This window comes from Bordetella bronchiseptica, from assembly GCF_900636925.1.
Classification (GTDB): Bacteria; Pseudomonadota; Gammaproteobacteria; order Burkholderiales; family Burkholderiaceae_B; genus Bordetella; species Bordetella pertussis.
Genome location: NZ_LR134326.1, coordinates 4,577,936 through 4,633,040, shown reverse-complemented (window position 1 = coordinate 4,633,040; position 55,105 = coordinate 4,577,936). Strand labels below are relative to the sequence as shown.

Annotated in this window: 55 protein-coding genes, 1 tRNA gene and 1 pseudogene (2 of these 57 cut by a window edge); 30 read left to right on the top strand and 27 right to left on the bottom strand. The window is 67.4% G+C overall.

Going from position 1 to position 55,105, the window contains the following annotated elements; genetic code table 11:
* A protein-coding gene (gene lysM / locus EL288_RS21650) for a peptidoglycan-binding protein LysM (RefSeq protein ID WP_023853464.1) crosses the window boundary here: on the bottom strand, positions 1-288 show its 5' portion. Its footprint begins 162 nt before the window's first position; the window shows 288 of its 450 coding nt (coding positions 1-288); its start codon is at positions 286-288; its stop codon lies off the left edge, out of view.
* Here lysM and EL288_RS24380 point away from each other — a divergent pair.
* Positions 269-433, top strand: coding sequence for a hypothetical protein (locus tag EL288_RS24380; protein ID WP_172607930.1), 165 nt, complete (start codon positions 269-271; stop codon positions 431-433). The two genes, lysM and EL288_RS24380, sit on opposite strands and share 20 nt — an antisense overlap.
* Here EL288_RS24380 and thiS read toward each other — a convergent pair.
* Genes thiS through trmB form a run of 3 tightly spaced genes read right to left on the bottom strand, consistent with a single transcriptional unit; the run spans position 430 to position 2,353 of the window.
* On the bottom strand, positions 430-630 hold the full coding sequence (gene thiS / locus EL288_RS21645; protein WP_003807812.1) for a sulfur carrier protein ThiS: 201 nt from the start codon (positions 628-630) through the stop codon (positions 430-432). The two genes, EL288_RS24380 and thiS, sit on opposite strands and share 4 nt — an antisense overlap.
* A gap of 10 nt (positions 631-640) precedes the next feature.
* A complete protein-coding gene (gene pip, locus EL288_RS21640; RefSeq protein WP_003807813.1) occupies positions 641-1,588 on the bottom strand; it encodes a prolyl aminopeptidase in 948 nt (315 codons plus the stop codon).
* A complete protein-coding gene (gene trmB, locus EL288_RS21635) occupies positions 1,589-2,353 on the bottom strand; it encodes a tRNA (guanosine(46)-N7)-methyltransferase TrmB (RefSeq protein ID WP_033458400.1) in 765 nt (254 codons plus the stop codon).
* Between the two features lie 92 nt (positions 2,354-2,445).
* On the opposite strand from trmB, the gene EL288_RS21630 reads away from it, so the two are divergent.
* The 6 genes and pseudogenes from EL288_RS21630 to EL288_RS24595 form a co-directional block, all read left to right on the top strand.
* Positions 2,446-3,345: a LysR family transcriptional regulator gene (locus EL288_RS21630; protein WP_003807817.1), complete on the top strand. Its 900-nt coding sequence runs from the start codon at positions 2,446-2,448 to the stop codon at positions 3,343-3,345.
* Positions 3,346-3,460: 115 nt separating this feature from the next.
* Entirely contained in the window at positions 3,461-4,654 is a 1,194-nt protein-coding gene (locus tag EL288_RS21625; protein ID WP_033458397.1) for a CaiB/BaiF CoA transferase family protein, read from the top strand.
* A complete protein-coding gene (locus EL288_RS21620) occupies positions 4,651-5,598 on the top strand; it encodes a hydroxymethylglutaryl-CoA lyase (protein ID WP_003807822.1) in 948 nt (315 codons plus the stop codon). Before EL288_RS21625 ends, EL288_RS21620 begins: the two co-directional genes overlap by 4 nt.
* Before the next feature lie 47 nt (positions 5,599-5,645).
* A complete protein-coding gene (locus EL288_RS21615) occupies positions 5,646-6,629 on the top strand; it encodes a Bug family tripartite tricarboxylate transporter substrate binding protein (protein WP_033450004.1) in 984 nt (327 codons plus the stop codon).
* A gap of 97 nt (positions 6,630-6,726) precedes the next feature.
* Positions 6,727-6,800 (top strand) — tRNA-Gly (locus EL288_RS21610).
* Positions 6,801-7,300: 500 nt separating this feature from the next.
* Positions 7,301-7,469: pseudogene (locus EL288_RS24595) on the top strand (integrase); the annotation flags it as partial.
* 14 nt (positions 7,470-7,483) lie between these two features.
* Here the strand turns inward: EL288_RS24595 and EL288_RS21600 are convergent.
* From EL288_RS21600 to EL288_RS21580, 5 genes are all read right to left on the bottom strand, one after another.
* A complete protein-coding gene (locus EL288_RS21600; protein ID WP_126622029.1) occupies positions 7,484-7,954 on the bottom strand; it encodes a hypothetical protein in 471 nt (156 codons plus the stop codon).
* 762 nt (positions 7,955-8,716) lie between these two features.
* The gene (locus tag EL288_RS21595; RefSeq protein WP_033448403.1) at positions 8,717-9,973 is read right to left on the bottom strand and encodes a type II toxin-antitoxin system HipA family toxin; all 1,257 of its coding nucleotides are present in this window, start codon (positions 9,971-9,973) and stop codon (positions 8,717-8,719) included.
* Positions 9,966-10,325, bottom strand: a complete 360-nt coding sequence (locus EL288_RS21590) for a helix-turn-helix domain-containing protein (RefSeq protein WP_080702994.1) — start codon at positions 10,323-10,325, stop codon at positions 9,966-9,968. Before EL288_RS21590 ends, EL288_RS21595 begins: the two co-directional genes overlap by 8 nt.
* A gap of 270 nt (positions 10,326-10,595) precedes the next feature.
* Positions 10,596-11,891, bottom strand: a complete 1,296-nt coding sequence (locus EL288_RS21585; RefSeq protein ID WP_080707652.1) for a type II toxin-antitoxin system HipA family toxin — start codon at positions 11,889-11,891, stop codon at positions 10,596-10,598.
* A complete protein-coding gene (locus EL288_RS21580) occupies positions 11,888-12,217 on the bottom strand; it encodes a helix-turn-helix domain-containing protein (RefSeq protein ID WP_010925868.1) in 330 nt (109 codons plus the stop codon). Before EL288_RS21580 ends, EL288_RS21585 begins: the two co-directional genes overlap by 4 nt.
* Before the next feature lie 68 nt (positions 12,218-12,285).
* Between EL288_RS21580 and EL288_RS21575 the strand changes: the two genes are divergently transcribed.
* The gene (locus EL288_RS21575) at positions 12,286-12,462 is read left to right on the top strand and encodes a hypothetical protein (RefSeq protein ID WP_010925869.1); all 177 of its coding nucleotides are present in this window, start codon (positions 12,286-12,288) and stop codon (positions 12,460-12,462) included.
* Between the two features lie 157 nt (positions 12,463-12,619).
* On the opposite strand, the gene EL288_RS21570 is transcribed toward EL288_RS21575, so the two are convergent.
* Positions 12,620-13,549 carry a LysR family transcriptional regulator gene (locus tag EL288_RS21570; protein ID WP_003807852.1) on the bottom strand — a complete coding sequence of 310 codons (930 nt, stop codon included), beginning with the start codon at positions 13,547-13,549 and terminating at the stop codon, positions 12,620-12,622.
* A gap of 227 nt (positions 13,550-13,776) precedes the next feature.
* On the opposite strand from EL288_RS21570, the gene EL288_RS21565 reads away from it, so the two are divergent.
* The 13 genes from EL288_RS21565 (at position 13,777) to EL288_RS21505 (ending at position 28,970) form a co-directional block, all read left to right on the top strand.
* Positions 13,777-14,652 (top strand): tripartite tricarboxylate transporter substrate binding protein, encoded by an 876-nt coding sequence (locus tag EL288_RS21565; protein ID WP_230590294.1) that lies wholly within the window; start codon positions 13,777-13,779, stop codon positions 14,650-14,652.
* 17 nt (positions 14,653-14,669) lie between these two features.
* A complete protein-coding gene (locus EL288_RS21560) occupies positions 14,670-16,781 on the top strand; it encodes an acetate--CoA ligase family protein (RefSeq protein WP_225665581.1) in 2,112 nt (703 codons plus the stop codon).
* Between the two features lie 47 nt (positions 16,782-16,828).
* Positions 16,829-17,563 (top strand): enoyl-CoA hydratase/isomerase family protein, encoded by a 735-nt coding sequence (locus EL288_RS21555; protein WP_003807859.1) that lies wholly within the window; start codon positions 16,829-16,831, stop codon positions 17,561-17,563.
* 78 nt (positions 17,564-17,641) lie between these two features.
* On the top strand, positions 17,642-18,619 hold the full coding sequence (locus EL288_RS21550) for a tripartite tricarboxylate transporter substrate binding protein (RefSeq protein ID WP_010925870.1): 978 nt from the start codon (positions 17,642-17,644) through the stop codon (positions 18,617-18,619).
* A gap of 460 nt (positions 18,620-19,079) precedes the next feature.
* Positions 19,080-19,679, top strand: a complete 600-nt coding sequence (locus EL288_RS21545; RefSeq protein ID WP_003807865.1) for a cupin domain-containing protein — start codon at positions 19,080-19,082, stop codon at positions 19,677-19,679.
* Between the two features lie 68 nt (positions 19,680-19,747).
* On the top strand, positions 19,748-20,740 hold the full coding sequence (locus tag EL288_RS21540; protein WP_010925871.1) for a Bug family tripartite tricarboxylate transporter substrate binding protein: 993 nt from the start codon (positions 19,748-19,750) through the stop codon (positions 20,738-20,740).
* Positions 20,741-20,789: 49 nt separating this feature from the next.
* A complete protein-coding gene (locus EL288_RS21535; RefSeq protein ID WP_003807869.1) occupies positions 20,790-22,379 on the top strand; it encodes a rhodanese homology domain-containing protein in 1,590 nt (529 codons plus the stop codon).
* Positions 22,380-22,419: 40 nt separating this feature from the next.
* Positions 22,420-23,310 carry a LysR family transcriptional regulator gene (locus EL288_RS21530; RefSeq protein WP_003807871.1) on the top strand — a complete coding sequence of 297 codons (891 nt, stop codon included), beginning with the start codon at positions 22,420-22,422 and terminating at the stop codon, positions 23,308-23,310.
* A complete protein-coding gene (locus tag EL288_RS21525) occupies positions 23,307-25,013 on the top strand; it encodes a thiamine pyrophosphate-requiring protein (RefSeq protein WP_003807873.1) in 1,707 nt (568 codons plus the stop codon). Before EL288_RS21530 ends, EL288_RS21525 begins: the two co-directional genes overlap by 4 nt.
* A 167-nt stretch (positions 25,014-25,180) precedes the next feature.
* The gene (locus EL288_RS21520; protein ID WP_033446661.1) at positions 25,181-26,359 is read left to right on the top strand and encodes a CaiB/BaiF CoA transferase family protein; all 1,179 of its coding nucleotides are present in this window, start codon (positions 25,181-25,183) and stop codon (positions 26,357-26,359) included.
* Positions 26,356-27,126: an enoyl-CoA hydratase/isomerase family protein gene (locus EL288_RS21515; RefSeq protein WP_003807877.1), complete on the top strand. Its 771-nt coding sequence runs from the start codon at positions 26,356-26,358 to the stop codon at positions 27,124-27,126. The genes EL288_RS21520 and EL288_RS21515 overlap by 4 nt, the downstream gene beginning before the upstream one ends.
* 48 nt (positions 27,127-27,174) lie before the next feature.
* Complete coding sequence (locus EL288_RS21510) at positions 27,175-28,161, top strand: tripartite tricarboxylate transporter substrate binding protein (RefSeq protein ID WP_010925872.1); 987 nt, start codon at positions 27,175-27,177, stop codon at positions 28,159-28,161.
* Positions 28,158-28,970 (top strand): IclR family transcriptional regulator, encoded by an 813-nt coding sequence (locus tag EL288_RS21505; RefSeq protein ID WP_003807881.1) that lies wholly within the window; start codon positions 28,158-28,160, stop codon positions 28,968-28,970. The genes EL288_RS21510 and EL288_RS21505 overlap by 4 nt, the downstream gene beginning before the upstream one ends.
* Before the next feature lie 24 nt (positions 28,971-28,994).
* Here the strand turns inward: EL288_RS21505 and EL288_RS21500 are convergent, their stop codons facing one another.
* The 4 genes from EL288_RS21500 to EL288_RS21485 form a co-directional block, all read right to left on the bottom strand.
* On the bottom strand, positions 28,995-29,957 hold the full coding sequence (locus EL288_RS21500) for a Bug family tripartite tricarboxylate transporter substrate binding protein (RefSeq protein WP_003807883.1): 963 nt from the start codon (positions 29,955-29,957) through the stop codon (positions 28,995-28,997).
* Between the two features lie 81 nt (positions 29,958-30,038).
* A complete protein-coding gene (locus EL288_RS21495; RefSeq protein ID WP_003807885.1) occupies positions 30,039-30,437 on the bottom strand; it encodes a Zn-ribbon domain-containing OB-fold protein in 399 nt (132 codons plus the stop codon).
* A complete protein-coding gene (locus EL288_RS21490) occupies positions 30,434-31,606 on the bottom strand; it encodes a thiolase domain-containing protein (RefSeq protein WP_003807887.1) in 1,173 nt (390 codons plus the stop codon). Before EL288_RS21490 ends, EL288_RS21495 begins: the two co-directional genes overlap by 4 nt.
* 43 nt (positions 31,607-31,649) lie before the next feature.
* The gene (locus EL288_RS21485; RefSeq protein ID WP_003807889.1) at positions 31,650-33,206 is read right to left on the bottom strand and encodes a class I adenylate-forming enzyme family protein; all 1,557 of its coding nucleotides are present in this window, start codon (positions 33,204-33,206) and stop codon (positions 31,650-31,652) included.
* Between the two features lie 168 nt (positions 33,207-33,374).
* Here EL288_RS21485 and EL288_RS21480 point away from each other — a divergent pair, with 168 nt between their 5' ends.
* Positions 33,375-34,391: a LacI family DNA-binding transcriptional regulator gene (locus tag EL288_RS21480; RefSeq protein ID WP_003807890.1), complete on the top strand. Its 1,017-nt coding sequence runs from the start codon at positions 33,375-33,377 to the stop codon at positions 34,389-34,391.
* Between the two features lie 167 nt (positions 34,392-34,558).
* Positions 34,559-34,897, top strand: coding sequence for a glycine zipper 2TM domain-containing protein (locus tag EL288_RS21475; protein ID WP_126622028.1), 339 nt, complete (start codon positions 34,559-34,561; stop codon positions 34,895-34,897).
* A gap of 42 nt (positions 34,898-34,939) precedes the next feature.
* Here EL288_RS21475 and EL288_RS21470 read toward each other — a convergent pair whose 3' ends face one another.
* The 3 genes from EL288_RS21470 to EL288_RS21460 are packed head-to-tail and all read right to left on the bottom strand — an operon-like array spanning position 34,940 to position 37,659.
* Entirely contained in the window at positions 34,940-35,149 is a 210-nt protein-coding gene (locus EL288_RS21470) for a hypothetical protein (protein ID WP_003807894.1), read from the bottom strand.
* Between the two features lie 6 nt (positions 35,150-35,155).
* A complete protein-coding gene (locus tag EL288_RS21465) occupies positions 35,156-36,577 on the bottom strand; it encodes an MmgE/PrpD family protein (RefSeq protein WP_003807896.1) in 1,422 nt (473 codons plus the stop codon).
* Complete coding sequence (locus tag EL288_RS21460) at positions 36,577-37,659, bottom strand: zinc-dependent alcohol dehydrogenase (RefSeq protein WP_003807897.1); 1,083 nt, start codon at positions 37,657-37,659, stop codon at positions 36,577-36,579. The genes EL288_RS21465 and EL288_RS21460 overlap by 1 nt, the downstream gene beginning before the upstream one ends.
* 231 nt (positions 37,660-37,890) lie before the next feature.
* Between EL288_RS21460 and EL288_RS21455 the strand changes: the two genes are divergently transcribed.
* Together EL288_RS21455 and EL288_RS21450 are read left to right on the top strand one after the other, a co-directional pair.
* Positions 37,891-38,793 (top strand): isocitrate lyase/PEP mutase family protein, encoded by a 903-nt coding sequence (locus tag EL288_RS21455; RefSeq protein ID WP_033448820.1) that lies wholly within the window; start codon positions 37,891-37,893, stop codon positions 38,791-38,793.
* A 24-nt stretch (positions 38,794-38,817) separates the two neighbouring features.
* The gene (locus EL288_RS21450) at positions 38,818-39,183 is read left to right on the top strand and encodes a carboxymuconolactone decarboxylase family protein (protein ID WP_003807901.1); all 366 of its coding nucleotides are present in this window, start codon (positions 38,818-38,820) and stop codon (positions 39,181-39,183) included.
* Between the two features lie 47 nt (positions 39,184-39,230).
* Here EL288_RS21450 and EL288_RS21445 read toward each other — a convergent pair whose 3' ends face one another.
* Genes EL288_RS21445 through EL288_RS21435 form a run of 3 tightly spaced genes read right to left on the bottom strand, consistent with a single transcriptional unit; the run spans position 39,231 to position 42,484 of the window.
* Entirely contained in the window at positions 39,231-40,001 is a 771-nt protein-coding gene (locus tag EL288_RS21445) for an enoyl-CoA hydratase/isomerase family protein (RefSeq protein WP_033458387.1), read from the bottom strand.
* Between the two features lie 46 nt (positions 40,002-40,047).
* Positions 40,048-41,235: an iron-containing alcohol dehydrogenase gene (locus EL288_RS21440; protein WP_033447833.1), complete on the bottom strand. Its 1,188-nt coding sequence runs from the start codon at positions 41,233-41,235 to the stop codon at positions 40,048-40,050.
* 49 nt (positions 41,236-41,284) lie between these two features.
* Complete coding sequence (locus tag EL288_RS21435; RefSeq protein WP_232018712.1) at positions 41,285-42,484, bottom strand: CaiB/BaiF CoA transferase family protein; 1,200 nt, start codon at positions 42,482-42,484, stop codon at positions 41,285-41,287.
* 278 nt (positions 42,485-42,762) lie between these two features.
* Between EL288_RS21435 and EL288_RS21430 the strand changes: the two genes are divergently transcribed.
* On the top strand, positions 42,763-43,974 hold the full coding sequence (locus EL288_RS21430) for a CaiB/BaiF CoA transferase family protein (RefSeq protein WP_003807908.1): 1,212 nt from the start codon (positions 42,763-42,765) through the stop codon (positions 43,972-43,974).
* 205 nt (positions 43,975-44,179) lie between these two features.
* On the top strand, positions 44,180-45,145 hold the full coding sequence (locus EL288_RS21425; RefSeq protein ID WP_033448037.1) for a Bug family tripartite tricarboxylate transporter substrate binding protein: 966 nt from the start codon (positions 44,180-44,182) through the stop codon (positions 45,143-45,145).
* Positions 45,146-45,198: 53 nt separating this feature from the next.
* Here the strand turns inward: EL288_RS21425 and EL288_RS21420 are convergent, their stop codons facing one another.
* The 3 genes from EL288_RS21420 to EL288_RS21410 form a co-directional block, all read right to left on the bottom strand.
* Positions 45,199-46,086, bottom strand: a complete 888-nt coding sequence (locus EL288_RS21420; protein ID WP_010925878.1) for a LysR family transcriptional regulator — start codon at positions 46,084-46,086, stop codon at positions 45,199-45,201.
* Between the two features lie 108 nt (positions 46,087-46,194).
* Positions 46,195-46,905: a DUF4286 family protein gene (locus EL288_RS21415; RefSeq protein ID WP_003807914.1), complete on the bottom strand. Its 711-nt coding sequence runs from the start codon at positions 46,903-46,905 to the stop codon at positions 46,195-46,197.
* A 52-nt stretch (positions 46,906-46,957) separates the two neighbouring features.
* Positions 46,958-47,938 carry a tripartite tricarboxylate transporter substrate binding protein gene (locus tag EL288_RS21410; protein WP_033448034.1) on the bottom strand — a complete coding sequence of 327 codons (981 nt, stop codon included), beginning with the start codon at positions 47,936-47,938 and terminating at the stop codon, positions 46,958-46,960.
* Positions 47,939-48,264: 326 nt separating this feature from the next.
* Here EL288_RS21410 and EL288_RS21405 point away from each other — a divergent pair, with 326 nt between their 5' ends.
* Positions 48,265-49,431 carry an acyl-CoA dehydrogenase family protein gene (locus EL288_RS21405; protein WP_010925879.1) on the top strand — a complete coding sequence of 389 codons (1,167 nt, stop codon included), beginning with the start codon at positions 48,265-48,267 and terminating at the stop codon, positions 49,429-49,431.
* A gap of 117 nt (positions 49,432-49,548) precedes the next feature.
* Entirely contained in the window at positions 49,549-50,529 is a 981-nt protein-coding gene (locus tag EL288_RS21400) for a Bug family tripartite tricarboxylate transporter substrate binding protein (protein ID WP_003807920.1), read from the top strand.
* A 94-nt stretch (positions 50,530-50,623) separates the two neighbouring features.
* Here the strand turns inward: EL288_RS21400 and EL288_RS21395 are convergent, their stop codons facing one another.
* Together EL288_RS21395 and EL288_RS21390 are read right to left on the bottom strand one after the other, a co-directional pair.
* A complete protein-coding gene (locus tag EL288_RS21395) occupies positions 50,624-51,160 on the bottom strand; it encodes a 3-isopropylmalate dehydratase small subunit (RefSeq protein WP_003807922.1) in 537 nt (178 codons plus the stop codon).
* Positions 51,157-52,458, bottom strand: a complete 1,302-nt coding sequence (locus EL288_RS21390) for a 3-isopropylmalate dehydratase large subunit (protein WP_230594864.1) — start codon at positions 52,456-52,458, stop codon at positions 51,157-51,159. Before EL288_RS21390 ends, EL288_RS21395 begins: the two co-directional genes overlap by 4 nt.
* Before the next feature lie 195 nt (positions 52,459-52,653).
* Between EL288_RS21390 and EL288_RS21385 the strand changes: the two genes are divergently transcribed.
* Positions 52,654-53,529, top strand: a complete 876-nt coding sequence (locus tag EL288_RS21385) for a LysR family transcriptional regulator (protein WP_230594863.1) — start codon at positions 52,654-52,656, stop codon at positions 53,527-53,529.
* A gap of 33 nt (positions 53,530-53,562) precedes the next feature.
* On the opposite strand, the gene EL288_RS21380 is transcribed toward EL288_RS21385, so the two are convergent.
* Together EL288_RS21380 and EL288_RS21375 are read right to left on the bottom strand one after the other, a co-directional pair.
* Positions 53,563-54,945, bottom strand: coding sequence for an FAD-dependent oxidoreductase (locus EL288_RS21380; RefSeq protein WP_230591411.1), 1,383 nt, complete (start codon positions 54,943-54,945; stop codon positions 53,563-53,565).
* A 29-nt stretch (positions 54,946-54,974) separates the two neighbouring features.
* Positions 54,975-55,105: the 3' portion of a PhlB family protein gene (locus tag EL288_RS21375; protein WP_003807929.1), read on the bottom strand. The gene runs 112 nt beyond the window's last position; only the last 131 of its 243 coding nucleotides appear in the window; its start codon lies beyond the right edge, outside the window; it ends in the stop codon at positions 54,975-54,977.

Below are 55,105 nucleotides of genomic sequence, written 5' to 3'. Positions count from 1 at the left end.
CGTGTACATCACGGCGGCGGGGGCGGCCTGCGCGGTCTGCAGCTGGTTGTCCACCTGCGCCACGCCCACGGTGTTGCCCAGGGCCAGCACGATTTTCTCGGCCGCCTCGGTCGAGGCCGCGCTGCCCTTGACCGTGACCTTGTCGCCATCGACGGAGATGTCCAGCCCTTCGGCCGACAGCCCGTGCTTGTCCAATTCCTTTTTCAGCTCGTCGGCGGTCGCGGCCTTCGCTTCGCTGGCGCCGAACAGTTTCTCTCCGACTTCCTTGATGAAGTTGAGCAAGCCCATTTTTCTTCCTTGTGCGTTGAAAAAAGCATTGATCGCGAAAACGATTATGGGTGCAGCGGCGGCGTGGGTGATGCAGCAAGATGTAACGTCTTGCAGCTTCATGCTGCCGCCGCTGCGCCCGCGGATGGGCGGCCTCGCGATTTAGCCGCCACCCACCGCCACGACGATTTCGATCTGGTCGCCATCGTCCAGCAGGGTATCGCCATGTTTGCTTTTGGGCACGATTTCGCCGTTGCGCTCGACCGCCACGCGCTTGCCCTGGTAGCCCAGGGTTTCCAGCAGTTCGACGACGGTGGTCTGCAGAGGGAACTCGCGTGCCTCGCCGTTCAATGTGATGTGCATACGAATCTCCTCAAGCGGGGTTGGCTGCGTAAGTATCGGTAGCCTGGATCAGCCGGGCCAGGATGCCGGGTTCGTCGAACGCGTGGCCCGCGTCCGGAATCAGGTGGAACTGCGCCTGCGGCCAGGCGCGGTGCAGGTCCCAGGCGGTGCGCGCCGGCGTGCACACGTCGTAGCGGCCCTGCACGATGGTGCCGGGTATGCCGTGCAGCTTGTGCGCATCGCGGATCAGCTGGCCTTCTTCCATGAAGCCGGCGTGCACGAAGTAGTGGTTCTCGATGCGGGCGAAGGCCAGCGCCGCGCGGTCGGCCGCATGGCTTTGCTGGTGGCGCGGGCTGGGCAGCAGGGTAATGGTGTGGTCTTCCCAGCGGCTCCAGGCCTTGGCCGCGCGCAATTGTTCGGCCGGATCGTCGCCGGTCAGGCGCCTGTGGTAGGCCGCGATCAGGTCGCCGCGCTCTTCGGGCGGGATGGGCGCCACGTATTCTTCCCAGCGGTCGGGAAACAGCCACGACGCGCCTTCCTGGTAGAACCACTGCACTTCGGCGCGCCGCAGCCCGAAAATCCCGCGCACCACCAGTTCGCTGGCGCGTTGCGGGTGGGTCTGCGCGTAAGCCAGCGCCAGGGTCGAGCCCCACGAGCCGCCGAACACCAGCCAGCACTCGGCGCCCATGACCTCGGCGCGCAGGCGCTCGATGTCGGCCACCAGGTGCCAGGTGGTGTTGTTTTCCAGGCTGGCGTGCGGCAGCGAGCGGCCGCAGCCGCGCTGGTCGAACAGCAGCACGTTGTAGCGGCGCGGGTCGAACAGCTGGCGGTGCACCGGCGAGCAGCCGCTGCCCGGGCCGCCATGCAGGAATACCGCCGGCTTGCCCTGTGGGTTGCCGCACAGCTCCCAGTAGATCTGGTGGCCGTCGCCGGTGTCCAGGGTGCCCTGGCGATAGGGTTCGATCGGTGGGTAGAGCATTCAGGCTCGCTTGAACATCAGGTCCCAGACGCCGTGGCCCAGGCGCAGGCCGCGCGTCTCGAACTTGGTTTGCGGACGGAAATCCGGGCGCGGCGCGTAGCCGTCGGCGGTGTTGCGCAGCAGCGGCTCGCCGCCCAGCACTTCCAGCATCTGGACGGCGTAGTCTTCCCAGTCGGTGGCGCAGTGCAGGTAGCCGCCCGGCGTCAGCCGGCTGGCCAGCAGCGCCACGAAGGGCGGCTGCAGCAGGCGGCGCTTGTGGTGGCGCTTCTTGGGCCACGGATCGGGAAAATACACGTGCACGCCGGCCAGCGAGTCGGGCGCGATCATGTCGCGCACCACTTCCACCGCGTCGTGCTGGACGATGCGCAGGTTGGCGATGGCCGATTCCTCGATGCGGTGCAGCAGCGAGCCCACGCCGGCATTGAAGACTTCCACGCCCAGGAAATTGTCGCCCGGGCGCGCCAGCGCGATTTTTTCGGTGGTTTCGCCCATGCCGAAACCGATTTCCAGGATGGTGGGCGCCTGGCGGCCGAAGGTAGCGGCCATGTCCAGGGGGCGCGGCGCGTACGGCACGGACCATTTGCCCATCAGCTGCTCCAGCGCGTCGCGCTGGCGCTGCGTGATGTGGCCGCGGCGGTGCACGAAGCTGCGGATATGGGTGGCGCCCGGGCTGTCGGGGGCGTGCTCGGCGCTGGCCAGCGCGGCCTGGGTGGCCTCGCTCAGCGGGGCGCCTTCGGGGGGATGGGCGGGGGTGTTCGTATTCATAGGCTGAATTGTAGTAGGGCCGCGACCCCGGCCGGCGGGCCGCTGGCTACAGGTATAGTTCATCACTGCGTATCTGTCACGACACCCCATCCATGAACCCAGCCCGCTTCGATCTGGTCACGTTGGCGCTGTTTGTCGCGGTGGCGCGCCAGGGCAGCATCTCGGCCGGCGCGCGCCAGTCGCACCTGGCGGTGGGCGCGGCCAGCAAGCGCATTTCCGACCTGGAGAACGCGCTGGGCACGCCGCTCTTGTATCGCACCGCGGCCGGCGTCGAACTGACCGACGCCGGCCAGGCCTGCCTGGCGCACGCCCTGCGGGTGCTGCAGGAGGTCGAGCACATGGCCGGCGTGCTGTCGGATTTCGCGCAAGGCGTGCGCGGCCAGGTGCGCATCGCCGCCAATACCTCGTCGATCACCCAGTTCCTGCCCGAGGACCTGGCCGGCTTCATGCAGCGCCATCCGGCCGTGCGCATCCACCTCGAAGAGCAGAACAGCAGCGACATCGTCACCGCCGTGGCCGAGAACCGCGCCGACGTCGGCATCTTCGCCGACCGCACGCCCGCGGCCGGGCTGACCACCGTGCCGTACCGGCTGGACGAGCTGGTGCTGATCACGCCGCCGCGCCACCCCCTGGCCGCCCGCGCCCAGGTGGCGTTCGCCGACACGCTGGACTGCGACTACGTCGGGCTGCCGCCGGCCACCTCGCTGGCCACCCGCCTGGCCGACGAGAGCGCGCGGCTCGACAAGAGCATCCGGCTGCGCATCCAGGTGCGCAGCTTCGACGCGATCTGCCGCATGGTGGTGGCCACCGGCGGCGTCGGCATCCTGCCACGCATCGCCGCCGAGCCGCACGCGCGCTCGATGCAGGTGCGGCTGATACCGCTGTCCGACGACTGGGCCCAGCGCTGGCTGCTGCTGGGCGTGCGCGACCTCGACAGCCTGCCCGTGGCCGCGCGGCTGCTGGTGCGCAGCCTGGCCGAAGGGGCGGCCTGAGGCGCGGCCGGCCTTCTCCATCCACGAAAGCCCCCTTGCCCATTTGCCCATACCTGCCGCGCGGCGATTGCCCGCACACTGCTTCTCCATATCAAGCCACAAATACGGAGACGACATGGCGGGGCAGATACTGGCCGGCATACGGGTGCTGGAGCTCGGGCAACTGATCGCGGGGCCCTTTGCCGCCAAGACGCTGGCCGACTTCGGCGCGCAGGTCGTCAAGATCGAGCCGCCGGGGCAGGGCGACCCGCTGCGCAAGTGGCGCCTGCTGCATGAGGGCACCTCGGTCTGGTGGGAGGCACAGTCGCGCAACAAGCAATCCGTGTGCGTGGACCTGCGCCAGCCCGAGGGCCAGGACCTGGTGCGCCAGCTGGCTGCCCAGGCCGATGTGCTGATCGAGAACTTCCGCCCCGGCACCATGGAGAAATGGGGCCTGTCGTGGGAGGCGTTGCACGCCCTCAACCCGCGCCTCATCATGCTGCGCATCTCGGGCTACGGCCAGACCGGCCCCAAGGCGCAGGAGCCCGGCTTCGCCGCCATCGGCGAAGCCATGGCGGGGCTGCGCTATCTCAACGGCGAGCCCGGCCGCGCACCGGTGCGCGCCGGCCTGTCGCTGGGCGACACCATTGCCGGCCTGCACGGCGCCATGGGGGTGCTGCTGGCCCTGTACCAGCGCGATGCGCGCGGCGGGCAAGGGCAGGTCATCGACGCCGCCCTCTACGAGAGCATCTTCAACCTGAGCGAGAGCCTGCTGCCCGAGTACTCCGTGTTCGGCGCCGTGCGCGAGCCGGCCGGCGCCGCGCTGCCGGGCATCGCTCCGTCCAACGCCTATCCGTGCCGCGACGGCTACGTGCTCATCGCCGGCAACGGCGACGCCATCTTCCAGCGCCTCATGCAGCGCATCGGCCGCGCCGATCTCGGCGACGACCCGGAACTCGCGCACAACGACGGCCGCGCGCGCCGCGCCCACGAGCTGGATGCCGCCATCGGCGCCTGGACCGCCCAGCGCGACATCGGCAGCGTGCTCGAGGCCATGCGCGCGGCCGGCGTGCCGGCAGGGCGCATCTACAGCGTGGCCGACATCGCGCAAGACCCGCACTACCAGGCCCGCGGCGCCATCGCCCGGCTGCGCGCGGCCAGCGGCATCGACGTCGACATGCCGGCGATCTTTCCCTGCCTGTCCGACAACCCGGGCGCCATCCGCGAGCGCGCCCCGCTGCTGGGCGAGCACACCGACGCCGTGCTGGAGGAGGCCGGCCTCGACGACGCGGCGCGCGCCGGCTTGCGCGCCCGTGGAGTGATCGCATGAACGGCCCGCAACGCATCGAAATCAATGAAGTCGGTCCGCGCGACGGCCTGCAGATCGAGCGCGCCCTGGTCGCCACCGACGACAAGGTCGCCTTTGTCGACGCCCTGTCGGCCTGCGGCTTCGCGCGCATCGAAGTCACCAGCTTCACCTCGCCCAAGGCCATTCCGGCCCTGGCCGACGCCCAGGACGTCATGCGCCGCATCGCGCGCAGGCCCGGCGTCGTCTACACCGCGCTCATTCCCAACATCCGCGGGCTGGAACGCGCGCTGCAAGCCGGCACCGACGAGATGAACCTCGTCATGTCGTGCAGCGAAACCCACAACCGCGCCAACCTGCGCATGACGCGCGACCAGTCCTTCGACGAGCTGGCCGCCATCCTGCGCCGCGCCGGCGAGGCCGGCGTGCCGTGCAACGTCTCGCTGTCCACGGCCTTCGGCTGTCCCTTCGACGGCGACGTGCCCGCCGACGACGTTATGCGGCTGGCGCGCCGGCTGGCCGACGCCGGCGCCCAGGGCATCACCCTGTGCGACACCACCGGCATGGCCTATCCCACCCAGGTCGCGCGGCTGTGCGAGACCTTCCAGCGCGCCTTGCCCGGCGCCGCGCTGACCGTGCACCTGCACAACACGCGCGGCATGGCCCTGGCCAACGCCGTGGCCGCCTGGCAGACCGGCGTCACGCGCTTTGACGCCGCCGCCGGCGGCCTGGGCGGCTGCCCCTACGCGCCCGGCGCCAGCGGCAACGTCAACACCGAAGAACTCGTGCACATGTTCGCGTGCATGGGCGTGGCCACCGGCGTCGCGCTGGCGCCCCTGCTCGACATCGTGCGCGGCCTGCCCGGCCTGGTGCGGCGCGCCCTGACCAACCCCTTGCTGGCGGCCGGCCCACGCCTGGCCACCCACCAGCCGCCGGCCTGGCTGGCCGAGCGTTTCCCGGCCGCCTGACGGCGGCCCTCGTCACCCCAGTACCCATAACAAACAGGAGACCCACCATGCATATTGCCAAGCTACGCCTGCTGCGCGGCGCCGCCCTGGCCGCCACCCTGGCCGCCGGCGCCACCGCCGCGCACGCCAACGACTACCCCGAGCGGCCCATCTCGCTGATCGTCTCGGCCGCGCCGGGCGGCACCACCGACATCGCCGCGCGCCTCATCGCCCAGCCGCTGGGCCAGGCCCTGGGCCAGACCGTCGTGGTCGACAACAAGCCCGGCGCCTCCGGCGGCATCGCCGGCCAGATGGTCGCGCGCGCCCAGCCCGACGGCTACACCCTGCTGCTGCAATACTCGGGCTTCCAGGCCATCACCCCGCACGTCTCCACCAACCTCGGCTGGGACCCCATCAAGGACTTCGCGCCCGTCGCCAACGTGCTCTCGGCCCCGCAAGTCGTCGTCGTGCGGCCCGACCTGCCCGTCAAGACCCTCAAGGACCTGGTCGACTACGCCAAGGCCAACCCCGGCAAGCTGAACTACGCCTCCTCCGGCAACGGCTCGCTGCAGCAAGTGGCCACCGAACTGCTCAACCAGATGGCCGGCATCCAGATCACCCACATTCCCTACAAGGGAACCGGCCCGGCCTTGAACGACCTGCTCGGCGGCGCCGTCGACCTCACCATCACCACCCCGCCGCCGCTGCTGGGCCACATCGCCGCCGGCAAGCTGCGCGCCCTGGCCGTCACCGGCGACAAGCGCCTGCCCAGCCTGCCCGACGTGCCCACCGCCGCCGAAGCCGGCTACCCCGACCTCATCGTCTCGTCGTGGTTCGCCATGTACGCCCCGGCCGGCACCCCGCCCGCCATTGTCGAGAAACTGTCGGGCGAAATCCGGAAAATCATGGCCACCGACGCCTTCCGCCAGAAAGCCGCCGAGCAGGGCGCCGAGGCGCGTTACATGGATCCGAAGCAACTGGGCGCCTACACCCAGGAAGAACTGGACCGCTGGGGCAAGGTCGTCAAGGCCGCCCATATCAGCGCCAACTGAGGCTGCGCGACTGCCCGCCCGCCGCGCGTGCGCGCGGCGGCGCTGGGCGCTATAATGCGCAGCTTCCCCGGCCCCTTTCGGGCCGGCGGCATCCAGAGCGGGTGTAGTTCAATGGTAGAACGGCGGCTTCCCAAGCCTCAAGCGTGGGTTCGATTCCCATCACCCGCTCCAATCCCACTGCAATCCCATATGGTTATCGCGCTTCCGTCCTGGGGGCATGTGGACGGTGGGAGTCAGTCATAGGCGACGCTGTCCCGGAATTGGCCCGGGCATTGCGAATGCCCGAAGCTGAATTTCGCTGCGATTTTCCGCAGGGGTAGCACGCCCGTTTCGCGTCCGGGTTTCCCCGTGGCGGGTGGTTGTTGTTTCCCGCGTTTGTCGCCCAGCTACAGCCAGGGGACGGCGGGCTTAACCACTAAGCGCGGCGCTTGTCGTGTGGACAGCGAGTCAAGGGCAGCAAAGCGAATGGTCTTATGGGTGTTCATCCGGCCGGGCTCCTTGAGTGAACTGGGAGTTTGGCGATTTCCAGTTTCTCAAATCCGGTTCGGATGATCCATGCATACTACCTCTTGAGACATCACAGTTAGATCCCGCCGCAGCACATCTTGTCGGGCCCACAACTCAATGGGCGATCATCATGGGGGCGACAGGTCCGTTCTTCGCGACCGTGAAACAAGGGTAAAACCGTCGGGCAGAAAGCGCCGTTCAAGCGCAAGGACTTCTGGGCGCTGCGCGTCAGGCTCCATTGGAGAGCCGGGTGCGAGAACTCGCTCACCTCTCAATCTTGGCATCGACAGCAAGCTACGGGGGGCGGCCTCGTCTCTCGTCATGCAACACAAGAGAAGGGTGAGCCGTCATTCGTAGCTGGGATATGAAAGTGGTTTGCCGTACTGACTCCCGGCCTCGACGAGCATGTCGATAGCGCCAGCCGCCAGTTCCGATCGCTCCATTGCTTCACGAACCGCGCTCCGGGATGGACAAAGAAACCCGAGCAAGCGATAGAAACCAAATAGGGAAACGTGACTCCAGGCATATTGGGACTGATCAAAGGCCAAGTACGGAAAGTTTTTTGGAATCAAACAGCTCGTCAGATCACAACTGTTGTTTCGTGTCTTCGAGAACGTCACTCGTGGCAACTGCGCCATTTCGTGAAACCCGCGACCAACTACACGAGCCAAGGCTTTGGCTACTGATTCAATGTCGTCCCGTGTTCCACCAAATAGCCGTCGGGTCAACTCTTCGTCGAGGTGCCCAGTCTGACGATCGATAACTCCGAAGGAGGAGTCTGTTCCATGTGGAAGTATCAACCATCGGTCGGTGAGCAACTTCTGCGGCTGCTCCGCGCGTGGGAGTGAGCTTGTGCGAAGCAGCCCGCTTCGCAACTCTACGAATCGATGAGAGTCACGTCCGTCCTTGTCTCGCAATGCCACGGATGGGGAATACCACGGGAGATCGAAGGGTTGCCGTTCGGATCTGTATCCGAGATAACATCGCACTTCGCCGTCAACGCTCGAGATCAACTTACCGTCATGCCACGACGAGATATCGAGCTCGAGCACATGCGCTGGATTGGGCGGAGGGGTGCTCTTGCGAGGCATATGATAGCTAACGTAATTTAGACCGCAGAACCTGCGGGACAAAACGGACGGCGCGGGACATTCTGGTCACGTTTTCTCCTTAAAATGGCTTGCAGCTTGAATTTATGGTCGATGCACTGGAAACGCACAGGCATAAAGCGCCATGCAAACCCGACACTGTTCTTCAGCAAACACTATAGCGCAGGAATCGCGCGACTCGTGCCCAAAGCGAATCTTTGCCCACCCGCCGAACTGGTACTCCGAGGGCTGCTTTGAATCATTGCGCTGTAAGACTCCTCAGGGTCACGGGTCACCGGTCGCTCTTGGCGTAAGAGTCGTTGGGGACTGCCGGTCGGCCAGGATGACGATGTGACCGGAGACGAAGGTGCAGCGGTCGTTCAAAATCGCGGCGCTTGGACGTCTCCCATCTACGGCATGAGAGTTAGGATTCGCAGACACGAAAGCGGTTTCTCTGCCTCCGGCGCCGCACAGTGCTTGCATCCGTCTACCCTACTGCGCACGAAACTCCGCATGGGCCGAGAAAGCTGCCACCGTCAGGTCAATGTCGGCGCCTGAGATGCCAGCCCTGCGCGCTGCGTCCTGCCAGCCATCGACCGCTGCCACCACTTCCTCCACCACCTGCCGAGCAGAGCCGTCTCCAAGCCCATAGAACGCCGCCGTGCCGAGAACCGTCGCCAGACTCGGCCGGTTGTCGACATCGTCGATGTTCAGGACATGCTCTGCCTTGTCGATGTTTGGGTTGACATCAAATGCCGGCGCGAGTCGCCACCCCATCTTGCCAAGCAAGAAGCCGTGGTTGCGCAGATGATCGTCCCGGTTGCCGACTGCGACGTTGAATGCCACGCGTCGAAATAGCTGTGCCAGGTCTGCATCCGCATGCTCCGCATCGCCCTGGGCGCGGATGAACTGCGCCAGTTCCAGATAGCTCGTGCCCTCGCTCTGCGTCTTGCGCAGAAGCGTCATCGCCGACGCATAGAAGCGCCTCGCGCCATGTGCGCGATCGAACCGCTGTACGCAGAAAGTGTGGAAGTCGTTGCCCAGCCTGATTAGCCTCGCGGGCGGTACATCCACGCCTGCCTTTCGGGCCAGTTGGTGAACCACGTACTCCCAGGCCCCGACATCCCGGTCATCATCACGGGCGGGGAACTTGGCGATCCAGAGCGAACTGTCGGCTTCGGTGAAGTTGGCCTTCGGCCTGGCCCCGCCTAGTGAGGCACCCGGCGCGACGAGCACCGCCAGCCACCTGCGCAGGGCATCGAGGTCGTCGATGCGCCGGTTGCTGAGCTGATAGGCCACCGCTTCCAGTTCGCGTAAGGTCGTCACCGGAGGCGCTGCCATCTTCTCGTCACCAAGGAAGGTCTCCGTGCCTGGTCGGCGAAAGCGCAATGCGCCCTGACGGGTCTGGTCCTGTACGCCGATGAGGAAGTTCCAGGCGTAGAGCGTGCGGGGCGGCCGCTTCTCGTCCTTGGCCTGCAGCGCCTCGCGGCGCTTCATGAGCGTTTGGCCCCAGCGGTCCGGCGATGAGTCCAGAAAGATGCCGAAGTTGCCCAGTTCCGGCTTCGGAAAGAAGGGGTGCTCGTCCAGGGAGAGATCGGGGTCCAGCGCAAAGGCGCGAGGGTCCTTGAGCCAATCCCGTTCGTAGTGGAAGCGAATCTGGCCGCGATCATGGGCAAGCGTACCAACCAGACAGGCTGGGCCAAGGTCATCGTCCAGCCAGACTTCCAGGGCGTTGTTCTGTTTATTCATGTGGCTCCCCGCTGTTGGGGGGCGACGGCGGAGAGGCGGCCTTTCGGCGCCTCACGCCGGGCGATGGCTCCAGCGCCAAGTCCTGCAGCTTGCGTCCGATCCGATCGTCGGCGGCCAGCAGATTGAGATCACCTTCAAGACCCAGCACGGCCAGCACCCGAATATAGGCCCCCAGGGTTGCACCAGGATCGCCGGCCTCGACTTTGTACACGGTGGTTCTGGAAACTCCCGCACGCTGGGCCACCACTGCGTTGCTCAGCTTGCGCCTCTTGCGGGCAAGACGCAGCCGCTCTCCCAGTGCGGACAGGAGACGCTGTTCTTGAGGGAAGACGATGGGCGGTTTGCGTGGCATATTCGCTATTATAGACGTAATAAATCTAATTTGTCCATAATAGAGAAAAATTACGATTTTTATGCTGGAGTCTGCGGAGAGTGGGCAGCAGCCACCAGACCGGTCCAAAATGTGGTGCATCCTCGCTTTCTCAGCGGGGATGTCACCTTACCAATCAATGAGTTGGACGCTAAATTCTGTCCCCATCACCCGCTCCATACGCATCTGGCCACTTTAAGAAAAGGTCCAGGTGCTTGAGTAGCCGCGCGCAGAGAGAGAAGCCCGGCGCATTCATCCTTCGAGCAGCGCAGCCGTCGCATCCATCTGTTCGTGCTCAAAAGCCGCCGCGAAGTCGTCCAGCTCATATGCGCGCAGCCCGACCTCGACGCCAAGGGCGATTTTTTTCCAGTTCGCTACTGCGGCATGGACGTCGGCCAGGATGCTTCGAGCTTGTGCGTGATTCAGTAAGAAATAAGGCGCCCGAGCCAGCAACATATGCACATCGGTGATCGGACCATCCTCCTCGGATAGCCATGTCTTGGACTCCCGTTCCTTGTCTGGAAACGGGTTGATGTCAAAGGCCGGTGCAAGGCGCCACAGCCCGTGCTCCACGTGCAAGAACCCATGATTCTGCAAGTGATCGTCCACGTTCGTGATCAAGAGGTTGAACACGAGACGGCGCCAAAGTTGGTGCAAATCCCGAGTAGGCGAGTGCCCGTAGGAACGGATGGCGTCTGCAATTTCCGTGTAGCTACGCTCCTCTTCGCGCGAGGCCTGTAGCAGCGATGCTGCCGATTGGTAGGGAATTCGGCCATCGTTGTCGTCTCGGTCAAATCGCCGAATGACGGCCACGGGGACATCGGCGAGGGAGACGATCCGCGCAGGCGCCGCGTCGATCCCCGCCAACTGCGCCAGCTTCAGCGCCAGGACTTCCCCGCGCGTGACGCTGCGCGTGTCGTTCACGCTGGGAAACTTGCCGATGGCTAGCCTGCCGTCTTCATCCACGATGGTGCATTTGGGACGCATGCCGCCAAGCGACGTACCCTTGCCCTGCAGGTAGCGCAGGTCTTCGGCTGTCTCTTGTCCGCGTTCGACCGCGCGGCTGGCCCGGTAGATGCGCTCGAGTTCGATCATCGGCGGGGTCGCGCGTCTTCCTTCCGGCACTGTTCTATGCCAAGGTCCATTTGAATCGCGTAGCCGCAGTGCGCCCACTCGGCTGAAGTCATCGACTGCCAGCAGATAATCCAGCTCGGTGAGAGGGCGCAGTTGCGGATCAGTGCGGCGGCGCTTGGCGTGGTCGCGGGCGATGACGCGGCGGCCCCAGGCATCGGGGCTCGTATCGGCGATTGCGCCGTGGAAGACGGAGTCGTGCGGCGACGCAGCCTTGTGTGGCTGATGGCCAGGCATCAATTGCAGATCGGCAGAGACGTTGAACCGTTCAGGGCTGGCCAGCCAGGTCTCGTCATAGGCGAAGGCGCAATTCTGGCGCCGGCCTTGTTGTACGTAAACGAGCGAGCCGAGCGGCAGGCCGGCCTTGCCAAGGCATACCTGCACGTGTTGGCGGGTGGGCGTGCCGGTTGCCATCACAGCGCTCCCGAAGGGCCGCCGGATTTGCTGCGTATGCGTTTGGGCAAGTGTTCGTCCATCAGCGTGAGGCCGATTTCGTCGTTCGGTGTGTCCAGCAGGTGTTCGAGTGCCCGAATCTCGCCAAAGACATGCAGCGCTCGGGCGAAGAAGTGGATGGGCACCTTGATGTCGCCCTTTTCCATCCGGCGCACGGTGGATAGCGACGCGCCCATGCGCTCGGCAAGCGAAGCCTGGGAGATGTGGCGTCGCCTGCGCGCCAGGGAGATGTCGTTGCCCAGCTTCCGGATCGCGCGTTCGACAGGAAGAGGAACTGGAGGAGCCATCATTAGACCTCCTTTGGGACTACTAATTTGAAATTAAAGGTCTGTAGAGAATTATTATAGTCAAGACGCCATTGCAATTCAACGATATGGCCGATCGCCGAATCCAATACGCCCGGATTCTTTGGGGCTTTGAACCTGCTGCTGGCGTGGTGCTTTTCCCGGAGGAGATTCCGGAGTCAGGTCTTTACCTCGAAGGGGCGAGGAAAACGATCACCGTGAACGCCTACGAGCGTGACACCGCGGTATGAGCTTGATCCTGTCCGCGATCTGCGTCCGGTGTGCCCAAACTGCCACGCGATGCTGCATCGTAGAACGCCTGTATTGAGCATCGAGGCGCTTCAAGCGATCCTTCGTCAAGAAAGCGCGTGGGCAGATGAACCGAGAAGCCCTGATTCTTGACCCCCCCTACAACCCCAGCGCCGCCCGCAATGCCTGGATCTTTTCGTTCATCCGCTTGGCGCGATAGACCAGCGCGACCTGCGCGCTGGCCGGGGAGGGCGATATGCGGATGGGGGCGACGGTGCCGGGGGGCACGTTCTGCAGTGTTTCGCCGTGCGCGAAGCCCAGGCCTATGCCGGCCACGACCAGCTGGATGCTGGTGGTGGGGTTGTTCGCTTCGACCACGGGCACCGGGGGCAGCAATCCGGCGCGGCGGAAGACCCAGTCTATTTCCTTGCGCAGCATCGAGTCCTGCGCGGGCAGGATCCAGTCTTCGTTGACCAGTTTCGCCAGCGGCACGGGCCGGCGCGATTTGGCGAACCGATGGTCCGGGGGCGCGACGAGCTGGTAGTTCGATTCGTAGAGTTTTTCCTGGTGCAGCGGCATCTTGACGGCTTCGATGTGCTGCGGCGCGTAGGTGGTGACGAGGGCGTCGGCGTCGCCTTCCTGGAGCGCGGCGAACAGTTCGGGCACGGGCCGCTCGATCAGTTGTACGTGCACGCGCGGCCGCAGGGCGGCCAGGCGGCTGATGACCCTGGGCATGACGCTGTGCGCGACGAAGTGCGGCGCGCCGACGCGGATCAGCGCCGCGACTTGCGGTCCGAGGTTGATTTCCTGCGGGACGCGTCCCAGCTCCTCGAGGATCTGCCGCGCGCTGCGCGTGGCGGCGATGCCGTGTCCGGTCGGCGACAGGCCGCGCGAGGTGCGCACGAACAGCTGCACGCCCAGGACGCCCTCGATTTCTTCCAGCATGCGGCTCAGGGCGGGCTGGGTGACGTGCATTTCCTGCGCGGCGGCCCTGAGGCTGCCTTCGCGCGCCAGCGTGAGGAGCAGCTGGAAATGGCGAAAGCGCAGGCGCGAGGCGAGCCGGTTGAGGTCGGGGTCGAGGAGGTCCATCGCGATAACAAGAGGTTTTCACACGATAAGAAGATATTACTTCAGCAAATCGCCGTTGCCTCCTAAGATTTGCCCAATCAATGCACTGCTCAGGAACTGCAATGCCGGATGCGAAGCGAGTGTTTCCAGCACGGCGGGCGTTTGTTGTCGGGATGGCCGCGCTGATGCTTTGCGCCGGGGCTGGCGCGGATGCGCGGGAGGATTGGCCGGCGCGGCCGATCCGGGTGGTGACGCCGTTTCCCGCCGGGGGGATCAACGATACGGTGATCCGCATCGTGTGCGAGAAGGTTGCGGCCGCGCTCGGGCAGCCTATCATCGTCGAGGTGAAGGCGGGCGCGGCGGGGGCCATCGGCACGGATTTCGTGGCCAAGAGCGCGCCGGATGGATATACCTGGCTGGCCTCGTCGGGGCCGGTGTTCACGGCGGCGCCGGCGCTTTTCCAGGCCTTGCCTTTCGATCCGCTCAAGGATTTCCGCGCGGCGGCGATGCTGGCGACGGCGCCGAACATTCTGGTGGTGCCGCCGCAGCTGCCGGTGTCGAATCTGCGTGAGCTGGTCGCCTATGCCAGGCAGGCGCCGGGCGGCATTTCCTATGCGACGCCGGGCGCGGGCAGTTCGGCGCACCTCGGTACCGAGGCGTTCATGCGCGATGCGGGCTTCAGCGCCACGCAGGTGGCGTACCGGGGCGCGCCGCCGGCCCTGCTGGATCTGATCGGCGGGCGGGTGCAGTTCATGATGGTGAGCGCGAGCCTGGCGGCGGCGCAGATCGGCGCGGGCAAGCTCAAGGGCCTGGCCGTGATGGACACGCGCCGCTTTCCGGGCGCCGCGGATATTCCGACGGTGGCCGAGGCCGGGTTCAACGTCGAGCCGGTGGTGCCGTGGTTCGCGATCCACGTGCCGGCGCGCACGTCCGACGCGATCGTGGCGCGCATCAATCGCGAGGTGGTTGCGGCGCTGGCGGATCCGCAGGTGCGGGCCAGCCTGGGCAAGGCCGGCGCGGCGGCGGCCGAGCCGGCGGCGCCGCGGCAGATCGATGCCGCGATGCAGGCCGAGGCGGCGCGTTTCCAGGCGCTGGCGCGCGAGCAGAATCTGGCAAAGCAATGATGGGGGGCAGTGCAGTCATGACGTTGATTGAAGAGCAGGCGGGTCGGTCCGCATCGGTCGTCGAGTTGATGAATCCGGCTTGCGTGGCGGTGGTCGGGGCGTCCGAGGACCGCCGGAAGTTCGGCGGCCGCATCCTGCATTTGTTGAACAACCAGGGGTTCCGGGGGCGGATTCTTCCGGTCAATCCGGTGCGCGCGGAGATACTGGGGCACCAGGCCTACCGTTGCATCATGGACTTGCCGCAGGCGCCGGACCTGGTGATCCTGGCGATTCCCCGGGATCTGGTCGTGCAGGCCGTGTCCGACTGCGGCGATATCGGCGCCAAGGGGGTGATCGTGGTCGCTTCCGGGTTCTCGGAATCGGGCGATGAGGGGGCCAGGCTGGAGCAGCAGCTGCTTGCCGTCGCGCGCGAGAAGGCGGTGCGCATCATCGGGCCGAATTGCGTGGGCGTGGTCAGCCCGGCGCATGGGTTTTCGTTGGCGACCACGGTGTCCCTGGTGGACCGCGCCCCGCTGCCGGGGCACATCGGTCTCATCAGCCAGAGCGGGGCGGTCATGGGGACGATGATAGACCGTGGCATCAGCCAGAACGTCGGCTTCTCCCATTGCATTTCCGTGGGCAACCAGGCGGATGTGGATTTCTGCGATTTCGTCGACTTCATGATCGACGATCCGGGCACGCACGTGATCTGCACCTATGTCGAAGGCATCAAGCGTCCGGATCTGTTCCTGCGCGCGGCCGGGCGCGCCCAGGCGGCCAGCAAGCCCTGGCTGCTGATGAAGTCGGGCAGGACCGAGGCCGGGGCCGCTTCGGCGTTCTCGCATACGGCGAGCCTTGCGTCGAACCAGGCGATCCTCGATGGCGTGTGCCGCCAGTTCGGCATTCTGCAGGTCGACGACGTCGAGGGCATGCTGGTCGCGGCGTCCGGCTGGAACAAATATCCGGACATGCGGGTCCGGTCGGTGGCGGTCCTGTCGCCGTCTGGCGGCGGCTGCACGATCGCCGCGGACCGGCTCAGCGATATCGGCGTTCCCCTGGCCCGCTTCTCGGATCGCGCCACGGCGGCGCTGGCGCCGCTTTTCGATGGCCCGGTGCGCAATCCGGTGGACATCGGCGCGGCCAACGACGGCGCTGCGATGGGCTACGTCGAGACGATCCACCGGGCCGCGCTGCAGGACGAGCAGGCGGATCTCGTGCTGTCCGTCGTGACCAACGCGCCGGTGCTGACCGAGGTCGGAAAAATGATAGGCGATGCGGCCCGGGCGGTGGACCAGCCGCTCCTGGCGGTCGCCATGCCCGGCGGCTATGCCGAGGGAGCGCGCGAGCAGCTTGCCGCGGCGGGCGTGCTTTGCACCGATTCGCTGGACGCGGCCATGCGCGCCATCGGCGCCTGGCATGCGTGGGCGCGGCGGCCCGCGGCCAGCAGTGCGGTCCGGCCGCAGGGGCTGCCCGTTCCGGAGCCGGTCGGCGCCGGCCGTCTGGACGAGGCCGGGGTCAAGCGGCTGCTGGGGCGCTACGGCATTCGCGTCAACGAGGGGAGGGTCGCCGCGACGCCCGATGAGGCCGCGGCCGCGGCCCAGGCGCTGCGCGCGCCGTATGTCGTCAAGGTGATCAGCGAGGACATCAGCCACAAGACCGAGGTGGGCGGCGTCAGGCTGGGTCTGGCCGACGGTCCCGCGGTGCGGGCGGCGGCAGTGGAGATGGCGGCGCAGGTGCGGCAGAAGCGGCCCGATGCGCGGGTCGATGGCTTCCTGGTGCAGGAGTTCGTGCGCGGCGAACTGGAGTTGCTGCTTGGACTGAAGCAGGACGCGCAGTTCGGCGTGACCCTGGCGGTGGGCGCCGGCGGCACGCTGGCCGAGATCCTGCGCGACGTGCTGTTCGCGCCGTGTCCGGTCTCTCGGGAGAGCGCTGGACGATTGCTGGAGCGGCTCAAGCTGGCGCCGCTGTTCGGCGGCGTGCGCGGGGGCCCGCCGCTGGACGTGGCGGCGGTGGTGGACACGATGGTGCGCCTGAGCTGGCTCGGCCACGACCTGCGCGACAGCCTGCAGGAGCTGGACATCAATCCCGTGCTGGTGCTCGCCGACGGGGCGGGATGCGTCGCGGTGGACGGGCGCGCGCTGTCGGGCTGAGACGGAGCGCGCCCAAGACCTTATTCAAGTTCGACAGGGGGAAACACATGGAAGTCACTTACCAGTCGCTCGACCGGGTTGCGCTGGTCACGATCAACCGTCCGCAGCGGGGGAATTCGATGAACCCGGCGGTGGTCAGGGAACTGGCCCAGGCCTGGGAACGATTCAGCGGCGGGGATGACCTGGTCGCGGTGATCACGGGCGCGGGCAACGATGCGTTCTGTACCGGGGCGGACCTCAAGGAGTTGCCCGGCGAGGTATGGCGCGCGCTGCCCAACTTCGCCGTGCCCACCGACAAGCCGGTCATTGCCGCCGTGAGCGGCCGCGCCGTGGGGGGCGGCTGCACCCTGGCGCTCTACGCGGACATGATCGTCGCCAGCGAGTCGGCGCAATTCATCTATCCGGAGGCGAAGATCGGCATCTTCCAGGGCATCATGGGGGGCTTTCCCAGAAAGCTGCCTTATGCAGCCGGGTTGGAGTGGATCACGACCGGCGATCCCATGTCCGCGCAGCGCGCCTACGAACTGGGTTTCGTGAACAAGGTATGCAAGACAGGCGAGCAGGTCGAGGCGGCGCTGGAGATGGCCCGCAAGATCGCCGCCAGCGCGCCACTGGTTGTCCAGGCCATGAAGCATCTGGCGCTCAAGACCTTGCCCGCCAACCCCATGGAAACGTTCTATCCGCAAAAGGGCATGCTCGAGGCGATCGCCAGGAGCCAGGATGCCGAGGAGGGCCTGCAGGCGCTGCGCGACAAGCGCGATCCGGTATTCAAGGGCTGCTAGGCAGCGGCGGTTCGGGGCAGGGCGCGCGCAGACGGGCCTGCCCTTCTCGAACAGGATGTGTTCAGGAGACAAATCATGATGCGTTCTTCGTTGGGCCGCTTGTCGGCCTGTCTGGTGATGTTGGGCTGCCTGATGGGATTCAGCGCGGCGGGCGCGGCCGCCGGGTTTCCGGCGCAGCCGATCACGCTCGTCGTTCCCTATCCGCCGGGCGGCACGGCCGACAGCCTGGCCCGGGTGCTGGCGAAAAGCATGGGCGCGCGGCTGGGCGTGAACATGATCGTGCTGAACAAGGGCGGGGCGGGAACGGTGGTCGGCACGCAGTTCGTGGCCAATAGCGCCGCCGACGGGTACACGCTGCTGTTCACCGCCACGCCGTTCGCGATCAATCCCTCGTTGTTCGAAAAGCTGCCCTATGACACGTTGAAGGATTTCACGGTGGTGTCCGATATCGCCGAGACGCCCCTGGTCGTGGCGGCCGGTTCCGGCACGTCCATCAATACCCTGGGCGAGCTGGTGGACAGGCTGAAAACCGGCAAGGACAATTCATATGGCTCCGCGGGGCCGGGCAGTTCGCCGCACCTGGTCAGCGAACTGCTGCTGCACGAGGTGAACGGGGAGGCGACGCACATTCCGTATCAGGGCAGCATGCCGGCGGTGATGGACCTGGTCGCCAATCGCACCACATTCATGTTCGATACGCCGCTCTTGATGTTGCCGCTGGCCAAGGAGGGCAGGCTGAAGCTGCTTGCGCAAACCTCCACGCAGCGCTCGCCCCTGCTGCCCACGGTGCCGACGCTGCAGGAAAGCGGGTATCCGAACCTGAGCGTGACTTCATGGTTCGTGGTCGCCGCGCGTTCCGGCGCGCCCAGGGACGTGCTCGAGAAGCTGAATTCGGCGATCAATGCCGCACTGGCCGACCCGGTTGTCGCGGGCGCCTACGAGGCCCAGGGGATGATCAAGACCGGCGGGACCCTGGACAAGGCGCAGGCCAAGCTGCAGCAGGAAGTGAAGAACTGGGCGCTGGCGGTGCAGGTGTCCGGAGCCAAGGTGCGCTGATCCGGGCGGGCCATGGCCCGCCCGCAATCCGCGGCGCCGGATGCAACATGGGCCGGGTGCCGCGGATTATGGTTCCAATATTGAATTTAAATATTCATTATTAATATTTGCGGTGCGATTCCTGAATAAGAAAATTCAATAATAAATAATAAAAAGAAGCAGTTTCTTATTCCTCCAGGCACAGGTTGCGCCGGCAGGCGGCGTTGCGCCCCATGCATCCCGGCTTGCCGGCAAGGCCGCGCCGGCGCGTGATCTCCAGCGCGCGCACGGCCGGTTTCCATGGCGTTGCACCCGCCGCCGCGCGCCTCCAGGCATGGCCATGATGCATTGATTGCATTATGACTTTATGGAATATCCGGCAGGCAAATCGGAAATTGACAGAATAATTGCCGTGCCCCAACCTAGCCGCACGCTGTTTTCGTGATGTTTTGTTTTTTCACTGCGTGTACTGGAGGCATTTATGCGTGAGCCCACTCCTGAATTGGTGGCGCGCCGTCGCGAACTGGTCGAGGCAACGATGACGCGGGTGCGCGCCATCGAAAAGCAGCACGGCCCGACCCGCGAGGCGCTGGAGGCGATCAAGAATGAATTGCTGGCGCTGGCCCGTGAACGGGATGTTTTCCTTACCACGGAATTCAAGCCGGCCAAGCGGGGGACCTTCAAGGACTTCGTTGCCTATCGCTTGAACGAAGAGGACGGCACGGGGCGGGCGATGTATCTGTCGCTGGCGCTGCCCGGCAAGTCGAGCCCGCCGCACAATCACAAGAACTGGGCGGTGCTGGTCGGTTTGGTCGGCGCCGAGGAAAACCGGCTTTACGAGGTGGACGAGAGCGGCAGCTTTCGCCAGCGCGACGCGATCATGGTCGGCCAGGGCGTGGGCGTGGCATTGATGGGCGACGACATCCACAGTATCCACGTGCAGGGCGTGGGCGACGAGCCGGTCTGGCAACTGCGCTTCTACGAGCGTCCGCTGGAAGACCAGGTGGACCGCGAGCAATTCGATCCCGGCACGGGCAAGCGTGAGATGTTCCCGCCCAATCCCAATGTGAAGCCATCCTGAAGGGAAGGCGCCGTCCATGGGGCGGGAGCGTAGCGGGTCGTGGTCCTGACAATAATCTGGCAGGGGAGATGGCGATGAAGCGACGTGAAATGTTGAGTCTTTGCGGCAAGTCCGTGATCGCGCTGGGCTGTGGCGGTCTTCCGGCGATCTTGCGGGCCCAGGGGCGTTTCCCCTCCAAGGCGTTGACGTACGTGGTGGCCTACACGCCAGGGTCGGCCAATGACATCCTGGTGCGGATCCTGGCGCCGGAGCTGGGCACCCAGCTCGGGCAGAGCATCATCGTGGACAACAAGCCCGGGGCGGGCGGCAGCATCGGGATGGCGGCCGTCGCGCAATCGAAGGCGGACGGCTACACGCTGGGCCTGGGCTCGACGGCGACGATGGCGATCAATCGCGCGCTGTACAAGAACCTGCCTTATGACCCCTTGCGGGACTTCGAGTCGGTGGTGAAGTTCGCCTCGACGGCCAACGTGCTGGTGGTGCCGGCCGGCGGCCCGGCGAAGACCCTGGCGGACCTCAAGCCGCGCGACGGCAAGCCGCTGATGTTCAGTTCTCCCGGCAATGGGACGACGCAGCATCTGGCGGGGGTGTTGTTCAGCAGTACGACGAAGCTGCCGACCGAGCATGTGCCGTATCGCGGTCCGGCCGAATCGGTGATGGCGGTGGCGTCGGGCGAGGTGGATTTCTCGCTGGCGTCCCTGCCGTCGGCGCTGGCGCAGATCCGCGCCGGCCGGCTGCGGGTGCTGGGCTGTACCTCGCTCAAGCCGCCGTCCAGCCTGCCGCAGGCGGTGTCGCTGGCGGAGCAGGGCTTGCCGGGCTTCGAGCGTACCGAGGTGTGGTTCGGGCTGGTGGTGCCGTCGGGTACGCCCGACCAGGCGAGGCTGGCCCTGGAACAGGCGTCGGTCCAGGTGCTGGGCAAGCAGGACGTGCGCGAAAAGCTGGAACAGGCGGGGTATCAGCCCGCGAATCCGCAGTCGGAGGGCAAGTTCGATCCGTTCGTGCGCGAGCAGGTGGCGTTCTGGGCCGATCTGGTGAAGCAGGCGGGCGCTTCGATCGATTGAACGCTGGCCGGGCCGGATGGGCGGGCGGCATGCATGCATGGGGGTGGAGATGTCCGAGGTCGTGAGCGCGCAATGGTTGAGGCAGCGCCTGGAAAGCGGGGCGGAGTGCGCGGTGGTGGATCCGCGCGAAGAGGGGGCGCATTCGGTGTCGCCGCACTTGTTCCATGCGGTCAACCTGCCGCTGTCGCAGTTGGAGCTGCGGGTGGAGCGCCTGTTTCCGCGCCGCGACGTGCCGATCGTGGTGGCGGGCGCGGGCGACGCGCTGGACGAGCGCGCGCGGCGCCGGCTGCAGGAACTGGGGTACGCGGGCGCCGTGCGGCTGGAAGGCGGCTCGCCCGCCTGGGCCGGCCTGGGGCTGCCGTTGTTCACGGGGTTCAACACGGCCAGCAAGGCGTTTGGCGAGTATGTGGAGCATGGTTGCGCGACGCCGTCGATTTCGGCCGACGAGTTGCGGGAGATGGTGGCGTCGGGCCGTCCGCTGGTGATCATGGACAGCCGTACGCCGGCCGAGCACCGCCGGGCGACGATTCCGGGTTCGGTAAGCGCGCCGGGCGCGGAACTGGTATTGCGCTACGCGGAACTCGCGCCGGATCCGCACACCACCCTGGTGGTCAACTGCGCGGGCCGTACGCGCAGCATCATCGGGGCGCAGTCGCTGATCAATGCCGGGGTGCCGAATCCGGTGTTCGCGTTGCGCAACGGCACGATGGGCTGGGCGCTGGCCGGCCACAAGGTCGAAACGCAGTCCGCGCGCCAGGCCCCGGAGCCGGGCGCGGCGACGCTGGCGTTGGCGCAGCAGCGCGCGGCGGCGGTGCGGCGCCGTTTCGGGATCGGCGAGATCGGCGCGGCCGAATTGCAGCGCCTGCGCGCCGGCGGCGAGCGAACGGTTTACCTGTTCGATGTGCGCACGCAGCAGGAGTACGAGCGCGGGCACGTGCCCGGCGCCGTGCATGCCCCGGGCGGCCAGCTGGTGCAGGCGACCGATTCTTATGTGGCGGTGCGCAATGCGCGCATCGTCCTGTATGACCATCATGGGGTGCGCGATGTCATGACCGGATCGTGGTTGCGCCAGATGGGGCATGAGGATGTGGTGACGTTGCGGGCCGATGCGGTGTCTGCGGCGCAACTGGCCGCGGGCCCGCAGGCGGTGCGGGTGGCCGGGCTCGATGGCGCGCGGGCGCGCCGGCTGGCGCCGGCCGAGGCGGCCGGGAGCCTGGCGCAATACACGGTGGTGGACGTCGGCGCTTATCGCGATTACCAGGCCGGCCACCTGCCGCAGGCGTATTGGGTGACGCGGGCGCGCCTGGCCGAGGCGCTGGACGGGTTGCCGGCCGACCGGCCGTTGCTGCTGGTGTCGCCGGACGCCTTGCTCGCGCAACTTGCCTGCGCCGATGTGGCGGCCTCGGCCGCCAGGCCGGTATATGTGCTGGAGGGCGGCATGGCGCGCTGGCGCGCAGAGGGCCGGCCGGTCGAGGAGGGCGACGGGCGGCCCTTGCACGAGCCCGACGATGCCTTCGTCAAGCCCTTCGAGGCCAGGGATCGCGAGTCGTCGATGCAGGCCTACCTGGATTGGGAGGTGGGCCTGCTTGACGCGGTGCAGCGCCATCCCGCCATACGCTTCGACTTGTACAAGGAATGAGCCTCTGGTAGAGCTTTCTCCATCCAGGGAGGAAGACGATATGAATCTGAGGCAAATCGAGGCGTTTCTGGCGGTGGTCGACCTGGGCACAGTGACCCGGGCGGCGGAAACCATGTATGTGACGCAGTCGGCGGTAAGCCGGCTGATCTCCCGGCTCGAGCGCGAGGTGGGCTTTACGCTGTTCGATCGCCGCCAGGGCCTGATGGCCCCGACGGCCGAGGCCAAGGCGCTGCACGCGGAGGCCATGCGTTCGTACATCGGGCTGAAGGAGATCCAGTTCGCGGCGCAGCGGATCGCGCAGATCGGCAGCGGCATGCTGAAGGTATGCGTGATGAGTTCGCTGCAGCAGGGAGCGCTGCCCAGGCTGGTGACGGAGTTCATGCGCAAGCATCCCGGGATTTCGGTGATGTTCGACGTGCAGCGCCACTACGACGTGGTGTACGCGGTGTCGCGAGGCAGCGCCGAGATCGGTTTCGCGACGCTGCCGGTGGACCATCCCAATATCGAGTCGCTGCCGATCGCGCGCACGCCGGTGGTGTGCCTGCTGCCGACCGGGCATCCCCTGGCCGAGCTGGAAGCGATACGGCCCATGGATTTGCACGGCGTGGATTTCCTCAGCGTGCCGCGCATGCGTTTCAACGATCGCATTACCCGCATTCTCGAAGCGCATGGGGCGAGGCCCCGCACGCGTATCGAGGCGGGCACGATGCTCGCGGCCATGGCGCTGGTGGAGGCCGGGGCCGGGGCTTTTGTCGTCGATGCCTTTACGTTGGGGGCGGTGCGCGATGCGCAGGTCGTGCTCCGGCCGTTCCATCCGGAAGTCATCGTCGAGGTTGGGGCCTTGTATTCGAATTCCCAGCCGCTTTCCATCCTGGCATCCAGGTTCCTGGAGCATTGCCGGGCATTCCAACATGAGATGGAGACAACATGAATGCTTGCCTGCCCGCCGAGGCGCCCTTGGCCGACCCCGATCCGCTCGACCCCGATCGCAAGGCGGTGGATGAGGTGGCCCGGATACTGAAGGCCGAACACACCGAGCTGCTGTTCTGCTTTCCGATCAACTCCCTGATCGACGCCGCGACGGCGGCAGGCATCCGGCCCGTGGTGGCGCGGACCGAACGCGCCGTGGTGGGGATGGCCGACGGCTATGCGCGCGCCAGCCTGGGCGAGCGGGTAGGGGTATGTGCGGTGCAGTATGGGCCCGGCTGCGAGAACGCGTTCGGCGCGATGGCGCAGGCGTATTCGGATTCGTCGCCGGTGCTGATGCTGCCGGGCGGCGTGAACGAGTCGCGTACGGACGTGCGGCCGAATTTCGAGACGGCCAAGCACTATGGGAACATCACCAAATGGGTGGCGCGCGTCAACCGGCCCGATCGCGTGGGCGAGATGATGCGGCGCGCCTACACCGGGCTGCGCAACGGCCGGCGCGGGCCCGTGGCGCTGGAGCTGCCCATGGACGTGATGGAGCAGCCGGTCGGCCGCTCGGCGTCGCGCCACGCGCCCAGCCAGGCCATCCGCACGCTGTGCGATCCGGACACGGTGCGCGCGGCGTGCAGGCTGCTGCTGGCGGCCGAGCGGCCGGTGCTGCACGCGGGGGCGGGGGTATTGCAGTCGGGCGCCACGCCGGAGCTGGTGGAGCTGGCCGAGTTGCTGTCGATTCCGACGATGACGACGTTGTCCGGCAAGAGCGGTTTCCCCGAGCGGCATCCGCTGGCGCTGGGCAGCGGCGGCATGGCATGGCCGGCGACGGTGGCGCATGGGCTGCGCACGGCAGACCTGCTGTTCGGCGTCGGCGCGAGCCTGACCAAATCGGTGTTCGCCGCGCCCCTGCCCGCCGGGCGGCGCGCCATGCAGCTGGCGGTGGACGATTCGGACCTGAACAAGGACTATCCGCTGGACCATGCCTTGCTGGGCGATGCCAGGCTGGTGCTGCGGCAGATGATAGACATGCTCAAGAACGAGTTCGGCGTGCAGCCGGATCCGGCCCGCACCGCGCGCACAGGCGGCGAACTCGAGGCAATACGGCAGGCCTGGCTGCGCCAGTGGCACGACAAGCTGACGTCGGCGTCGCGGCCCATCAATCCGTACCGGGTGGTGCATGACCTGCAGATCGCCTGGGCGGATCGGGACGTGATCATCACGCACGATGCCGGCAGCCCGCGCGACCAGCTCAGTCCGTTCTACCGCTGCCGCCGGCCGGGCGAATACCTGGGCTGGGGGCGGTCGACCCATCTGGGCTACAGCCTGCCCCTGGCGCTGGGCGCCAAGATGGCGCGCCCCGACGCGCTGGTGGCGCACTTGCTGGGCGACGCGGCGTTCGGCGAATGCGCGATGGACCTGGAGACGGCAGTGCGCAACCGGATCGGCACCGTGACGGTCCTGATGAACAATGGCTGCATGGGCGGCTACGACAAGCACATGCCTTTGTCGAGCACCACGCATCGCACGCGCTTTCTGTCCGGCGACTACGAGATGATCGCGCGCGGCCTGGGCGCGTGGACCGAGCGGGTCGAGGATCCGGCCCGATTGGTCGAGGCCTTGCGCGAGGCGGCGCGCGTCGCCGATACCGGCCGGCCCGCGGTGCTGGAAATCATGACCGCCGAGGAAAAGGCCTTGTCCCAGGAAGCGCCGTAGCGGGCGGCAGGCCGCAAGAAGCCGGCGCCCGTGCCAGGGTGTTCACATTGTGAACACCCTGCTTCTGTTTCACGAGTCTCCGATCCTACGATGGCTGCGCACCGATGGGTGCATTGCCAAGCATCGGAGACAGACGGGTGACATCAACCATTCCTGGCAGCCCCGCGTTGGATGGGCTGGTCGTACTGGACATATCGCGCGTGCTGGCGGGCCCTTTGGCCGGCCAGATCCTGGGGGACCACGGCGCCAATGTCATCAAGGTCGAATCGTTCAACGGCGACGACACGCGGGGATACGGCCCGCCGTTCGTCGGCGAGGACGCGGCCTATTTCCTGGGCCTGAATCGAAACAAGCGCAGCATCGCCGTCGACCTGTCCCGGCCGCAGGGCCGGGACCTGTTGCTGGATATGGTGCTGGGCGCCGACGTGCTGATCGAGAACTTCAAGCGCAGCACGTGGCGCAAGTGGGGCATCACGGACTTCGGCCAGCTCAGCGCGCGCAACCCGCGGCTGGTCCATTGCCGCATTTCCGGTTTCGGCGACGATGGCCAGCTCGGCGGCATGCCGGGCTATGACGCGGCGGTCCAGGCGCTGACCGGATTCATGACGATCAACGGGCCCGCCGAGGCGGACCCGACCAAGCTGGGCGTGCCCATCATCGACGTCAGCACGGGCTTGAATGCGGCGATCGCGATATCGATGGCGCTGTTCGAGCGGTCGAAATCCGGCAAGGGGCAGTTGGTGGAGGTCAGCCTGTTCGACACGGCGCTGGCCATCCTGCACCCGCACGCGGCCAATGTGCTGGCCGGCGGGAAGGCCGAGCGCAGCGGCAACCTGCATCCGAACATCTATCCCTATGACTTGTTCCCGACCCGCACGGCGGATATCTATCTGGCCGTGGGCAACGACGGCCAGTTTCGCTACCTGTGCAAGTCGCTCGGCTGCCCGCAGCTCGCCGATGACGGCCGCTTTTCGTCCAACCGGCTGCGGGTCGCCAACCGCGCGGCCTTGCGCGAGATCCTGACGCAGCGCCTGAAGGACGTGGATGGTTCCGAGCTGTTCCAGGGCTTGCTGAGCAACGGGGTGCCGTGCGCGCCGGTGCATTCGGTGCAGGAGGCGCTCGAGCTCGAGCATCTGCGGCAGCGCGACGGCCTGGTGCGGGTGGGGGAATACCAGGGGCTGCGCTCGCCCATCCGGATGCAGCGCACGCCGCCTTCGGTACGGGCCCGTCCGCCCGGCATCGGAGAGCATACGGACGAGCTGCTGGGCGAGCTGGGTTTGCCGCCGGGGCAGATCGCCAGGCTGGTGGACGAGGGCGTGGTCAAGGTTTCCAAGGAGCGAGCATGAACCATATCAGTATCAGGTACGAGGACTCGGTGGCGGTGGTGACCTACGACCGGGGAGAGAAGAAGAATGCGATGTCGATGCAGATCATCCGGGACCTCACCGCGACGGCCGAGGCGCTGAAGGATCGCCACGACATCACGTGCGTGGTGCTCGGCGGCAGCCGCGCGGCGTTCAGCGCCGGGGTGGACCTGACCGACCCGGAGCGTTTCGACCTGGCCGGCAAGAGCCTGAGCGAGCAACGCCAGATCCTTACCCTCGGCACGCGCATGTGCCGGGCCTGGGAGGAACTGCCGCAGATCACCGTCGCGGCCATCGAGGGCATGAATGTGGGCGGCGGCGTGGCGCTGACGCTCGCCTGCGACTGGCGCGTGATGGCCGACGACGCGTATCTGTTCGTGCCCGAGGCCCAGATCGGGATCAACCTGAGCTGGAACGCGATCCCGCGGCTGGTGAACATGGTCGGCGCCTCCATGGCCAAGCAGATCGTGCTGCTGGGCGAGAAGATGCCCAGCGCCCAGGCCAGGGAACTGGGCCTGGTCGATTGGGTGGTGCCGGGCGGCAGCGCCGAGGCGCGCGCCATCGAGCTCGCCGGCCGCGTATCGCAGTGTCCGGCGCATGTGGTGAGAATGAGCAAGCAGAGCATCAACGCCCACGCGAACGCGCTGAATCATCTCGGCACGTATATGGATGTCGATCAGGCCATGGTGTGCGGCGCCTCGCCCGAGGCGGCGCGCGCGCGCGGCCAGTTCAACAAGGCGCGGGCCTAGCGGCGGCGCGCGGCCGGCTGGACAAGAAAAACGACCAGGAGACAAAAGATGAATACCAATCTCGCGAAGTGGCTGGGGCGGCTGGTGGTGGCCGGCGTGGCGTTCGGATCCGGCGCGCCGGCCGCGACGGCCGCCGATCAGCCATCGTCCTGGCCGCGCAAGTCGGTGACGATCGTGGTTCCCTTCTCGCCGGGCGGGTCCACCGACCAGATCGCCAGGCTGTTCAGCGCCAAGCTGGCCGAGAAGCTGGGACAGCCGTTCGTGGTCGTCAACCGCCCCGGCGCCGGCACGATCGTGGGCATGCAGGAGGTGGTGCGCGCCCGGCCCGACGGCTACACGCTGCTGCTGGCGGTCAGCACGGTGTCGACCCAGCCGGCGCTGTACCCGAACCTGCCCTACGACATAAAGCGCGACCTGGTGCCGGTGTCGCTGCTGGGCAAGATTCCGCTGCTGATCTATACCAACCCGGCCTTTCCGGCGCACACGCTGGGCGAACTGGTCGAGCAGGCCCGCAAGCCGGGCGCGGACATCACCTACGCGTCGCCGGGCGCGGCATCGACGGCCGGCTTGACCGGGGAGTTGTTCAACGAGAAGGTCAAGACGGAGATCCGCCACATTCCGTACAACAGCGGTTCGCCGGCCATGACGGATGTCATGGGCGGAAACGTGGATCTGCTGTGGGGGACGGCGGCGCAGGGGCTCGAGCAGTACCGGGCCAAGCGGTTGAACGCGGTGGCCATATCGAGCGAGCGCCGCAGTCCGTCGTTTCCCGAGGTGCCGACGTTTCGCGAGCAGGGCGTGGACCTGGTGGCCGAGGAATGGTTCGGCCTGATGGCGCCCAAGGGCACGCCGCCGGAGATCGTGGCCAGGGTCAGCCAGGCGGCCAGCGAGATCGTCAAGGGCAACAGCTTTGGCGACGACTACAATTATTTCGAATTCATCGGCTCGGACCCGGCTTCCTTCGGCGCGTACATGGACGCGCAGGCGGCGTTGTGGACCGGGCTGGTCCACCGGCTGGGGTTGCAAGTGAAGTGAAGGCCTTGAAGGCGCGCGACATCGACACATCGGACGAGGAGCAGGGCAAGGGGCCGCAGGCCTTGCGGCGGGGGCTGGCTATCGTGGAATTCCTGGAGGGCGCCGCTACGCCAGCGGTGTCGGTTACCGAGATAGCCCAGCGTACCGGCCTGCAGCGGCCGACCGTGCATCGCCTGCTGGATGCGCTCGAACAGTTCGGCTGGGTGGCCAGGCGGGACGACGGGCGCCGGTTCCTGGCGCGCGAGCGCGGCGCCGACGCCAGCTTTCTCGACGCTGGCCTCGATGCGCGCGCGCCGCGCTCGCTGATCCTGCAATCGATACCCGCGATGCGGCGCCTGGCGCAGCGCTTCGGCGACACCGTCTACCTGGTCTGGCGCGACGGCGGCGACTCGGTGTCGATTCACCGCGAGTTCGGGTCCTATCCGATCCAGGTGGTCGGCTCGTACCCGGGCAACCGCTATCCGCTGGGGGTGGGCTCGGCCGGGATGGCCATCCTGGCGGCGATGCCGGCGCCGGCGGCCGAGTCGCTGGTCATGCGCAATGCCGACAGGATCCGCGCATTCGACGGGCTGGCGCCCGAGGTCCTGCTGCGCTTGCGGGCCTGCGCGGTCGAGAGCGGTTATGCCGTGATGCAGAATTACGTGGCCAAGCAGGCGCTGGGCGTGGGCTGCGCCATGAAGCGCAGGCAGGGCGTGCCCGTGCTCGCCATGAGCGTGAGCTCCGTGGCCGAACGCATGTCGAAGGCCCGGCAGCGCGAGATTGCCACGGCCATCGACGCGGAGCTTGCGCTGCTGGCGCAAATGGAGTGAGGGGCCCGGCCCTGCCCGAAACGCCTACTGCACGGTCGCGCCCGAGGCTTGGACCACTTCCGCCCAGCGCTTGATCTCCTGGCGCACGTACGCATCGAAGGCCGCCGGGTCGGTGACCTCGGCCTGCGCGCCCATCTTGTCCAGCCATTGCAGGACGTCTTTCTGGGCGAACACGTGCGCCATTTCGGCGTGCAGCCTTTCGACCACGTCGCGGGGCAGGCCGGCGGGTCCCATCAGGCCGAACCATGAGCGGACATCGAAGCCCGGCACGGTCTCGGCGATCGCGGGGATGTCGGGGAACGCCGGGTTGCGCTGGGCGCTGGTCACGCCGAGCGCGCGCAGCCTGCCGGTGCGGATGTTGGGCGCCGCCGACGGCAGGTTGTCGAACATCAGGTCCACGTGGCCGCCCAGCAGGTCGGTGACGGCGGGGGCCGAGCCCTTGTAGGGCACGTGCTGGTACTTGGCGCCGGTGTCCATGCGGAATTTCTCGGCCGACAGGTGCTGCGAGGTTCCGTTGCCCGACGAGGCGAACGTCAGGTCGTGGGTCTGCGAGTAGCGGATGAATTCTTCCACGCTGTTGACCGGCACCTTGGGGTTGACGACCAGGACGTTGGGGATCGAAACCACGCCGGCGATGAACGTGAAATCGCCGAGCGTGTCATAAGGCAGGTTCTTGACCAGGCTGGCGTTGATGGTGTGGTTGATGGCGCCCATCAGCAGGGTGTAGCCGTCGGCGGGGGCGCGCGCCACGGCCTGGGTGCCGATCACCCCGCCGCCGCCGGGCCGGTTTTCCACCACCATGGGCTCGGGCCATGACGGGCTCAGGTGCTGCGCGATCAGCCGGGCGACGAGGTCGGTGGCGCCGCCGGCGGCGGCCGGCACGACCAGGCGCACGGGACGTTGGCCGGGATAGGCCGTTTTCTGCGCCCAGGCGCGGGTGGCCAGCAGGCTTAACAAGGTCGCGGTCAGAAACGAGCGTCGGTGCATGATGTCTCCTGTCGTTATGGTCTGCGCTTGCCGGTCGTGGCCGGAGCGCGTTTTGCGGGATATCCGGCGGTGGCGCGGAATTCACGCGGGTTCGAACACCGGCGCATGGCGCCCTTCGGGGGTTTGCCGGAAGGCCACGCGCAGTCGCATGCCGATGCAAAGGGCGGCGGCCTCGGCCCCCACGATGTTGGTCATGACCAGCGGCCCCTCGTCGAGCTGCGCATAGGCCAGCACGTAGGCGGGCGCCTGTCCCCGGTGGATGACCGAGAAGGTATGCAGCGTGGCCGCGCCGGTCGCGGGCTGCCAGCGCAACCGCTCGGACCCGCACTCGGGGCAGAATGCGCGGGGGTGCCAGTGCGTCTGGCCGCAATCCTGGCAGTACGGCAGCAGCAAGGCGCCGCCGGCCGCGGCCTGCCAGAAGGGCGCAAGTTCCGGAAAGGCCGCGACGTAGGGGTCATGGGAGAGTTCGGTCGATGTCATACGCGCTCCAGCAGCACGGTTGCGTGGGCGTGGCCGGCGCCCATTACCAGGCCGGGCCCCGTCGCCAGGGCGATGTCGCACGACGGCACCTGTACGGCGGGGTGCGCTTCGCCGCGCAGCTGGCGCACCGCTTCGATGACCTTGGTGATGCCGCCGCGGTTCTGGGGATGGTTGTTGCACATGCCGCCGCCATCGGTGTTCCAGGGCAGGCGTCCGACGCCGGAGATCAGGTTGCCGTCGGCCACGAACCTGCCGCCTTCGCCCTTGGCGCAAAAGCCCAGGTCTTCCAGCTGCAGGGCCACCATGATGGTGAAGTTGTCGTACACCGAGGCGTATTTCACGTCGGCGGGCGCGAGGCCGGCCATCTCGAACGCGCGCGGGCCGGTGACGGCGGCGCCGGTCTGCAGCAGGTCCAGGCGGCCGGCTTCGTTGGTGCGGATGGTTTCGGCGTAGCCGCGCACGCCGACCCGGGGGCGCGCCAGCGACGCGGCGATGTGCGGCGCGACCAGGACCAGCGCGCCGCCGCCGTCGGTGATGACGCAGCAGTCCATCCGGCGCAGCGGGTCCGCCACCAGCGGCGAGCCCAGTACGTCTTCGGTCGTGTAGCGCTTGCGCAGCAGGGCGTGGGGGTTGTGCTGGGCATGGTGCGACGCGGCCACCTTGACCCACGCCAGCTGTTCCATGGTCGTGCCGTATTCGTGCATATGGCGGCGCGCCAGCAGGCCGTACATGCCGGCCACCGTCCAGGCATAGGGCTGTTCGAAGGCGGCGGCCGGCCGCTCGGGCGGGATCTGGCGGATCTCGGTGCCGGTGGCCTGGCCGCTGCTGCGCGGCTTGCCCGCCAGCGTGATGAGAGCCACCGAGCACTTGCCGCGCGCGATGGCGTCGGCCGCGTGGCCGACGTGCGCGATGTACGAGCAGCCGCCCGATTCGGTGCCGTCCACATGGCGCAGCTTGCGCAGGTTGAGGTAATCGGCCATCAGCGCGGGAATGCCGCCCGGCGCATCCGCCGCGCAGAAGTAGCCGTCCACGTCCTCCAGGGACAGGCCGGCGTCGGCCAGGGCGCCGCGCGCGCATTCGGCATGCAGTTGCGCCGTGGACTTGTCCGGCGCATGGCGGGTGGGGTGTTCGAAGGCGCCTGCCACGAAGGCGGGATGTTGAAAGGCCATGTCGTTATCCAGTCGATATGAAATCCGGAGTGGCGGGCCGCGCTCAGACGCGCCGCGCCTGGCCGCTCCAGTAGCGTTCGCGGATGTCGCGCTTGAGCACCTTGCCGACCGAGCTGCGCGGCAATTGCTCCCACACTTCGATGGTCTTGGGGGTTTTCATGCTGCCCAGCCGCTCGCGGCAGTAGGCCAGGACCTGCTCCGCGTCCCATTGCGCGCCCGCCTTGAGCTCCACGACTGCCTTGATGGCTTCGCCCCAGTGGTCGTCGGGCACGCCGACCACGGCGCAATCGCCGACCGCCGGATGGGCCCACAGCACTTGCTCGACCTCGCTGGGAGAAATATTGAATCCGCCGGAGACGATCAGGTCTTTCATGCGGTCGACGATATACAGATAGCCGTCGCCATCCTGGTATCCCACGTCGCCCGTGTGCAGCCATCCCTGCTTGAATGTCTCGGCGGTCTTGGCGGGGTCCTGGTAGTAGCCCTGGGCCACCAGGTCGCCCTGGACCACGATTTCGCCGCGCTCGCCCGCCGGCAACAGATTCCCGTGCGGGTCCATGATGCCCAGGCGCACGAACGGCGAAGCGCGGCCGCAGCTTGCCAGCCGGTGCCGCAAGGCGGGGTCGCGCAGGATGCCGGCGTGCTCGCCCGCGCTCAGCACGGTGCACATGAAGGGCGCCTCGGCCTGGCCGTAGGCCTGGACCATGACCGGCCCGAAGATGTCCAGCGCTTCGCGCAGCTTGTCGACCGACATCGGGGCGGCCGAGTACAGGAAGTAGCGCAGCGACGCATAGTCGCCCCGGCGTATCTCCGGATGCGCCAGCAGCTTGTAGATCGCCGTCGGCGGCAGGAATAGCTGCGTCACCTTGTAGCGCCCGATGGCGTCGATGATCGCGGCCGGGTCGGCGGTGGGCAGGATCACGTTGCACCCGCCGTAGGCGCAGGCGGCAAAGGTGGCCGAACCCGCCGCATGCGAAAGCGGCGCCACGACCAGGTGCACGGGCCGTTCGAGCACGGGCATGGCGGCGTACCAGTTCGCCAGCAGCGCCAGGTAGTTGCGGTGCGTGACCAGCACGCCCTTGGGCAGCCCGGTGGTGCCGCCGGTGCCGCGGATGGCGACGACGTCGTCGATCCGCGCATCGCTGCGGGCCGGTGCGGCGGACTGCCGCGCCATCCAGTCTTGCAGCGAAGGCGCTTGCGGCAAGGCGCCGTCGATGCATACCACGCCCTTCAGGCCGGGCAGGGCCTGGAGCAGGCCGGGCAGCTGGGCGGCGAACTGGCTGTGGATGAACAGGAACTCGCAGCCGCCGCGCGCCAGGATGTTGGCGTTTTCCTCGGCGGCGTTGCGCGCGTTGACGGGCAGCCACATGTAGCCGGAGCGGACGATGCCCAGCGTGGCGGGAAAGGTGAGCAAGTGATTGGCCGACAGCGTGCCGACCTTGCTGTCGCGGTCCAGGCCCGCGGCGCGCAGGCCGTTGGCGATGCGATGGGACATGTCCTGGACCTGCCCGTAGCTGAGCGTGCGCCCGCCGGGTTCGATGAAACAGGGTTCGGCCAGGCCGTAGCCGGCGCCTCGATCGAAAGTGTCGATCAATTGCATGGTTGTCTCCGGAGCGCGATTCGATGCCGTGCGGGCGCGATGCTTGCCTGCCCCGGGCCGCTGCTCCTCTCGGCGGCCACGACAATAGGAAAACGTTTCCCTATCGATGATGCTACGATGCCGGTCCGAGATGGACAATGACATGGAACGTTTTCATCCAGGAAAACCATGACGAAACGAGTTTCCGTGCGCGAGGTCGCGCATGCGGCCGGGGTTGCCATCAGTACCGTTTCGCGCGTGCTCAACGGTTCGGGCTATGCGAGCCCGGATGTGCGCCTGCGCGTGCAGCAGGCCGTCGCCAGGCTGGGCTACGAGCCGGACTACACGGCGCGCCACCTGCGCACCGGCCACAGCCGGACGATAGGCTGCCTGCTGCCCAGCATCGCCAACCCGTTCGTCGCCCAGCTCCTGAGCGAGGTGGAGCGGCTCGCGCAGGCGGCCGGCTATTCCCTGCTGGTGGGCAGTTCGGAGCAACGGTCGCGCGACAAGGAGCTGGTGGCGTTCTTCGAGAACCGGCGCCTGGAGGGCATCATTGCCTTGCCCGCGCACGAGTACGACCCCATCGCCGCCTCGCCCTTCGCCGCCACGAAGCTGCCCACGGTCATCATGGACCGCGACATGGGCCCGGGTTTCGATGCCGTGCTGATCGACCACGAGCCCGGCATGCGCCAGGTCATGGACTACCTGCTGAGCCTGGGCCACCAGCGGATCGCCCTGTTCGCCATCGGCAGCCAGGTGCGCCCGGGCAGGCTGAAGCTGCGCAGCTACCGCGCCGCGCTGGAGGCGGCCGGCCTGCCGTTCGACGACAGGCTGGTGTACCTGACCGATTCGTCGCTCGAGTCCGCGCGCCAGCCCATGCAGCGCATGCTGGGGCTGGACGCGCCGCCGACCGCGATCGTCGCCGTGGGCACGCAGCTGCTGTCCGGCGCCGTGCACGTCGTGCGCGAGGCGGGGATGGATATCCCGCGCGACATGTCGGTGGTGGCCATCGGCACCATGCAGACCCTGGAGCTGATGTACCCGCCGGTTACCGCGCTGCGTTACAACTTCCAGGACAGCGCCCGCGCCGTGGTGCAGCTGATCCTGGAGCGCATCGAAAGAACCGCGCCGCCGCAGGCGCGCACCGTGGTCATTCCCTCCGACCTGATCCTGGGCAGCTCCTGCGGGCCGGCCCCGGCGCGCTGAATGCCGGCCGGGAAAGCCATTGAAACAGCTTATACGTACCGTATCCCTGTATGCAGGACTGAAACATACCTGAACGGGTATCTTGTCCTCCAGGCCGGTGGCGCCTTGCTCCGCCCGGCCCGACGCGGGGCCGCATCGCAGGGACGCCCCGCTACAGGAGAACAACGATGACAATCAACAAACGACTGATTCAGGCGATTCTGGCCGGCGCGCTGGCGCTGGGCCTGAGCACTGCGGCGCTGGCCGACAAGCAGAGCCGCAATACGGTGATCGGGGCCGGGCTGGGCGGCGTGGCCGGCGCGCTGCTGTCCGACGGCGATCCCTGGGTGACCCTGGGCGGCGCGGCCGCCGGCGGGGTGCTCGGCCACGTCATTACCGACGACGACCGGCGCGGGCGCCGCCACCATTGGGACCGCGACCGCGGCCGCGACTACAAGCGGGCCAGTTACCGGGGCCATGACAAGTACCGCGGCAACAAGCACCGGTACAAGCACCGTCGCCACTGAGCGCGGGCCGCTGGCCGCCGCCGTCGGGCCGGCCCGGCCCGGTCAGTCGGGGTCGGCAAGCGCGCGGCGGTTCCGCGAGCCGTAGAAGGGGTTGCGCGGCGCGCGCGGCTTCTCGTTCGCGGCCTCGCTCGATGGGCGGGCGCCCATGACCTCCGGGCGCCGCGCCTTGAGCCGCTTGAATGTCTCGAAGCCGGCTTGCGGGGAAGACGGTTCGTGCAAGGTGAAGAGACCCGCGACGCAGTTCACGCACATGGCTGCTCACCAGATTCGGGCGAGCTCGCCGATGTCGTCGAGCTGCTCCAGCCGGAAGATCATGGCCGCGATCCGTTCCGCGGACCCGGCTTTTGCCCGGCTTGCGCAATGGGTGAATTTTTCGAGCAGCTCGGTATCGGCCATGCGCGTGCGCGGCGTAGCCGGTGAGCCCTTGCGGTAGTGAAGCTCCGATTCGAAGGTCCTGCCGCGCGCGCGGATCTCCACGCGCCCGATGCGCGACTGCGGCTCGGCGGCCAGCATTTCCTCGAACCGCGGGTGGGGCAGCACGGTGACCTTGCGCATGAAGGCAAGCAGCCGATCATTGTTCAAGGTGGCGTCATCGTGCCATGCAGGCCCGCTCCTGACGCCATGGACGATCATGGAGACCGCATACGCGACGTTCATCGCCGCGTCGCCGGCAGACGCGATGAACGTATTGGCGAACATCGGCAGGGTCGCGGCATGCGGGTCGCAGTATGCGGCGACGTTCTCGATTTCGTGCGGCTTCAATGCATGGTCGGCCAGGATGGCGCCGAGGCAGTCCAGCACGGTATGCGAGATGCGGCAGGTCGGGTAGGGCTTGTAGATGGTGAGATCCGGAAAGCGCCAGTCCGTGCCCAGGCCGTCGGTGAGCGCGCGCGGGTTCCACTTCCGTACGCCCATGTAGCGCCAGAATCCGTACTCGCCTTCAAGCGCCGCCACGTCGCCGCGATACCCGTTGGACGCGAGCAGGACCGCCTGCAGGGCGGCCTGCGCCATCCAGCCGGCCATGAGGTACTTGTCGTCGGTGGCGGGCAATGTCTGGATCCATTTGGTCATGGATTGGGCCGGCGCCATGCGCGCCGCCAGCCCGACCGCATGCGCCGTGAGGTCGCGCGGCATCCCGCGCGCGAGCGCGCAGGCCAGGGTGCTGCCGATGATGGTGCTGCTGTAGCCCGTGACGGGCGGAAAGCCGAGGCGCTGTCCGGGGGTGAGGTCGCGGTAATGGGACATCGCCGAGCCGACGCGGGCGCAAACTTCATGCGCCACCGCGATTGCCTCGATGATGCGCTTGCCGCCGGCGCGCGCCGCCTCGCCGGCGGCGAGCAGGGGTGGAAGGGCGTAGGGAGCCACGTGCCCGGGCGGAATGGTGCAGGCGTCGAAGTCGAGCGCGTTGATGAGCTCGCCGTTGACGAACGCGGCCGACGCCGCGGACAGGCGCTCCTGGCCGCCGAACACGGACGCCTCGGCCGGTCCGCCCATGTCGCGGCCGGCCTGCATGGCAAGCCGGCCCTTGTCCGCGCCGAGCGCCGCGTAGGCGCAGCCCAGGCTGTCGAGCAGGATGCGCTTGCATTCGGCGACGACCTGGGCGGGCAGCGCGTCATAGCGCACCGCCGCGGCGAAATCGGCCAGGCGGCCGATCAGTGTGTCGCAAGCCACGGCCGCCATCAGGGGACGATGGTGATGTGCAGGGGCTCGGGCCCTTGCCTGACTTCGCCGGCGAGAATGCGAATGGCCAGCTCGGCGTCCTTCAATGCCATGGTGTGGGTGTGCCAGGCGGAGAAATCGTAGGCGCCGGAACAGATGGCCCGTACCGCCAGTCCGTACGAGCGCGTCGAGATCCCCCGGACTCCCTTGATTTCGATGCCGTCCATGACGAGATCGTCGGGACGCAGCGCCACCGTGCGGGTGTTTCCCTTCAGCCCCGCAAGCACGATCGTGCCGCCGGGCCGCACCAGCGCAATGGCGTCGAGTATGGGTTGCGTCGCGACCGGCGTGACGTCGATCACGCGATCGAATTTCTGCCCTTCCAGGGCGCGGGCCAGCGAAGCGGGGTCGGCGGGATCGATCGCCACCACTTCCGTCGCGCCCAGCGAGCGGGCCAGTTCCAGTTTGTACGCGTCTTTCTGCAGGCCGGTCACGACGATCCGGTTGGCGCCGGCGATGACCGCGGCGATCACGCAGGCCAGGCCGCGCTGGCCGGGGCCGAAGATCAGTACGTCGTCGCCGACGCGGGTGCCGGCCGAGGTGATGGCCCACTCGAAGCCCGCGCCCAGCGGGTTGAACATGACGGCATCTTCGATCGGCAGGCTGTCGGGCATCTTGTGGACGATCGCATTGCCCTTGAGCATCATGTGCTCGGCGAATCCGCCCCACAGTCCGCAGCCCTCGGAGAGCGGCGACAGGCCCAGGTTGATCTTGCGCGCGCACAGCTGGAACATGCCCTCCACGCAGTATGAACACACGCCACAGCCATAGTGGGGCTGCACCGCCACGCGGTCGCCCTCCTTGAGTTGCATGCGCTGGGCCGCGCTGTCGCCGATACGTTCGATGCGGCCAACCGGTTCGTGGCCGGGAATCAGTTCGGGTACGTGGCCCAGCGAGCCTTCGTAGCGTTCGTAGTCGGTGCCGCAGATGCCGCAGCCTTCCACGCGCACCAGCGCTTCGTCGGGCGCGAGCACTTCGGGCAAGGGAAGCTGGACGTATTCCAGCCGCCGGGGGCCGCGCTGGACGATTGCGTGAGTTTTCATTGTCTGCCTGTTTTCCGGGGTTCATTGCACTTGCATGTCGCGGGAACCAGTACAGCGCACGGGTATCCGGCGGTCAATTTGAAAGTAAGCGCGGATTCATAGGCTTGCCGCAAGGCATGGGCGCGCGAGCGCGGCGCGGCTGCCACTGCCTATCAATGGAGGAAAAAAACCAAATTGACGGTGATGCGGCGCCACCTTACTTTTTCCGCTCGACACGACAGGAGAGCGGTAATGACGAAGGCACGGCACGCGTTCCGAAGGCAACTGGAGGCTGGCTCCGGTTCGATTCTCGCGGCGGGCGTTGGAGACGCGGGCCAGGCCCGGCTGGTCGAGCGGGTGGGCTACCCCGCGGTCTACATCTCGGGGTCCTACGTGAACCACACGCGCGGATATCCGGATGGAACGCTGACCCTGTCCGAGATCGCGCAGCGCATCTCGGAAGTAGCCGATCGCGTCAATATTCCGGTGATCGCGGACGCGGACGAGGGGTTCGGCAGCGTGCTCAAGATCGCCCGCACCGTGCACGAGTTCGAGCGCGCGGGCGCGGCGGCCTTGCACCTGGAGGATTTCGCCATCAAGAAGCACGGCCTGCCATTGCCCGTGCAGGACATGGTCACGCATCTCAAGGTCGCGCTCGATACCCGGACGGACCCCGATATGCTCATCATCGCGCGCACGGACGCCATGTCGCCCTGGCGCGACGGCATCCATGCGCGGCGCGCCGCGTGCGAGGAGGAAGCGTTCGAGCGGGCGTTGCGCTATTGCGACGCCGGCGCGGACGCCATCATGCCGCTGTTCGCGACCAACAGCTGGCTCGAACGGTACGGACCGCGCATTCCCAAGCCCCTGGTGGTGCTGGGCGGCGCGCCGAAGAACTGGGGGGCAGAGGCGGCAGGCGTGGCGGAACCCGAGAAAACGGCCTCGGAGCTGCTGGCGTGGAACGTCAGGATGGTGATCTACGCGACCAATATGCTGTCGCGCGCCCACCGGTTCATGACGCAGGAGTACGGCAGGTGGCTGCAGGACGGCAAGTTCGATGTGCGGCCGGAAGACGAGGCGGATCGAGCCGATGCCAACGTGCTTGTCGGGCTGCCGGAGAAGGAACGCATCCTGCAGAAGTACCCGGTAGGCTGACCTGCCGCTGTTCGAGAACATGCCATGACCGATACCAGGAATTCCGACCCGGGCCGGGACGCCCGCGGGCTCGAGGCGGCCCGCCAGCTGTACCGGCAGCGCCTGGACGAAATTGCCCCCGCGCTGGCGCAGATGACGGACGACGTGCTGTTCGGCGGCCTGTGGGAGCGGCCGCAGCTCTCGAAGCGCGACCGCAGCTTGATCACCTGCACGGCGCTCGTGGCCTTGGGCGCTACCGAGCAGATGGCGACGCATTTTCCCAGGGCGCTTGAAAATGGCGTTACCCGGGAGGAACTGGTCGAGATGATTACCCATATGGCCTACTACTCGGGCTGGCCGTCGGCGGTCTCCGCGGCGATGCGGGCCTGGGAGATCCTTGCGCGGGAATGAGGCGGCCCCGGATAGGACCGCCATCCTGTCCGCGCCGACCCGGCCTGTCAGCCTTCGGCGAACTTGCGCACGCCGGCGTCCAGCGACGGCGAGGCGGTGCGGTAGCGAAACTGCATCCAGCGTTCCATCGCCAGGCCATCCTTCAAAGGCAGTTCGAGCGAACGGCGCGCCATGAGTTTCATGGAGGCCAGCGCCAGCGCATCGGCGCGCGCGATCTCCTCGGCCAGCCCCAGGCTGACGGCGTCCAGCTCCAGGGGCGGCACTGCCAGCGACGCCAGGCCTATCCGCTCGGCCTCGCGGCCGCTCATGCGCCGGCCCGTGACCAGGTAGTACATGGCGCGCGCCAGGCCTATCTTGCGCGGCAGCCGCTGCGTGCTGCCGCCGCTGGGGAACAGATTCTTGCGGATGTGTTCGTCGCCCAGCTGGGCCTCGTCGCTGGCCACGATGATGTCGCAGGCCAGCGCCAGCTCCAGGCCGCCGGCAACCGCGAAACCATTGACCGACGCGATGACGATCTGCGGCGCCGCTTCGAACGCCTCGTACGTTTCCTGCATCAGATCCTGGTTGCGCTGGTGGGCGGCGCGGTCGTCGAGCACGCCGCTGGCCGCCCATTTGAGGTCGACGCCGGAACAGAAGGCGCGGCCCGCGCCGCGGACCACGAGCACGCGCAGGCAGCGCTCGGGCGCCGTGCTGTCGCGCACCGCGGCGTTCAGGCGCGCCAGGGTCGGCCCGTCCAGCGCGTTGAGCCGCTGCGGGCGGTTCAGCGTGATGACGCGCACCCCGGGGGCGGGGTCGTCGATGAGCAGGGTATCGTCCATGGGCGAGGCCTTTTTCGGAAGGCGTTGACGGGTGTGGCGGGCCGCCTTACCAGATCTGGCCGAGCAGCTCGCGGACCTGGGCGACGGATTCAACGGGCCTGGGGTTGTTGAGCGTCTGCCGGTCGAGCATGACGGCCTCGGCGAGGCGGTCCAGCCCGTCGCGGGGCACGCCGACATCGCGCAGGCGGGTGGGCAGCGATGCCGCGGCAATCAGTTCCTGGGCGCGTTGCAGCGCCGCGCCGGCCGCGGCGGCGGTATCGCGCGCCTGCAACCCCATGGCGTCGGCGATCAGGGCAAGCCGCTCGTCGACGCCGGGCCGGTTGAAGCGCACCCCCGCGGGGAAGACCACCGACGAGGCCATGCCGTGGGGAACGTCGAACATGCCGCCGATCTGGTGCCGCAGCGCCGTCACGATGCCCAGGCCGGTGCAGGCCTTGACCGATTCGCACATCCATGTCGCATGCTGCAGCATGGCGCGCGCCTGCTGGTCCATGGGGTCGGCCGCCGACGCCAGCAGGTAGCGGTCGATGATGCGGACCGACTGCAGCGCCAGCGCATCCACCATGGGCACGTGCCGCGGCGAGCAGATCTCCTCGAAACAGTCCGCCAGCACTTTCATCGCGGTCGACGTCCACAGGGCCGCGGAGGTCTGCCGCGTGGCGGCCGGATCCAGCACGATCAGCCCGGGAGTGAGGGCGGCGTCCACCATGGCGAACTTGCGCCGGGTGCGCGCGTCGGTCATGCCGACGGAGCTGGAGAACTCCGCGCCGGACAGCGTGGTGGGGATGGCGACGTGCATCAGCTTGGGCCGGCTGAAACGCCGCTTTGCGGCATCCGCGCCCAGGGCGGCGTGGCGGGCGAGGAACGCTGCGCAGCCTTCGGCGCCGGCTTCGGCCAGCGCCAGGTTGATGCCCTTGGTGACGTCGGTGGCGCTGCTGCCGCCCAGGGATACCAGCAGGTCCGCCTCGTGCTGCCTGGCGGCCCGCGCGCCCTCGACCACTTGTTCCCAGGGCACGTGCTGGCGCGCCCCGCCGTATATCGCGACGCTCGCACCGCCGAGCGCGCCGCGGACTTCATCCAGTACGTCGGGCTGCCTGGCCAGCGAGGTGGTCGTCACCAGCAGGACGCGCCGCGCGTGCAGCTGCGGCACGCATTGGCCGAGCCGCTGCAGCGCACCCGGCCCGAACAGGACGGATCCGATCCGCGGACTATCGATCTTTCCGGTGTGGATCATGCGTTGCTCCAGCGTTGCCCGTCAGGACGGGCGGGCGGATGCGGCGTATTCATGTGAACAGCCGCCCGATTGCCGCATTGTCCTCGCCGAGCTCGGGCGGCGCGCGCCGGATCACCACCGGCGTCTTCGCGAAGCGGATCGGATTGGCGACCGTCGGGACGCTGCGCCCCTTGCTGTCCAGGATTTCCGTGACGAGCTGGCGCTCTTGCACGTAGGGTTGGGCGTATGCGCCATCGAGGTTGCGGACGGCGGCAGCGGGAATGCCGGCGGGAATCAGCAGCGCCAGCCATTGGTCGACCGTGCGGCCTGCCATGACGGGCGCCAGCGCCTGCGCGAGCGCGGCGCGGTGTCTGACGCGGGCGCCGTTATCCTGGAAGCGTTCGTCCGCGAGCAGGTCTTCGCGTTCGACGAGCAGCGCGAATTTTTGCCACAGGCGATCATTGGCGCAGCTCAGCAGCAGGTCGCCGTCGCCGGCCTGGAACACCCCTGTCGGCGCGGCCAGCGGCGAGCTGTTGCCTTCGCGGTGCGGCACGATCCCGCTGGCCAGGTAGTTCATGCCGAAGTTGATCAGCATATTGAACGCCACGTCCTGCATGGCGATTTCGATGAACTGGCCCTCGCCCGTGCGCTGCCGATGGAACAGCGCGGCGAGTATGGCGTTGGAGGCGACGACGCCCGATGTGAAGTCGGTGACCGGCGCGCCCATGCGCATGGGCTCGCCCTCCGGGCTGCCCGTGACCGACATATGTCCGCTTTCCGCCTGGAACACGGCATCGTAGCCGCCGCGGCCGCGAAATATCCCGGCCTGGCCATAGCCCGAGATCGAGCAGTAGATCAGCGCCGGGTTCAGTTCCACGCAGGCGTCGTAGGCCAGGCCCAGGCGCGCCATCACGCCGGCGGAGAAGTTCTCCACGAGCACGTCGGCGCGGCGGATCAACGTCTTCATGGTCTCCAGATCGTCGGCGCTCTTCAGGTCCAGCGTGATGCTGGCCTTGTTGCGGTTGGCCGACAGAAACGTGCCGGAATGCCCCTCCAGTTTCGGGCTCCATACCCGCGTATCGTCGCCGTCCTTCGGATGCTCCACCTTGACGACCTCGGCGCCGAGATCGCCCAGCATCTGCGTGGCGACGGGGCCGGCGAGCAGGCGCGTGAGATCGAGGACCTTGATGCCGTCGAGTATGGCCGGCTGCCGGCCATCCAGTTCGCGAAGCGGAAATCGAGGGCGTTGCGGGGTGCTTGGGCTGGTCATGTCGTCGGCGCGTGTGGCAGGGGAAAGGGGTGTGCGGCATCGTTCGATGCGGGGGGGCTGGAACACGATAGCCAGCGCGCCAGGGCCCGTCCAATTGATTCTGGGCGCGCATTGATAGGTATCGCCCCGGCCTTTCGGGCTTGAGGCAAAGCGCTATCAAAGGCGGCGGATTTTCAATTTGACAGCGGCCGGCCGGCCGCTAGGCTGTCAAGTGCGGCGACCTGCCGCCGCCGGCGGCTTGCCAGGCCGCCGGCAGTGGCCGGAACAAGGAAGAGAGAGTGGGAGTGCCTGAGATGAATACCGATGCAACGCGCCCCGGTTCGCCGGCGGAACCAGCCGTGGGTCCCTTGCATGGGCTGAGGGTCATCGAGGTGGCGGCCATGGGGCCGGTGCCCTTCTGCGGCATGCTCCTCGCGGATCTGGGGGCCGAGGTCCTGCGCGTGGACCGGACCGCCGATGCCGGCCTGGGCATCGCGCTGGATCCCCGGTTCGAACTCAGGGGCCGGGGCAAGCAATCCGTGGCCATGGACCTGAAGCATCCGGACGGGCTGGCGGCGTTCCTGCGCCTGGTGGCCCGTGCGGATGTGTTGCTGGAGGGTTTCCGGCCGGGCGTGGCCGAGCGCCTGGGCATCGGTCCGCGAGCCTGTCTGTCGTTGCGGCCCTCGCTCGTCTATGGACGCGCGACGGGGTGGGGCCAGAGCGGGCCGATGTCGCAGGCCGCGGGGCACGATATCAACTACCTGGCGTTGACCGGGGCGCTCGACATGATAGGCCCGGCCGGCGGCGCGCCGGTCCCCCCGCTGAACCTGGTCGGCGATTATGCCGGCGGCGCGCTCTACCTGGCGCTCGGCGTGGTGAGCGCGGGGCTGGAGGCCGCCAGGAGCGGCGTGGGACAGGTGGTCGACGCGGCGATGATCGATGGGGTGAGCAGCCTGTTGACGGTTTTCCACGGCTTTCGCCAGGCGGGCATGCTGAACCCCGAGCGCGGCGCGAACGTGCTCGATGGCGGCGCGCCGTACTACACGACCTATGCCACGCTGGACGGGCGCCATATGGCGGTGGGCGCCATCGAGCCGAAGTTCTTCGCCGTGCTTCTGTCGGAGCTGGGTCTGGACCAGCGTGAATTGCCCGCGCAGCAGGACCGCGCGCGCTGGCCGCAATTGCGCCAGGCCATCGCCGCCCGTTTCGCCCAACGCACCCGCGACGACTGGGCGGCGCATTTCCAGGACAAGGACGCTTGCGTTTCGCCGGTCCTGGCCCTGCACGAGGCGCCGCAGCATGCCCACAACCAGGCCCGCGCCCAGATGGTCGATGTGGACGGCATCGAGCATCCCGCGCCCGCGCCGCGGTTTTCCCGTACCCCCGCGTCCATCCGCGGCAACGCCGCGGCGCCGGGTGCGCATACCGTCCAGGCCCTGGAATCCTGGGGGTTTGACGCGGCCGAGATCGAGCGCGGCCTGAGCGCAGGATTCTTCCGCAGCGACCCATGACGCGCGCGCAACGGCAGCCATTGCCGCGGCCGATGCCATGCAGGCTAAGAATCCCGGCCAATTCTTAAATTGACGCGAACCATGGCGGTTTCGTCCAATGTGAGGCCAGCATCATTGCATGCCAGATAAATGAAAGCCTGTGCGCTTTCCGGGCTGCCGTCCAACAGCGTCAGCGTAGAGCCAGGGCATATTCGGGAGACAATCAATGCTTCGTTTTTTTCGCTACGCCGCTGTCATGCTTGCGCTGGGATGCCACATTCCGGCGCTTGCGCAGAACTACCCCTCCAGGCCGGTGCGCTTCATCGTTCCCTACACGACCGGCGGAACCCTGGACCTGCAGGCCCGTGTGATCGCCGAGGCGATTGCCAAGATCTGGCAGGTTCCGGTCGTGGTGGAGAACAAGCCCGGCGCCAATGGCGTGATCGGCACGGCGGAAGTGGCGCGCGCCGCGCCCGACGGCTATACGGTGGGCCTTGTGTCGGGCCAGCATTCGACGCTGCCCTCGCTATCCGCGCACCTTCCCTTCGCGATGACCGACCTCAAGGCCGTGGCAATCCTCACCAAGGTGCCGATGGCGTTGCTGGCGCGCCCCAATCTCCCGGCCGGCAATGTCGCGGAACTGGTCGCCTACGCCAAGGCGAATGCCGGCAACGTCACCGCGGGCACCGCGGGGCCCGCGACGATGAACAACATCTGGCTGAAGAGTTTCGAGCAGGAAACCGGCACCCGCTTCCTGGCAGTGCCGTTTCGCGGATCGGGTCCGGCGCATATCGACATCATGGCGGACCGCGTGGACGTCATGTTCGACGCGGCAGGCGCCGTGCTGCGCAATATCCAGGCCGGCCGCCTGAAGGTGCTGGCGGTGGGCGGCACCGGCCGCTCGCAGCTGCTGCCGGATGTCCCGACGCTGGAAGAGCAGGGCTTTCCGATGGGCAAATACATGTTCTCGCCGTCAGCGGCGGTCGTCCCGGCCGGAACGCCGCCCGAAGTCGTGCAGAAGCTGGGGCAGGACCTGCTGGCCGTGCTCGCTCAGCCGGCGATCAGGCAACGCCTGATCGAGGCCGGGCTGGAAGTGGTCGGGATGGGGCCGGACCAGGCCGACGGCTTCATCGCGAGCGAGATAGACCGCCTCTCGAAGATCGTGCGGGCCAACAATATCGTGGCGGAGTAGGCGCCGCCTGGAGCGGGGCGGCTGGCAGGCGGCCTGGCCGTCCAGGCCAGGCGTCAGGGCGGACCGGCCTGGATATGGGCCTGGACGTACTCGATGAACTTGGTCGCGGCCGGATTCAGCTTCTTGTCCTTGCCGACCAGAAGCCCGATGTTGCGGTACGACAGCGCGCCCGGAACGGGCACGGAGGCCAGCCCGCGCTTGTCTATGCCGACCAGCGCGCTGGACGAGGTCACCGTCAGGCTGGCCCCTTTGCGCACGATCTCGATGGCGGTGGACGGTTGCTCGACCAGCACCTTGGCGGAAGCCTCCAGGCCCAGCTGCCTGAGCGCTTCGGCCTGGGGGCCCACGCTGATCATCACGATGTCGTATTGGCTGATGGTCTTGACGCCGATACGCTTCTGGGTGATGGGATGGCCCTTGGGCGCGACGACCACCAGGCGGTCCGTGCACAGCTGCGTGAACTCGAAGTCGGGCTCTTCGCTGCGCAGTATGCCGATGCCGAAATCGACCTCCTGCTGGCGCAGCGCGCGGATGAAGCCCAGGTACGTGCGTTCGACGAGCTCGATGGCCACCTTGGGATATTGCTTGCGGTACTCGGCGATGACGGTGCTCAGCAGGCTTCCCGCCAGGGTGGGGAGCGTGGCGATACGGATCCTGCCGTGTTCGGCCTTGCCGGCGGCCTTGGCGTAGGCATAGGCCTTTTCCAGCTGGTCCAGCGAGCCCTTGACCTGTTCATAGAAGTCCCGCCCCGCATCGGTCAGTTCGGTGCTGCGGGTCGTGCGGTTGATCAGGGGGACGCCAACGTCCTCTTCCAGTTCCTTGATCATGATCGACATGGAAGGCTGGGTGATGGCCAGCCTGTTCGCCGCCACCTTGAACGAACCGGTTTCCGCCACGATCTTGAACGCCTTGAGTTGGCGGTACTTGATGTTGTGCGCCATGGCGACCTTGGTCTTTGTAGTCGTGGTACCGGGCCATGGTACCAGACGGGCAGGGGCGCGCCCCGCTGCGTTTGCGCGCGGACACGCCATCGATATGCAGGGCGATGTTCAGCTTTGCGAGGAATAGATGAGCTGGTAGATCGAGGCCGGCATGACTTCCGGCAGCGCGGCAAGCAGGGGCATGGCGCACAGGTTCCGCAGCTGGTCCGCCACGGCCTTGCCGGACGTGCCTTCCAGCACCAGGGCCAGGCCTGCCGTGCGGGGCGGATCGGGCCGCAGCGCGGCTTCCGGGTTGGGCACGCCGGTGGCCTGGGCGTCGCCCTCGAACAGGCGCAGCCGCGTGACGCCCGCTTGCCGCACCGCCCGTTCTGCCTCGGCCTGGATCAGGGTTCGTATCGCCGCCAGGCGGTCGCCGGCGACCGTATCGAAGACGGCCGTACCGGCAATCCCGCCCGTGCCCTCGCCGCAATCGATACTGACGTGCGAGGCCGTGCGGATCAACCGCCGGAAGTGGGGCATCATGCGGCGCGTCCACTCGGTCGGGTTGCGCAAGCGCTCCAGGTATGCGGGGGAGCGGCTTGCCTCGATCGATTCGAGATCGGAGAAGGTGAAGTACTCGCGGCCTGCGCCGGCCACGCGCTGGTAGCGCCGGGCGCTGCGAAAGCCCGGCGTGCCGGCCCGGTCGCGGATGTGATCGTGCTGATACCAGAGTTCGTATTCGGACGCGATTTCCGGGTCGATGTCGTTCCAGATGGCGAGGACGGCGGTGGACGGAATGCGCGGTGCCAGGGGCAGGGAGTTCGGTTCGTGCAGGCTCATGTCGGTAACCTGGGATGGAGCGGTGGGCCGTGGCGGCGGGATGGCCGGGATGTCATTGGGGCGCGACGCCCGCCGCCTCGACCAGCTTCGTGAGGAGCGGGGCATCCCGTTGCACGACACGGGCGAACTCCTCGGGCGTGGAACCGACCGTCTCGACGCCGCTGCTGGCGAACTTCTGCCGCACTTCGGGCGTGTCGACGGCCTGCTTGCAGGCGGCGGCCCACTTCATGACGATATCCCGCGGCGTGTGGGCGGGCAGGAACAGTCCCTGCCATACGAGGTACTCGTATCCCGGCAGTCCGCCCTCGTCGAGGGTAGGCACTTGCGGCAGCGCGGGGTCCCGTTCCTTGCTGGTCACCGCCAGGATCTTCAGCCTGCCGGAATCGGCCAGCGGCTTGGCCGACGACAGCACATCGAAGGCGAGCTGGACCTGGTTGGCGATGATGGCCTGGTTGTATTCGCCAGCGCTCTTGAACGGGACGTGGGTCATGTTCGTGCCGGCCATCTTGTTGAACATCTCGCCCATCAGGTGCGTCGATCCGCCTATGCCTCCCGAGCCGTAGTTGATGGCCGAGCCATTTTCCCGGATGTATTTCAAGAGCTCCGGAAACGTGTTTGCCGGAACGGAGTTGCCCACCACGAGCACGGCGCCGCTTTTCACCAGCATGGATACCGGGATCAGGTCGCGCTGCACCTGGAATCCCGGATTCTTCATGAGGGCGGGCAGGGTCAGGATCGAATTGCTGTACAGCAGCGCCGTGTAGCCATCCGGGTCGGCGCGCGCGACCAGCGTGGAGCCGATCGCCCCGCCCGCGCCGGCCTTGTTCTCCACAACCACGGGCTGGCCCAACGCCTGGGAAAGCGACGGGGCGAGCAAGCGCGCCGCGAGATCGTTGGATCCACCCGGAGAGACCGGCACGATGATGCGCATCGGCCGGGACGGAAAGGCGTCGCGCGCCCATGTCCGAGGGGCGGCGCCGGCCACGGCCAGGGCGCCTGCGCAGGCCAGCATGGCGCGTCTCGTGGGGTTCATGGTTGTCTCCTGTCCATTGATGGTCGGGTTGTTGGTTGTGTCGCGGCGGTGCGTTGCCCGGCCCGCGCATGTCCCGGTGAATGGCGGTTCATGAAAATGGTGGCATGCGCCCGCGTCGGCGGCAAATTGAATTTGCCGGCGCATTCTTAGCCAATCCGCGGATCGGGCCGCGCGCCGCCGCGGTGCGACGAGATGAGGCGCGGGCTATCAATCCGCCGCGATTATCAAATTGACGCTGCGCGGGTTCTCGGGCGTACTTGGCAGGCCGCGAGCAGTCCGGTTCAGTGGTACGAGGCACGACGAACAATCGATCTAGGATCCCGATAATGGATTTCACATACACCGACGAGCAGCAGGCGGTCCGCGATATGGTGCGCGCGTTCGCGCGGAACGAAATCGCGCCCATCGCCGACGAATGCGACAGGAGCGAGTCGTTCTCCTATGACACCTGGCGCAGGCTGGCCGAGCTGGGCGTGATCAACATGAACTTTCCCCAGGACTGTGGCGGTTCGGAGGCGGGCATGCTGGCCATGTGCCTGGCCGTCGAGGAAGTCTGCTACCACGATTCCTCGTACGGCCCGGTCTTTACCGCCCAGCAGACCTGCTGCCGCCACATCCTGCGGTATGCGAACGAACCCCAGCGCTCGCAGTGGATCGAGGAATACGTGCTGCCGATTTCGCGCGGCGTCGCGTTCGGCGCCACCGCGCTCACGGAGCCGAACAGTTCCTCATCGGATGCGGCGTCCATGTCCACCTTCGCCCGCCGGGACGGCGACGAGTGGGTGATCAACGGCAACAAGATGTACAGCACGGCCGCCGGTCTCGAGGGGGCGAAGTTCGTCATTGTCTGGGCGATCGTGGACAAGCAGACGCGCAAGTCGGGGCTGTTCCTGGTCCCGCACGGTACGCCAGGTTTCACGGTCGGTTCCAAACTGCACAAGATGGGCATGCGGGCGGCGGACACGCGCGAGCTGTTCTTCACGGATTGCCGCATTCCGGCGGCGCACATCCTGAACGGCGGCGCCGCGGGACAGGCAAGTCCGTTCAAGTCCGACACGCAATACCACAGCAAGCTGTTCCTGGCGTCCAACGCCATCGGCCTGCAGCGGTATTGCCTGGACCAGGCTATCGACTTCGCGAAGCAGCGCAAGACCTGGGGTGTTCCGCTGTCGGAGCGGCAGCTGATCCAGGGCTGGATTGCCGAGATGGTTGCCGATATCCAGATTTCCACTTTGCTGCGCGACCGTGCGGCGGTGCTTTACGAAGCGGGCACCCTGAGCGCCGCCGATTCGGCGATCCTGAAATACGTCAGCGCCGAGAACGCCGTGAAGGCATCGCATTACGCCAGCGAGATATTCGGCGGGATGGGATACATGGATGGCGTGGGGGTCTCCCGGCGCTATCGCGATGCGAAGGGACTGACCATCATCCAGGGCGGATCCACGCTGTTCAAATGGATCATCGCGCAGGAGACGCTGCGCGAGGCCGGTTGACGGCGCCGGCACGCCCGGCGCCGCCGGCCGTTTTCCTATGAATCGACGGCCAAAATCAATTTGTTGGCGATGCACCGAGCATCTACCATGCATTCACCGATTACAGGGGGGCCAGCGATGATAGACCGTCGGACGTTTCTTTCCACATTGGCCGCCCTGGCAGCGCCGGGCATCGCGCGCGGGGCGGATGGGCCTGCCTCGGGCTATCCGGACAAACCCGTCCATCTCATCGTCATGAACGCGCCGGGCACGGCGACCGACAACCTGGCGCGCTTCGTCGCCAGCCACATGGCCAGGCAGTGGGGCTCGCCGGTGGTCGTCGAGAACAAGCTGGGCGGCGGCGGCACGATCGGCACCAACTATGTCGCCAAGGCGCCCGCGGATGGCGCCACGGTGTTGTTCACCAATGCCGCGCACTATATTTTCCCGTCGCTCTACCGCAACCTTCCCTATGACGCCGCGGCGGATTTCACGCCCGTGGCGAAGGTCGGGCATACGCCGTCGCTGCTGTTGCTGCCGGCGGACTCGCCGTACGCCACCGTGCGCGATGTGATCGCCGCGGCCAAGGCGCATCCGGGCAAGCTGTCGTTCTCGTCGTCGGGCACGGGGGCGTCGCCCCACCTGGCCGGCGCGCTGTTCAACTCGATGGCCGGCGTGGACATCCAGCACGTGCCGTACAAATCCGCCGCGCAGGCCATTCTCGATGTGGCGAGCAAGCAGGTGGACATGGGGTTCAATGGCGTGACCGGTCCGCTGCCGCTGATCAGGGACGGGCGGATCAGGGCGCTGGCTGTCACCAGCCCGAAGCGCTCCCGCCTGTTGCCGGACGTGCCGACCATCGCCGAAGCGGCCTTGCCGGGCTACGCGATCGAGACCGCGGTGTTCGCCCTGGTGCGCGCCGGAACGCCGGAGCCGGTCGTGCGCAAACTTGCCGACGCCATGACCGCCGCGGCCAGGTCGGCCGAGTTCAATGAGTTGTGCGCCGCCAACGGCATCGACATCGATATCGTCGGCCCCGCGGGCATGAAGGCGGCCATGCCCGGCGAGTTCGCCAAATATCAGAAGCTGGTCGCGCTGGCGGGCATCAAGGCGGAGTGAGCGGCACGCCGGACAGGCGCCGGGCGCCCGCATCGCGGGGCGCAACAAAGCGGGGCGTTCAGGAACGAACGCCCCGCTTGCCGTCGTCCGTGCCTCAGGCCGTATGCGCGCCGGCCTTGGGGCGGTCGACAATGCCCAGGCGCCGTGCGGTGTAGGCGGCGATGCCGCCGGCCTCGAGCAAGGCGAGCAGGCCGGCGTCGGTGGCATGTACGGCGATCGTCGTGCCGCGGGTCAGGTTGCGGGCCAGCGTGCCCCGCAAGTCAAGCTGGAGTTCTTCCCCGGTCTGGACGTGCTCGTACAGTTCGGGATACACCAGGGCCGGCAGGCCCAGGTTGATGCTGTCGCGCTCCCACGCCGCGGAGAAACCCTTGCCCAGGATGGCCGCGATGCCCAGGGTCCTGAATGCATGGATCAGGCCGTCCAGATGCTTGCCCGTGCCGAATGCCGCGCCCACCACCAGCAGGTCGCCGGGCCGTACCTGGTCCACGAACGCGGGGTTCGCGTCTTCCAGTATGTGGCGGGAAAGTTGCTCGAATTTTCCGGCCCGGCCCAGCGCATCGTGCCTGCCGGAGAGGAAATGGCTGCTGTGCAGCTGATCGCCGAATTTCCACACTCGTCCCGAGAGAATCATGGCTGCTCCCTGGCGCTGGCCGCGCCAGCGTTGGATGGCCGGACCATGTCCGGATCGGCGATATGCCCGGCCAATGCCGAGGCCGCCACGACCGCCGCATTGGCCAGGTAGATGCTTGCCTTGTTGCTGCCCATGCGGCCCGGCCAGTTCTCGACCGAGCCCGTGATGCAGTTTTCCCCGTCTTCCAGATGCAGCGGCGACGCGTTGCCGTAGAAGCACGCGCCGCAGCCTGGCGCCGTGACCGTGGCGCCCGCCTCGACAAACGCGGCGACCAGTCCCGCCTCGACGGCCTGCAGCATCACCTCGGTGGAGATCGGCGTCACCACCATGCGCACGTCCGGGGAGATTTTCCGGCCGCGCAGCACCTCGGCGGCTTGCGTGAGGTCTTCGAGCCGGCCCGACGAACAGGATCCGATGTAGGCGGCGTGGATGCGCGTCGCCGCCATGGCCCGCAACGGGGAAATGCGCCCGGGATCGTCCGGCCCGGCGATCAGGGGCTCGAACGACGCCAGGTCGTATTCATAGGCCTGGTCATAGGCCGCATCGCCGTCGGCGGCGACCGGCGCGAAGGCCTCGCGCGCGCGTGGCCGCAGATAATCCAGCAGGATATCGTCGGACGGGAAGATCATGGTCGTGGCGCCAATGTGCGGCGCGCCGTTGGCCACCGCCATGCGCACGTCCAGCGGCATGGTCGCCACGCCCGGGCCGTCGAATTCGATGGCGCATCCTTCCAACTTGCCGCGCAGGTCCTGCAGCAGCCGCAGGTAGATGTCCTTGCCCAGCACGCCTTTGGGCAGCCGGCCGGACAAGCGGATTCTGACGCACGGAGGAACCTTGAACCAGGTGTCGCCGGTGGCCATGATGAAGGGCGTTTCGGCAAGCGCCGGAATGGCGAAACAGTTGAATGCGCCCAGGGTGGCGGCCTGCGTGTCGGCGCCGATGTAGACGGTGCCGGGCAAGACCCAGCCGTGTTCCGCGGGGACCTGGTGCGAAATGCCGTTGCGCCCGATGTCGAAGATGTTCTCGTTCGGCACGCCATGCCGTCGCGCCCAGTCGCGGATGCGGCCCAGCCCCTGCACGCCGAGGCCGAACCCGGGGTAGGCCAGGTGGTCGAACGAAAACACCACCCGCGATGGGTCCCACACCTTGACCTGGTTGCGATCGAAGAAGTCCCAGTCGCAAAAGTGCAAGGCATCGATCATCGACACCACGTGAACCTTGGCCCAGCCGAAATCGCCGCGCGACACGTTCCTGCCCGCCGCGGCCGACAGAATCTTTTCCGTCATGGTCTTGCCCATGCCTGCCATCTCCTGAGTCGGGCGCGCTCGTTCCGGGCATGGAATAGGCCGGCCTTGCTTTCCGACGCTGGAATCGTGGCATAGCCGTATCGGGCCCGCAATTTGATTCGAGGCACCGATTCATAGCAGGCGCCTATGTCCGGCGCGGCAGGGCTCTTGATAGAATGCGCGGATGGCATGACTGGCGGGCTGACCGTGTCGCACAATATCAAGTACAGACAACTCAAGGCGTTCCGCATTCTTGCTGAATCTGGGTCCTTCAAGCATGCCGCCGACAGCCTGGCGGTCACGCAGCCTTCCATGTCCATCATGATCCGGGAGCTCGAGAGCGATCTCGGGGTCGCCCTGATAGACCGCGCCACGCGCAGCGCCGAGCTCACCGACGCGGGGCGCGATTTCTACCAGCAGATCAAGGGCTCGCTCGACCAGCTCGAGAAGGCCTATTCATACGCCAATGCCGCGGGCAAGGCCGAGCATGGCCGGGTCAGGATCGCGACCCTGACTTCCCTGGCGGCCGAGGCCGTCACGACCGCGATCGCCCGCATGCATGCCGAACGTCCCGGCATCCAGATCGAGCTGATGGAGCGCACGTATTTCAATTTTCTCCTGGCCCTGCGCCGGCGCGAGGTCGACCTGGGCGTCGGCATCTTGCACGAGGCGCATGCCGACCTGGACTTCCAGTATCTGTTCAGCGACCAGCTGGTCGTCGTGACGCCCAAGGGCCACCCGCTTGCGCGCCAGCGCCAGCCCTTGAAGCACTTGGGAAAGTACGACGTGGTGGTGGTCTCCCCGGGCCCCTCCCTGGAGGCGCTGCAGGAGCTGGATGCCGATTGCGCGCCGCCGGTGCAGGTCGAGCAACCGTCCACCGCCATCACCATGGTGCGCAAGGGCCTGGGCGTGACCGTCACCTCGTCGAGCGCGACGACGGGCCTGGACATGCGCGGCCTGGCGGCGGTGCCGATTCCGGGCACCACGCGCGACGTCGGGGTCATCACGCTGGCCCAGGCCAGGCTGAGCCCGGTGGCCTCGGCCTTCCTGCGCTGCCTGCGCCACGTCCATCCCGCCGGCTAGCGCCGCGCCGGCATGGCGGCCGGCCCGGGTTGGTCAGGATCGCGCCAGCGCGTGGGCGGCGGCCCGCCAGCCGATGGTCGCCGACTTGGTCAGCCCGCCGACATAGCCGGAGCGGGCTCCCCCTTCGAAACCGCCGGTGCAGCAGCCTGCCGCGTACAGGCCCGGAACCGGCGCGCCGCCGGCCTGCAGCACCTGGCCGTTGCCATCGATCGCGATGCCGCCCATCGTGAATGTGATGCCCGGCACCAGCCTGACCGCATGGTAGGGCGGGTGCGCGATCGGCCGTGCCGCGCCGGCGCTGCGCGGCGGGGCCAGCGCCGCGGTCGCGCCCCGGGCCAGGGCCGCGTTGTAGGCCAGCACCGTCTGCGATAGCCCATCGGCATCGACGCCGGTCCTGGCGGCCAGTTCCGGCAGCGTGTCGGCCGATTGCACCGTTCCGCCGGACAGCGGCAGGTAGGGATTGGCCGGCAGGATGAATTCGGTGGCCGGACCGTCCCATATGGCGCGGTCGAAAACCAGTACCGTGCCTTGCGGATCCGGCAGGCGGGCCAGCGCGTTGGTCATGTAGACGCCGCCCAGCCCCTCGTCCATGACGCGGCGGCCGTCCTGGCCGACCACGATTCCCGCCCCCGCCAGCATGTCCATGATGGGGTAGGGCCAGAGGCGGTCGTCATGCAGGGCATCCTGGCACAGCAGATGCCCGTAGATGTTCTCCATGCCGACCAGGGCCGCGCCGGCCTCTTGCGCCAGGCGGATGGCGTCGCCCTGGCTGACGCCGGCGCCGCGCTGCTTCAGTTTTTCGGGCGCCGGGCCGACGTACTGGCGCAGCATGTCCATGTTGGCCTGGAAGCCGCCGTCGGCCAGCATGACGAGGTCGGCCTCGATGGCGTGGCGCGCGCCGTGGCGCTCGTATTCCACGCCGGCGCAGCGGCCCTGCGCCATCAGCAGGCGGGTGACGCGCGCGCCGCGCAAGAGACGGCCCCCGTCGGCTTCCAGGCGCTGGCGCAGCGTGCGCAACAGCATGTCGCCGCCGCGCCCCTGCCAGTGCAGGCCCGGCTGCATCAGGCTGGGCGGCGCCAGGAAATGCTGGCGCCAGGCATCGGGTCCCGCCTTCATCAGGCGTATGCCCTTGCCCTGCAGCCAGCGGACCGCGTGCCGGGCGTCGGCGGCGATGGCCTCGGTGAGCGCGTCGGTGGCGAAGTCCGCGGTCGCAGCCTTGATGGCCGTGGCCAGCGTCTCGGCGGGTTCGTCGATGTCGTGAAAGCACAGGTGGAACGCGCCGCCCGTGTAGCGGGTATTGCAGCGGTAGAGTTCGTCGTCGCCCTGTTCCAGCACGACGACCTTGCCGCCGAGTTCGGCCGCGCGCGCGGCGAACACCATGCCGGCGATGCCGCCGCCCATGACCGCGATGCGCATAGGCTCGCGCCGGCCTGCGTCCGTCCGGGTCATTTTGGCAGAAGCATGTCGGTGATCAGTTCGACCATTTCGACCAGGGCGCGGCCGACCACGAACACGACGACGGCCGCGCCGATGGCGATGGCGCCCGGGATGGCCGAGGGCATCTGCGCGAGCATCG

Bases quoted from the DNA above. Each gene is read 5' to 3' on its own strand.
- EL288_RS24380 (WP_172607930.1), top strand. From the start codon at position 269: ATGAAGTTGAGCAAGCCCATTTTTCTTCCTTGTGCGTTGAAAAAAGCA.
- thiS (WP_003807812.1), bottom strand. From the start codon at position 630: ATGCACATCACATTGAACGGCGAGGCACGCGAGTTCCCTCTGCAGACC.
- pip (WP_003807813.1), bottom strand. From the start codon at position 1,588: ATGCTCTACCCACCGATCGAACCCTATCGCCAGGGCACCCTGGACACC.
- trmB (WP_033458400.1), bottom strand. From the start codon at position 2,353: ATGAATACGAACACCCCCGCCCATCCCCCCGAAGGCGCCCCGCTGAGC.
- EL288_RS21630 (WP_003807817.1), top strand. From the start codon at position 2,446: ATGAACCCAGCCCGCTTCGATCTGGTCACGTTGGCGCTGTTTGTCGCG.
- EL288_RS21625 (WP_033458397.1), top strand. From the start codon at position 3,461: ATGGCGGGGCAGATACTGGCCGGCATACGGGTGCTGGAGCTCGGGCAA.
- EL288_RS21620 (WP_003807822.1), top strand. From the start codon at position 4,651: ATGAACGGCCCGCAACGCATCGAAATCAATGAAGTCGGTCCGCGCGAC.
- EL288_RS21615 (WP_033450004.1), top strand. From the start codon at position 5,646: ATGCATATTGCCAAGCTACGCCTGCTGCGCGGCGCCGCCCTGGCCGCC.
- EL288_RS21595 (WP_033448403.1), bottom strand. From the start codon at position 9,973: ATGAATAAACAGAACAACGCCCTGGAAGTCTGGCTGGACGATGACCTT.
- EL288_RS21590 (WP_080702994.1), bottom strand. From the start codon at position 10,325: ATGCCACGCAAACCGCCCATCGTCTTCCCTCAAGAACAGCGTCTCCTG.
- EL288_RS21580 (WP_010925868.1), bottom strand. From the start codon at position 12,217: ATGATGGCTCCTCCAGTTCCTCTTCCTGTCGAACGCGCGATCCGGAAG.
- EL288_RS21570 (WP_003807852.1), bottom strand. From the start codon at position 13,549: ATGGACCTCCTCGACCCCGACCTCAACCGGCTCGCCTCGCGCCTGCGC.
- EL288_RS21560 (WP_225665581.1), top strand. From the start codon at position 14,670: ATGACGTTGATTGAAGAGCAGGCGGGTCGGTCCGCATCGGTCGTCGAG.
- EL288_RS21555 (WP_003807859.1), top strand. From the start codon at position 16,829: ATGGAAGTCACTTACCAGTCGCTCGACCGGGTTGCGCTGGTCACGATC.
- EL288_RS21550 (WP_010925870.1), top strand. From the start codon at position 17,642: ATGCGTTCTTCGTTGGGCCGCTTGTCGGCCTGTCTGGTGATGTTGGGC.
- EL288_RS21545 (WP_003807865.1), top strand. From the start codon at position 19,080: ATGCGTGAGCCCACTCCTGAATTGGTGGCGCGCCGTCGCGAACTGGTC.
- EL288_RS21540 (WP_010925871.1), top strand. From the start codon at position 19,748: ATGGCGATGAAGCGACGTGAAATGTTGAGTCTTTGCGGCAAGTCCGTG.
- EL288_RS21535 (WP_003807869.1), top strand. From the start codon at position 20,790: ATGTCCGAGGTCGTGAGCGCGCAATGGTTGAGGCAGCGCCTGGAAAGC.
- EL288_RS21530 (WP_003807871.1), top strand. From the start codon at position 22,420: ATGAATCTGAGGCAAATCGAGGCGTTTCTGGCGGTGGTCGACCTGGGC.
- EL288_RS21525 (WP_003807873.1), top strand. From the start codon at position 23,307: ATGAATGCTTGCCTGCCCGCCGAGGCGCCCTTGGCCGACCCCGATCCG.
- EL288_RS21515 (WP_003807877.1), top strand. From the start codon at position 26,356: ATGAACCATATCAGTATCAGGTACGAGGACTCGGTGGCGGTGGTGACC.
- EL288_RS21510 (WP_010925872.1), top strand. From the start codon at position 27,175: ATGAATACCAATCTCGCGAAGTGGCTGGGGCGGCTGGTGGTGGCCGGC.
- EL288_RS21500 (WP_003807883.1), bottom strand. From the start codon at position 29,957: ATGCACCGACGCTCGTTTCTGACCGCGACCTTGTTAAGCCTGCTGGCC.
- EL288_RS21495 (WP_003807885.1), bottom strand. From the start codon at position 30,437: ATGACATCGACCGAACTCTCCCATGACCCCTACGTCGCGGCCTTTCCG.
- EL288_RS21490 (WP_003807887.1), bottom strand. From the start codon at position 31,606: ATGGCCTTTCAACATCCCGCCTTCGTGGCAGGCGCCTTCGAACACCCC.
- EL288_RS21485 (WP_003807889.1), bottom strand. From the start codon at position 33,206: ATGCAATTGATCGACACTTTCGATCGAGGCGCCGGCTACGGCCTGGCC.
- EL288_RS21480 (WP_003807890.1), top strand. From the start codon at position 33,375: ATGACGAAACGAGTTTCCGTGCGCGAGGTCGCGCATGCGGCCGGGGTT.
- EL288_RS21475 (WP_126622028.1), top strand. From the start codon at position 34,559: ATGACAATCAACAAACGACTGATTCAGGCGATTCTGGCCGGCGCGCTG.
- EL288_RS21470 (WP_003807894.1), bottom strand. From the start codon at position 35,149: ATGTGCGTGAACTGCGTCGCGGGTCTCTTCACCTTGCACGAACCGTCT.
- EL288_RS21465 (WP_003807896.1), bottom strand. From the start codon at position 36,577: ATGGCGGCCGTGGCTTGCGACACACTGATCGGCCGCCTGGCCGATTTC.
- EL288_RS21460 (WP_003807897.1), bottom strand. From the start codon at position 37,659: ATGAAAACTCACGCAATCGTCCAGCGCGGCCCCCGGCGGCTGGAATAC.
- EL288_RS21455 (WP_033448820.1), top strand. From the start codon at position 37,891: ATGACGAAGGCACGGCACGCGTTCCGAAGGCAACTGGAGGCTGGCTCC.
- EL288_RS21450 (WP_003807901.1), top strand. From the start codon at position 38,818: ATGACCGATACCAGGAATTCCGACCCGGGCCGGGACGCCCGCGGGCTC.
- EL288_RS21445 (WP_033458387.1), bottom strand. From the start codon at position 40,001: ATGGACGATACCCTGCTCATCGACGACCCCGCCCCCGGGGTGCGCGTC.
- EL288_RS21440 (WP_033447833.1), bottom strand. From the start codon at position 41,235: ATGATCCACACCGGAAAGATCGATAGTCCGCGGATCGGATCCGTCCTG.
- EL288_RS21435 (WP_232018712.1), bottom strand. From the start codon at position 42,484: ATGACCAGCCCAAGCACCCCGCAACGCCCTCGATTTCCGCTTCGCGAA.
- EL288_RS21425 (WP_033448037.1), top strand. From the start codon at position 44,180: ATGCTTCGTTTTTTTCGCTACGCCGCTGTCATGCTTGCGCTGGGATGC.
- EL288_RS21420 (WP_010925878.1), bottom strand. From the start codon at position 46,086: ATGGCGCACAACATCAAGTACCGCCAACTCAAGGCGTTCAAGATCGTG.
- EL288_RS21415 (WP_003807914.1), bottom strand. From the start codon at position 46,905: ATGAGCCTGCACGAACCGAACTCCCTGCCCCTGGCACCGCGCATTCCG.
- EL288_RS21410 (WP_033448034.1), bottom strand. From the start codon at position 47,938: ATGAACCCCACGAGACGCGCCATGCTGGCCTGCGCAGGCGCCCTGGCC.
- EL288_RS21405 (WP_010925879.1), top strand. From the start codon at position 48,265: ATGGATTTCACATACACCGACGAGCAGCAGGCGGTCCGCGATATGGTG.
- EL288_RS21400 (WP_003807920.1), top strand. From the start codon at position 49,549: ATGATAGACCGTCGGACGTTTCTTTCCACATTGGCCGCCCTGGCAGCG.
- EL288_RS21395 (WP_003807922.1), bottom strand. From the start codon at position 51,160: ATGATTCTCTCGGGACGAGTGTGGAAATTCGGCGATCAGCTGCACAGC.
- EL288_RS21390 (WP_230594864.1), bottom strand. From the start codon at position 52,458: ATGGGCAAGACCATGACGGAAAAGATTCTGTCGGCCGCGGCGGGCAGG.
- EL288_RS21380 (WP_230591411.1), bottom strand. From the start codon at position 54,945: ATGCGCATCGCGGTCATGGGCGGCGGCATCGCCGGCATGGTGTTCGCC.